General features: G+C 57.4%; 60 protein-coding genes, 1 tRNA gene and 1 pseudogene (2 of these 62 only partly in view). 25 read left to right on the top strand and 37 right to left on the bottom strand.

The annotated features are described in order from the left end of the window. The 4 genes from Pan189_RS05640 to Pan189_RS05650 all read right to left on the bottom strand — a co-directional run. Nucleotides 1–132, bottom strand: partial view of a hypothetical protein gene (locus Pan189_RS05640; protein ID WP_145362979.1) — the 5' end (the start) only. It extends 315 nt beyond the left edge of the window; 132 of the gene's 447 nt are visible here — the first part of the coding sequence; the start codon lies at nt 130–132; the stop codon falls past the left edge of the window. Nucleotides 133–141: 9 nt separating this feature from the next. Next, the gene (locus Pan189_RS21225; protein ID WP_310821134.1) at nt 142–288 is read right to left on the bottom strand and encodes a hypothetical protein; all 147 of its coding nucleotides are present in this window, start codon (nt 286–288) and stop codon (nt 142–144) included. An 18-nt stretch (nt 289–306) separates the two neighbouring features. Then, nucleotides 307–1047, bottom strand: a complete 741-nt coding sequence (locus Pan189_RS05645; protein WP_145362980.1) for a hypothetical protein — start codon at nt 1045–1047, stop codon at nt 307–309. A gap of 301 nt (nt 1048–1348) precedes the next feature. Next, a complete protein-coding gene (locus Pan189_RS05650; protein WP_310821135.1) occupies nt 1349–2800 on the bottom strand; it encodes a sulfatase in 1452 nt (483 codons plus the stop codon). A 305-nt stretch (nt 2801–3105) separates the two neighbouring features. Here Pan189_RS05650 and mscL point away from each other — a divergent pair, with 305 nt between their 5' ends. Next, the gene (mscL, locus tag Pan189_RS05655) at nt 3106–3519 is read left to right on the top strand and encodes a large-conductance mechanosensitive channel protein MscL (protein ID WP_145362981.1); all 414 of its coding nucleotides are present in this window, start codon (nt 3106–3108) and stop codon (nt 3517–3519) included. Nucleotides 3520–3528: 9 nt separating this feature from the next. On the opposite strand, the gene rnpA is transcribed toward mscL, so the two are convergent. Next, on the bottom strand, nt 3529–3873 hold the full coding sequence (gene rnpA / locus Pan189_RS05660; protein WP_145362982.1) for a ribonuclease P protein component: 345 nt from the start codon (nt 3871–3873) through the stop codon (nt 3529–3531). A gap of 221 nt (nt 3874–4094) precedes the next feature. Between rnpA and Pan189_RS05665 the strand changes: the two genes are divergently transcribed. Continuing rightward, on the top strand, nt 4095–4439 hold the full coding sequence (locus Pan189_RS05665) for a winged helix-turn-helix domain-containing protein (RefSeq protein WP_375154904.1): 345 nt from the start codon (nt 4095–4097) through the stop codon (nt 4437–4439). A gap of 7 nt (nt 4440–4446) precedes the next feature. On the opposite strand, the gene Pan189_RS05670 is transcribed toward Pan189_RS05665, so the two are convergent. Together Pan189_RS05670 and Pan189_RS05675 are read right to left on the bottom strand one after the other, a co-directional pair. Then, on the bottom strand, nt 4447–5208 hold the full coding sequence (locus Pan189_RS05670; RefSeq protein WP_145362984.1) for a phytanoyl-CoA dioxygenase family protein: 762 nt from the start codon (nt 5206–5208) through the stop codon (nt 4447–4449). 128 nt (nt 5209–5336) lie between these two features. Further along, complete coding sequence (locus Pan189_RS05675; protein ID WP_145362985.1) at nt 5337–5813, bottom strand: cytochrome c; 477 nt, start codon at nt 5811–5813, stop codon at nt 5337–5339. A 232-nt stretch (nt 5814–6045) separates the two neighbouring features. On the opposite strand from Pan189_RS05675, the gene Pan189_RS05680 reads away from it, so the two are divergent. The 3 genes from Pan189_RS05680 to Pan189_RS21635 are packed head-to-tail and all read left to right on the top strand — an operon-like array spanning nt 6046 to nt 9467. Next, on the top strand, nt 6046–7059 hold the full coding sequence (locus Pan189_RS05680) for a DNA cytosine methyltransferase (RefSeq protein WP_145362986.1): 1014 nt from the start codon (nt 6046–6048) through the stop codon (nt 7057–7059). Nucleotides 7060–7063: 4 nt separating this feature from the next. Then, on the top strand, nt 7064–9067 hold the full coding sequence (locus tag Pan189_RS05685; protein ID WP_145362987.1) for an ATP-binding protein: 2004 nt from the start codon (nt 7064–7066) through the stop codon (nt 9065–9067). Between the two features lie 28 nt (nt 9068–9095). Then, nucleotides 9096–9467, top strand: a complete 372-nt coding sequence (locus Pan189_RS21635; protein ID WP_375154905.1) for a very short patch repair endonuclease — start codon at nt 9096–9098, stop codon at nt 9465–9467. A 1-nt stretch (nt 9468) separates the two neighbouring features. On the opposite strand, the gene xylA is transcribed toward Pan189_RS21635, so the two are convergent. Next, on the bottom strand, nt 9469–10779 hold the full coding sequence (xylA, locus tag Pan189_RS05695) for a xylose isomerase (protein ID WP_145362989.1): 1311 nt from the start codon (nt 10777–10779) through the stop codon (nt 9469–9471). 232 nt (nt 10780–11011) lie between these two features. Between xylA and Pan189_RS05700 the strand changes: the two genes are divergently transcribed. Continuing rightward, a complete protein-coding gene (locus Pan189_RS05700) occupies nt 11012–13267 on the top strand; it encodes a transglutaminase family protein (protein WP_310821137.1) in 2256 nt (751 codons plus the stop codon). A 45-nt stretch (nt 13268–13312) separates the two neighbouring features. Continuing rightward, entirely contained in the window at nt 13313–14308 is a 996-nt protein-coding gene (locus Pan189_RS05705; RefSeq protein ID WP_145362991.1) for a GTPase, read from the top strand. Between the two features lie 38 nt (nt 14309–14346). Here the strand turns inward: Pan189_RS05705 and Pan189_RS05710 are convergent, their stop codons facing one another. Continuing rightward, nucleotides 14347–15384: a prenyltransferase/squalene oxidase repeat-containing protein gene (locus Pan189_RS05710; RefSeq protein ID WP_310821138.1), complete on the bottom strand. Its 1038-nt coding sequence runs from the start codon at nt 15382–15384 to the stop codon at nt 14347–14349. A gap of 215 nt (nt 15385–15599) precedes the next feature. Then, nucleotides 15600–16559 (bottom strand): nucleoside hydrolase, encoded by a 960-nt coding sequence (locus tag Pan189_RS05715; RefSeq protein WP_145362992.1) that lies wholly within the window; start codon nt 16557–16559, stop codon nt 15600–15602. A 207-nt stretch (nt 16560–16766) separates the two neighbouring features. Between Pan189_RS05715 and trpD the strand changes: the two genes are divergently transcribed. The 4 genes from trpD to Pan189_RS05735 all read left to right on the top strand — a co-directional run bounded on the left by trpD (nt 16767) and on the right by Pan189_RS05735 (nt 21382). Next, complete coding sequence (trpD, locus tag Pan189_RS05720; protein ID WP_145362993.1) at nt 16767–17801, top strand: anthranilate phosphoribosyltransferase; 1035 nt, start codon at nt 16767–16769, stop codon at nt 17799–17801. Nucleotides 17802–17874: 73 nt separating this feature from the next. Next, complete coding sequence (locus Pan189_RS05725) at nt 17875–18816, top strand: AAA family ATPase (RefSeq protein WP_145362994.1); 942 nt, start codon at nt 17875–17877, stop codon at nt 18814–18816. 290 nt (nt 18817–19106) lie between these two features. Next, on the top strand, nt 19107–19505 hold the full coding sequence (locus Pan189_RS05730; RefSeq protein ID WP_145362995.1) for a type II toxin-antitoxin system VapC family toxin: 399 nt from the start codon (nt 19107–19109) through the stop codon (nt 19503–19505). Between the two features lie 5 nt (nt 19506–19510). After that, entirely contained in the window at nt 19511–21382 is a 1872-nt protein-coding gene (locus Pan189_RS05735; protein ID WP_145362996.1) for a hypothetical protein, read from the top strand. Nucleotides 21383–21479: 97 nt separating this feature from the next. Here Pan189_RS05735 and Pan189_RS05740 read toward each other — a convergent pair whose 3' ends face one another. Both Pan189_RS05740 and Pan189_RS05745 read right to left on the bottom strand, forming a co-directional pair. Next, complete coding sequence (locus tag Pan189_RS05740) at nt 21480–21716, bottom strand: hypothetical protein (RefSeq protein ID WP_145362997.1); 237 nt, start codon at nt 21714–21716, stop codon at nt 21480–21482. Beyond that, nucleotides 21713–23158 carry a YeiH family protein gene (locus Pan189_RS05745; protein ID WP_145362998.1) on the bottom strand — a complete coding sequence of 482 codons (1446 nt, stop codon included), beginning with the start codon at nt 23156–23158 and terminating at the stop codon, nt 21713–21715. Before Pan189_RS05745 ends, Pan189_RS05740 begins: the two co-directional genes overlap by 4 nt. Nucleotides 23159–23302: 144 nt before the next feature. On the opposite strand from Pan189_RS05745, the gene Pan189_RS05750 reads away from it, so the two are divergent. The 4 genes from Pan189_RS05750 (at nt 23303) to Pan189_RS05765 (ending at nt 25820) form a co-directional block, all read left to right on the top strand. Then, nucleotides 23303–24706 carry an HD domain-containing protein gene (locus Pan189_RS05750; protein ID WP_145362999.1) on the top strand — a complete coding sequence of 468 codons (1404 nt, stop codon included), beginning with the start codon at nt 23303–23305 and terminating at the stop codon, nt 24704–24706. Nucleotides 24707–24831: 125 nt separating this feature from the next. Continuing rightward, nucleotides 24832–25062 carry a type II toxin-antitoxin system ParD family antitoxin gene (locus Pan189_RS05755; protein ID WP_145363000.1) on the top strand — a complete coding sequence of 77 codons (231 nt, stop codon included), beginning with the start codon at nt 24832–24834 and terminating at the stop codon, nt 25060–25062. Then, entirely contained in the window at nt 25047–25370 is a 324-nt protein-coding gene (locus tag Pan189_RS05760) for a type II toxin-antitoxin system RelE/ParE family toxin (protein ID WP_145363001.1), read from the top strand. The genes Pan189_RS05755 and Pan189_RS05760 overlap by 16 nt, the downstream gene beginning before the upstream one ends. Nucleotides 25371–25514: 144 nt before the next feature. Next, nucleotides 25515–25820, top strand: coding sequence for a hypothetical protein (locus tag Pan189_RS05765; RefSeq protein ID WP_145363002.1), 306 nt, complete (start codon nt 25515–25517; stop codon nt 25818–25820). A gap of 74 nt (nt 25821–25894) precedes the next feature. On the opposite strand, the gene Pan189_RS21230 is transcribed toward Pan189_RS05765, so the two are convergent. Continuing rightward, nucleotides 25895–27280, bottom strand: coding sequence for an OmpA family protein (locus tag Pan189_RS21230; protein ID WP_310821140.1), 1386 nt, complete (start codon nt 27278–27280; stop codon nt 25895–25897). Nucleotides 27281–27643: 363 nt separating this feature from the next. Between Pan189_RS21230 and Pan189_RS05775 the strand changes: the two genes are divergently transcribed. Beyond that, nucleotides 27644–28150 (top strand): NUDIX hydrolase, encoded by a 507-nt coding sequence (locus Pan189_RS05775; protein WP_145363003.1) that lies wholly within the window; start codon nt 27644–27646, stop codon nt 28148–28150. A gap of 6 nt (nt 28151–28156) precedes the next feature. On the opposite strand, the gene Pan189_RS21235 is transcribed toward Pan189_RS05775, so the two are convergent. The 9 genes from Pan189_RS21235 to Pan189_RS05815 all read right to left on the bottom strand — a co-directional run bounded on the left by Pan189_RS21235 (nt 28157) and on the right by Pan189_RS05815 (nt 35013). After that, complete coding sequence (locus Pan189_RS21235; RefSeq protein ID WP_310821141.1) at nt 28157–28822, bottom strand: DUF456 domain-containing protein; 666 nt, start codon at nt 28820–28822, stop codon at nt 28157–28159. Nucleotides 28823–28830: 8 nt separating this feature from the next. Further along, a complete protein-coding gene (locus Pan189_RS21240) occupies nt 28831–29505 on the bottom strand; it encodes a hypothetical protein (RefSeq protein WP_310821142.1) in 675 nt (224 codons plus the stop codon). Continuing rightward, nucleotides 29489–30160 (bottom strand): hypothetical protein, encoded by a 672-nt coding sequence (locus Pan189_RS05785; RefSeq protein WP_145363005.1) that lies wholly within the window; start codon nt 30158–30160, stop codon nt 29489–29491. The genes Pan189_RS21240 and Pan189_RS05785 overlap by 17 nt, the downstream gene beginning before the upstream one ends. Nucleotides 30161–30187: 27 nt before the next feature. Continuing rightward, entirely contained in the window at nt 30188–30820 is a 633-nt protein-coding gene (locus tag Pan189_RS05790; protein ID WP_145363006.1) for a hypothetical protein, read from the bottom strand. A 1-nt stretch (nt 30821) separates the two neighbouring features. Beyond that, nucleotides 30822–31520, bottom strand: coding sequence for a hypothetical protein (locus Pan189_RS05795; protein ID WP_145363007.1), 699 nt, complete (start codon nt 31518–31520; stop codon nt 30822–30824). After that, nucleotides 31510–32217 carry a hypothetical protein gene (locus Pan189_RS05800; RefSeq protein WP_145363008.1) on the bottom strand — a complete coding sequence of 236 codons (708 nt, stop codon included), beginning with the start codon at nt 32215–32217 and terminating at the stop codon, nt 31510–31512. The genes Pan189_RS05795 and Pan189_RS05800 overlap by 11 nt, the downstream gene beginning before the upstream one ends. A 4-nt stretch (nt 32218–32221) precedes the next feature. Beyond that, entirely contained in the window at nt 32222–33376 is a 1155-nt protein-coding gene (locus tag Pan189_RS05805; protein ID WP_145363009.1) for an esterase, read from the bottom strand. A gap of 277 nt (nt 33377–33653) precedes the next feature. Beyond that, nucleotides 33654–34121 carry a PA2169 family four-helix-bundle protein gene (locus Pan189_RS05810; RefSeq protein WP_145363010.1) on the bottom strand — a complete coding sequence of 156 codons (468 nt, stop codon included), beginning with the start codon at nt 34119–34121 and terminating at the stop codon, nt 33654–33656. 286 nt (nt 34122–34407) lie between these two features. After that, a complete protein-coding gene (locus Pan189_RS05815) occupies nt 34408–35013 on the bottom strand; it encodes a secretin GspD/PilQ domain-containing protein (RefSeq protein WP_145363011.1) in 606 nt (201 codons plus the stop codon). Between the two features lie 184 nt (nt 35014–35197). Here Pan189_RS05815 and Pan189_RS05820 point away from each other — a divergent pair, with 184 nt between their 5' ends. The 4 genes from Pan189_RS05820 to Pan189_RS05835 all read left to right on the top strand — a co-directional run bounded on the left by Pan189_RS05820 (nt 35198) and on the right by Pan189_RS05835 (nt 40067). Then, nucleotides 35198–35482, top strand: a complete 285-nt coding sequence (locus Pan189_RS05820; RefSeq protein ID WP_145363012.1) for an Mpo1-like protein — start codon at nt 35198–35200, stop codon at nt 35480–35482. Between the two features lie 135 nt (nt 35483–35617). Beyond that, nucleotides 35618–37975 carry an efflux RND transporter permease subunit gene (locus Pan189_RS05825; RefSeq protein WP_145363013.1) on the top strand — a complete coding sequence of 786 codons (2358 nt, stop codon included), beginning with the start codon at nt 35618–35620 and terminating at the stop codon, nt 37973–37975. Between the two features lie 142 nt (nt 37976–38117). Then, a complete protein-coding gene (locus Pan189_RS05830; protein WP_145363014.1) occupies nt 38118–39515 on the top strand; it encodes a purple acid phosphatase family protein in 1398 nt (465 codons plus the stop codon). A 117-nt stretch (nt 39516–39632) separates the two neighbouring features. Continuing rightward, nucleotides 39633–40067 (top strand): hypothetical protein, encoded by a 435-nt coding sequence (locus Pan189_RS05835; RefSeq protein ID WP_145363015.1) that lies wholly within the window; start codon nt 39633–39635, stop codon nt 40065–40067. A 53-nt stretch (nt 40068–40120) separates the two neighbouring features. Here Pan189_RS05835 and Pan189_RS05840 read toward each other — a convergent pair whose 3' ends face one another. The 4 genes from Pan189_RS05840 to Pan189_RS05855 form a co-directional block, all read right to left on the bottom strand. Continuing rightward, nucleotides 40121–41053 (bottom strand): ferritin-like domain-containing protein, encoded by a 933-nt coding sequence (locus Pan189_RS05840; RefSeq protein WP_145363016.1) that lies wholly within the window; start codon nt 41051–41053, stop codon nt 40121–40123. Nucleotides 41054–41114: 61 nt separating this feature from the next. Continuing rightward, a complete protein-coding gene (locus Pan189_RS05845; protein ID WP_375154906.1) occupies nt 41115–41423 on the bottom strand; it encodes a transcriptional regulator in 309 nt (102 codons plus the stop codon). A 40-nt stretch (nt 41424–41463) separates the two neighbouring features. Beyond that, nucleotides 41464–42105, bottom strand: a complete 642-nt coding sequence (locus Pan189_RS05850) for a hypothetical protein (protein WP_145363018.1) — start codon at nt 42103–42105, stop codon at nt 41464–41466. A gap of 467 nt (nt 42106–42572) precedes the next feature. After that, nucleotides 42573–43157: a hypothetical protein gene (locus Pan189_RS05855; protein ID WP_145363019.1), complete on the bottom strand. Its 585-nt coding sequence runs from the start codon at nt 43155–43157 to the stop codon at nt 42573–42575. 220 nt (nt 43158–43377) lie between these two features. Between Pan189_RS05855 and Pan189_RS05860 the strand changes: the two genes are divergently transcribed. Then, a complete protein-coding gene (locus Pan189_RS05860; RefSeq protein WP_145363020.1) occupies nt 43378–45063 on the top strand; it encodes a sulfatase-like hydrolase/transferase in 1686 nt (561 codons plus the stop codon). Between the two features lie 50 nt (nt 45064–45113). Here the strand turns inward: Pan189_RS05860 and Pan189_RS05865 are convergent, their stop codons facing one another. The 4 genes from Pan189_RS05865 to Pan189_RS05880 form a co-directional block, all read right to left on the bottom strand. After that, the gene (locus tag Pan189_RS05865; protein ID WP_145363021.1) at nt 45114–45731 is read right to left on the bottom strand and encodes a hypothetical protein; all 618 of its coding nucleotides are present in this window, start codon (nt 45729–45731) and stop codon (nt 45114–45116) included. Between the two features lie 90 nt (nt 45732–45821). Next, complete coding sequence (locus tag Pan189_RS05870) at nt 45822–47447, bottom strand: TAXI family TRAP transporter solute-binding subunit (RefSeq protein WP_310821144.1); 1626 nt, start codon at nt 47445–47447, stop codon at nt 45822–45824. 100 nt (nt 47448–47547) lie between these two features. Next, the gene (locus Pan189_RS05875; RefSeq protein ID WP_145363023.1) at nt 47548–48519 is read right to left on the bottom strand and encodes an MDR/zinc-dependent alcohol dehydrogenase-like family protein; all 972 of its coding nucleotides are present in this window, start codon (nt 48517–48519) and stop codon (nt 47548–47550) included. A 99-nt stretch (nt 48520–48618) separates the two neighbouring features. Further along, complete coding sequence (locus Pan189_RS05880; protein ID WP_310821145.1) at nt 48619–49434, bottom strand: PDZ domain-containing protein; 816 nt, start codon at nt 49432–49434, stop codon at nt 48619–48621. 130 nt (nt 49435–49564) lie between these two features. On the opposite strand from Pan189_RS05880, the gene Pan189_RS05885 reads away from it, so the two are divergent. After that, a tRNA-Ser gene (locus Pan189_RS05885) sits at nt 49565–49651 on the top strand. A 98-nt stretch (nt 49652–49749) separates the two neighbouring features. On the opposite strand, the pseudogene Pan189_RS05890 reads toward Pan189_RS05885, so the two are convergent. From Pan189_RS05890 to Pan189_RS05905, 4 genes and pseudogenes are all read right to left on the bottom strand, one after another. After that, nucleotides 49750–50436, bottom strand: a pseudogene (locus Pan189_RS05890) (tyrosine-type recombinase/integrase); the annotation flags it as partial. 63 nt (nt 50437–50499) lie between these two features. Then, nucleotides 50500–51054 carry a site-specific integrase gene (locus tag Pan189_RS05895; protein ID WP_145363026.1) on the bottom strand — a complete coding sequence of 185 codons (555 nt, stop codon included), beginning with the start codon at nt 51052–51054 and terminating at the stop codon, nt 50500–50502. A 3-nt stretch (nt 51055–51057) separates the two neighbouring features. Beyond that, nucleotides 51058–51327 carry a helix-turn-helix domain-containing protein gene (locus tag Pan189_RS21640; RefSeq protein WP_145363027.1) on the bottom strand — a complete coding sequence of 90 codons (270 nt, stop codon included), beginning with the start codon at nt 51325–51327 and terminating at the stop codon, nt 51058–51060. Between the two features lie 420 nt (nt 51328–51747). Continuing rightward, the gene (locus tag Pan189_RS05905; RefSeq protein WP_310821146.1) at nt 51748–52287 is read right to left on the bottom strand and encodes a hypothetical protein; all 540 of its coding nucleotides are present in this window, start codon (nt 52285–52287) and stop codon (nt 51748–51750) included. A gap of 260 nt (nt 52288–52547) precedes the next feature. Here Pan189_RS05905 and Pan189_RS05910 point away from each other — a divergent pair, with 260 nt between their 5' ends. Genes Pan189_RS05910 through Pan189_RS21250 form a run of 3 tightly spaced genes read left to right on the top strand, consistent with a single transcriptional unit; the run spans nt 52548 to nt 53158 of the window. Beyond that, a complete protein-coding gene (locus Pan189_RS05910; protein ID WP_145363029.1) occupies nt 52548–52799 on the top strand; it encodes a hypothetical protein in 252 nt (83 codons plus the stop codon). Continuing rightward, nucleotides 52796–52951: a pepsin/retropepsin-like aspartic protease family protein gene (locus Pan189_RS21245; RefSeq protein WP_310821147.1), complete on the top strand. Its 156-nt coding sequence runs from the start codon at nt 52796–52798 to the stop codon at nt 52949–52951. Before Pan189_RS05910 ends, Pan189_RS21245 begins: the two co-directional genes overlap by 4 nt. Before the next feature lie 51 nt (nt 52952–53002). After that, nucleotides 53003–53158, top strand: a complete 156-nt coding sequence (locus Pan189_RS21250) for a hypothetical protein (RefSeq protein WP_310821148.1) — start codon at nt 53003–53005, stop codon at nt 53156–53158. 105 nt (nt 53159–53263) lie between these two features. Here Pan189_RS21250 and Pan189_RS05915 read toward each other — a convergent pair whose 3' ends face one another. The 3 genes from Pan189_RS05915 to Pan189_RS05925 form a co-directional block, all read right to left on the bottom strand. Then, entirely contained in the window at nt 53264–54217 is a 954-nt protein-coding gene (locus Pan189_RS05915) for a toll/interleukin-1 receptor domain-containing protein (RefSeq protein ID WP_145363030.1), read from the bottom strand. 105 nt (nt 54218–54322) lie between these two features. Further along, on the bottom strand, nt 54323–55195 hold the full coding sequence (locus tag Pan189_RS05920; RefSeq protein ID WP_310821150.1) for a hypothetical protein: 873 nt from the start codon (nt 55193–55195) through the stop codon (nt 54323–54325). A gap of 27 nt (nt 55196–55222) precedes the next feature. Beyond that, nucleotides 55223–55815 carry the 3' portion of a sulfatase-like hydrolase/transferase gene (locus tag Pan189_RS05925; protein WP_145363032.1) on the bottom strand. 736 nt of this gene lie beyond the right edge of the window, so only the last 593 of its 1329 coding nucleotides appear in the window; its start codon lies off the right edge, out of view — the gene reads right to left on this strand; it ends in the stop codon at nt 55223–55225.

The following is a 55815-nucleotide window of genomic DNA, read 5'->3' on the forward strand; positions in this document are numbered from 1 at the left end:
CTTCCGGCCGTCGCGACACTCCTCCCAGCAAATCCGTTTGCCGTCCGATCGCAATCCGCCACGTTCGCGAAACCGGTTCTTCTCATAAAGTATCGCCAGCGTGCCCGCTCCTAACACGAAGGAAGCAACCATCGCCTCGCCCTAGTGATTTCGCAACCAACCGAGCGACCACGCGACGGCGCTGAGCAGGCACATGGCGATCAGGACATAGAGAAAAAAGAAGGATCGCCTCGGCGTTGCCAAGACGACCCATTCTGAATCATCAATTTGAAATTCGTCGCCTGCCATTTGAATCGATCAATCGATCTACTTCCGGCCCTCGGCTTTGTCGACGCGATTTTGCACCTTGCGGCCCCTCGTGGCAGAAAGTTCCTGCGACTGCCCCCAGAGGTAGAACACAAAGCCGCAGATTGCGCCGACGAGTGTGGCGGAAATAACGGCGGCGTTGCTCTGCGTGAAGCTCGAATTCTGTGCGGCCGCCTGTGTCGTCAGCACGAGGCCGAACAGGCTGATCGCCAACCCGAGCGCATCGGAGAAAATTTCGGTCAGACTGAAGCCGAGTTTGGCGAGGACGATCAGCTTCCCAATCACCAACTGCAGCGCATAACTGACGACGCCGGTGACCATGATTGTGAACGCGACCCAATGGAAGAAAGAGAATTCGAGCGCCTCGGCGAGGGCGTAGATTGGCTTGAGAATGCCCGCTTTGATCTCACCGGCCTCGTCACTTTCGTCGATCTGGCGGGCGATATCTTCGGCCTTGTCTTTCGCATCGGAGGCCAGTTTCTTCGTCTGGTCGCCGAGATTCTCAGCACCCTCTTCGACCGATTCGGCGGCTGATGAACCAGCTTCGGCCGCCGCCTCACCCGCCTCTGCAGCCGCATCGCCGGCACTCTCAGCCGCATCCTCTGCGGAGTCAGCGGCATCTTCGGCAGAATTCTCGGCGGCCGAGTCGCCATCCTGAGCGAAGCCGACGGCTGGAACCGCCGCCGTCAGAGCGATCGTGAACACAAACAGCAGCCACGGCGAAAGTGGTAACGTTTTCATTTGAGGTATCCTTCTGAGCGCAAAGTGATCCGGAAAGTCATCCAACTGACCTGCAACAAGGTAACGCCAAATACGTTCGAATGGTTCATCAGACTGTAAATTTCAGGTGAACCCTGATGCCGATCCGCATGTGCGACATTGGGCCTGCGATCAAACAATGTAGGAAGCGCTTCGATACTCTCAATGCGATGCGGGAACAGCGACTTCCACTTGCATCTGCGGGCATCATCATGCGAACAGACCGGGAACGACTCACCCGGGAAATCGAGCTCGCCTGCCCCTCCTCGACCAGTGCCAAGAGTTATTCTCGCAAACGTTGCTGAGTCAGACGCTTCACAGCCGCAGCCTCCGCGGCTGCCTCGAATTTCGGATTGGCCTCGTTTGGTACCGGTGCCCCGATCGAGTCTCGCCACTCACGCAATTGACTGAGCAACTTGTCACGACGCTCCGGATCGGTCTCAGATCGATTTGTTGTTTCTCCGATATCGGATCGCAGATCATAAAGTTCGATTGCACCGTCTTCAAAATACTCGTGCAATTTCCAGTGACCGACACGAATCACACTGCAGGGGCGAGTTCTAAATAGCGGATCACGCTGCTCATTGGCGACGCTCGGGTAAGACTGCAAGTAGGCGGGAAAGTGCCAGTAGATCGGACGATCCTCGAACGACGAGACCGACCCCTTCAGCAACGGCACAAGGCTTTGCCCGTCGCAATGTTGATCGGTCGGCAATCGGACTCCCGCGACTTCACACAGCGTTGGATAAATATCGACGGCGGTGACCGGAACCTCCGACTTTGATCCTGCTTTAACGACGCCGGGCCACACGATAAAGAGCGGCACACGGATGCCCCCTTCGTAATAGGTCCCCTTATAGCCTTTCAATGGTCGCATGTCGGTCGCGGGGCCATATCCTCCATTGTCTGAGGAGAAAATAATGACCGTCGAGTCGAGTAAATTTAATTCGTCAAGTGACGCGACGATCCGACCCACGCCGTCGTCGACGGCCTGTATCATGGTCGCCATCGTGACATGATCATGCAGCTCGCCCGCTGGCTTTGCTTGATACTTCTCCACCAACTCCTTCTTCGGTTGAAGCGGTGTGTGAACGGCAAAGTGTGTTAGGTAAGCGCACCAGGGGCCATCAGAGCTCTCGCGTATGAATTGAATAACTTCGTCGCTGAGTCGGTCGGTCACATATTCACCGTCAGGGGCGTCCCTCAGCCCGGGCACTTTGCCATGAGGAGGGTAATAACCGCGCGGGGGTCCGCCGGAGTGCGATCCTCCGATGTTGACGTCAAATCCGTAATCCCGCGGGTCATGACTTAAATGCCACTTGCCGAACGACCCGGTCTTGTATCCGGCAGCCTGCAGGCGGTCCGCCCATGTCTTAATTTCAGCGTCGAGCGTTGATACTCCCGGAATATGCAATAGCCGACGATACTCGGCCCGACCACGCGGTTTCGTCCCGACGTTAAATATCTGATGCCGCGGCGAGTATTGTCCCGACAGCAGACAGGCTCGAGACGGTGCACAGTTGGCCGCCCCGGCGTACGCATCGGTAAAAACCATCCCCTGTGCTGCAAGTCGATCCAGATGGGGCGTCTCGTAAAAATCGCTTCCCATAAACCCCGGGTCACGCCAGCCGAGATCGTCGAGATAAATAAACAGGATGTTAGGACGTTCTTCCGCACCGGCGAGACCGCCCATCGCGAGGCTGAAGATTGCAGCAACCAACAAAATATGTCTCACGGCAGTATCCTTTAATTTATAAATGAAGGGTGACACGGAGATAAAATCGACGGCCACGCAAAGGTTCGTCTGCGAGAACGCAATGCCCTTCAATCGTGCCCCGCATCATATCGCAGTGATTCGACCGGTTCGAGTCTGTTACGTCGCTTGCATTCGACTTCTGCGGACAATTACCGGCCGGTGCCGATCGGGCGGCGTCAATCTCAGCGAATGTCGGGAAGCAAGTCACGGTAACTGGACCAGCGATGGGGACCGACTATGATCGGCGGCGAAAATAGCGGAAATCAGCTCGGAGCATCGCTGCGATGGGATTTGTCAATGAGTTTAAGAAGTTTGCGATTCGCGGGAATGTGGTCGATCTGGCCGACGGCGTGATCGTGGGCGGGGCATTAAGCAAAATCACAAGTTCGCTGGTCGACGACATCATCATGCCGCCGATTCGGATCTTGTTGTCTAATGTCAATCTGGCGGAATTCAGCGTCAAACTCGGGACGAGTTCCAAAGGGGAGCCGATCGAACTGAATTACGGCTCGTTCCTGCAGGTGCTGCTCAATTTCATGATCATCGCCTTCATCGTGTTCTTAATGGTGCGGGCGATCAATACTTTGAAAGATATGAGCGACGAGAAAGCCGAGTCGGACCCGAAATCGCCCGACGTGCCCAAAGACATTCAACTGCTGGCCGAAATCAGGGACACTCTTCAGGCACAATCGAAATAGAGTCGCCCTTCAAATTTTGCGAGGAAGTTTTGCCGCCAATTTTCGGATCGATTTGGCGTACTCCGCGGTGTTGGCAATTACGCCTTGCCGAGGAATCAGAATTAAGTCCCAGCCGACTGGCAGTTCGTGTTGTGTGAGCCGGAATCCTTCACGCAGACGTCGCTTAATTTGGCTGCGCGTCACGGAATTCCCGTGCTTTCGCGATACGCTCAGGCCGAACCGCGTCACTGATGAATCATTGGGGAGGCCGAACACCAACAAGCGATCGTCGCCCGCCCGCACACGACCATCGTAAACCCGACGGAACTCGGCAGGCTTCCGCAGGCGTTGATGATTTCCGATACCGTATCGCATGACGCAGTGATCTGTGACGCAGAAATCTGTGAAGTGGGGATCTGTGACGCAGTCGTCGCCCTCGAAAAAAGCAAGCCGGTTGCGATAAGCACGAACCGGAAGTCGTCAAAACAATTTCGCGACTTGCTGTTCGTCACAACCGCTTCGCGTCGCTATGATAGTCGCCGCCGACAGGGTCGACAAAGTGATCGACCGCTTTTGCAGTCGCCCACGTGGATTCGATATTGGCATCAAAAACCTCAGCGGCACCCGTCGAGCAAGGCGAAGGCAGCGAGAACCGGTTTCCCCGCTGGACGTTCCTGTCGAACCATGCGCACGTCCTGTTCGTGATTTACTCTGATCCCGAGGCGGTCCTGCGTCTCGTCTCCGCGGAGGTCGGAATTACGGAACGGGCAGTGCAACGGATCGTCGCCGATTTGGAACGCGAAGGCATTATTCGTCGGGAGCGTGTCGGGCGTCGAAACCGTTACGAGGTGCTGACCGACGCGCCGCTTCGGCACCCGATCGAGGCCCATCGCACCGTGGGCGACCTGTTGCGTTTAATAGCGAAGGACGATCCGGAATAGCCGATCATCAGGCTTCGGGATCTGGCGCTGCCGCGATCGGTATGCGGTTATTCCACTCCAGTCCGCCGGGTAAGTCATCCCGCGCATATTCGATGTGGATCACCCGCCGCTGCCCGGGTACCAACGCTTTCGCCGAGGCGTGAAGCGTCATCGGGCACATCGCGACGACCCCGCCCGCCGCGACTTCGCAGGTGACTTCGCCGTGACGTTCTCGGCATTTCGTAATTTCATCGTCGAGCCAACCGCTTTGATGCGAACCGGGCACGACCCGCAGCGCCCCATTCTCGGCCCGGCAGTCATCCAGATGCACGCGCAACGCCAACATCCCGGCCATGACATCGGGCGGGGGCTGCACCTGCCACACGCCGACCTTCTGCCCCCACGCCCGAAAGCCGGGGGTCTCGATCCGCTCGCGCACCGAGATCACACTGTCCTGATGCCAGCCGAGGTTCCAATTCGCATCGGCGGTTTTATTAAACAGAATCGCCCGCACCGCAAAGGCATCCGGCCCCAACAGCGATCGCACCACGCCCGACAGTTCCACCCCGACGGCCAACTCCTGTATCGCCGGGGAAGTCTCCAACAGATTGCGGATCCCGTACACACTCTTACGTCGACGCACCGCCGCGGTCTCCGGAATTTGCGCCAACGCGTCCCGCAGTTGCTCAACGGCTGGGGGATTCAGCACGTCCGGGAACACAGCGTACCCGTCAGCCTGAAACGAGCGCGCCAACTCCGGCATCACGTTCGAAGCGAATGAGGTCGGCATATCGGATTGGAATTATTCGGTGGCGGAATTTTCTTCGTGCCAGTTTATCGGTCTCGGCCGAACTTCAGAACCCCCACCACGCTGACGGCATATCCGAATCTGGACGACCGCGAAGCGCAACGCAATTACTACGGCGTTAAGATATGCTCGCCGCCCGCGAACTGCTCGTGGCATTGATTGCAGTTCTTGATCATCTCGCGGTAGCTCGCCCGCACGCCGTCGACCTGCTTTGCCTTCGCGGAGACGTAGAGCTTGCGGCCGTTCTCCCGCACAGTCACGGCGTGCTGGGCCCAGTCATCCGCATCGTTGCTCGGCTTTCGGATCATGAGCAGATTGCCGACCTCCGCGAGCGTGAGGGCCTCCGACTTGATCGCCCCCCACTTCAACCCGTCGTCCGCCTTCGCCATTTCCTTTTTAAGCCGCTTGAACGACGGCTGATTGATGTACTCCATGAACTCATGCATGTCCGACTCGACCGGCACCTGCTGCATGCTCGGCGACGACCCCTCCTGAGCCGAGACCTGCGCGGGTTGAGAGAACACCAATAAGCCCCCGGTAGCGAGGACGGCCAATGCGACGAGCGAAGTCAGAATAGTGCGAGACATGACGAAGCTCCTGGGAGATTGATCTGGTGAACACTATCCAGAATGAGGGATCGATTGTGATTGTGTCAACCGGCATTGAACCAGGATGGGGGTTGGCCCCGGAAGGCTCAAAACAGATAGTGGTCACACACGAGACACGCAATGCCGTTATAGAGATTGTCGAATTGCTTAGCTGCTCGCCCCTGTGTACGGTACAAGCGGTACGATTTCGCTTTGCTTCGGACCGAATCAGATGAGCAATCTGCGAGCTATTGATCTCTTCTCCGGCTGCGGCGGGCTGACCGTCGGACTCGAAGACGCCGGATACCGGGTTGTCGGTGCAATCGAACGCGACGATGATGCCGCTACGGTGTACGCTTTGAACCACCCCGACGTACATTTGTGGCATTGCGACATTCGCGAAGTAAACGAGAAGGATGTCCGCGGTCAGCTATCTCTAAAGGTTGGCGAATTAGATCTTCTTGCGGCTTGTCCTCCGTGCCAAGGCTTTAGCACGATACGGACTCGCAACGGCCTTCGGCCGGCAAAAGATCCGAGAAATAGCCTCATCCGTGAAGTCGCTAGATTTGCTGAAAAATTGCGACCAAAATTTGTTCTGTTCGAAAACGTGCCCGCACTAGCCCGTAATCGCCGATTCTCAAATCTGGTTAAGAGGCTAAGCGATACTGGATACTCGACTTGTTGGAAAATCTGTGACGCCGCCGACTACGGCGTTCCTCAGCGAAGAAAACGACTGGTTTTGCTTGCAACTAGCCTCGGCAGTCCAGAATTCACGAATTCGCCAGATGCACGCGAGACAGTACGCGACGCAATTGCAGGCCTTCCGGTACCTGGTAATTCAGGAGACGAACTTCATGATCTGCCCGAACGGCGCACCGACCGTATTCGGGAAATGATCCACTTGATACCTCACGACGGCGGGAGCAGGAGCGATTTACCTGAAAAATACATGCTTCCCTGCCATCGTGCCTGCAATGGGTTCAAAGACGTATACGGCCGAATGCATTGGGATCGCGTCGCGCCCACTATCACGACAGGTTGCTTTAATCCTTCGAGGGGTCGATTCCTGCATCCCGAGCAAGATCGGTGCATTAGTTTACGCGAAGCTTCTCTGCTTCAGGATTTCCCGGGCGCCTATACGTTTCCGGCGGGCCTTGGCAAACAGCGTATTGCGACGTTGATCGGAAATGCCTTTCCACGTCGCATGGTGAGTCATCACGCGGCGTACCTATCTACCTTGCTATAATTCAATGCCTAATAGCGACAAGCTTACTTTCAAGGTACTTGGGCGAACGCTAGAGCACTTCGGCGTTCAAATGTATACACAGCGGCCCCCGGCGCTTGCTGAGTTGGTTGCCAATGGTTGGGATGCTGGTGCCCATAATGTCGACCTTGTCTTGCCGCGGGAAGAGGACTATTCGCCAGATAGCTCTACAATTGAAATTTCCGATGATGGCACAGGAATGACTTTCGAGGAGGTTCGGGATGAGTACCTGGTTTTAGGACGAAACCCTCGTGAGCAGTATGGCAATGAAAAATATGGCCGGCGCATTATGGGGCGGAAAGGGATTGGTAAATTGGCGGGTTTTGGACTTGCGGCGGAAATCGAGGTGCTTACTTGGCGAGATGGGCATGCCACGCGATTCTGGTTGAAGCGGGATCAGCTTAGGCTGAAGAGTAACGAAGTGAAGGATATCGATATCGATTTCAAACGCGAAGATCCACCAGACGGTGGCACCTCGCACGGCACTATCGTGTTGTTGTCAAAGCTCAAGCACAAGACGCCCATAAAAATCGAGGATCTGTGTACGTCGCTCGCACGTCGATTCAGCCGCACTGTTAGGGGGCGAATGGAAATTAGAGTTAACGGTGATACACTTCCCGATCCCACGCCAAAGCTGACATTTCGATTTCCTGAAGAAGGCTTTGCCGAGGTGAGTTTGCCGTCAGGAGAAGTAGTCCGGTACTGGTACGGTTTTTCGCCCGAAACCATAAAGCTGCGTGAATTGCAAGGCTTCATAATTCTCGTCAACGGGCGTTCCGCGCAGGCTCCGCCGTTCTTTTTCGGTGTGGAATCGACAGCCTCGGGGCAACATTCAACTAAATATGTTATTGGCGAAGTCGAGGCAGACTTTGTAGATGCGGCTGCAGATGACGACTCTGATGTTATCTCGACCGATCGCCAGAATATCGATTGGGAGGAGGAAAATGTACTCCAGCTGAAGCTGTGGGGTGAGTCACTTTCGAGGAAGGTTCTAGCGGAATGTGCTCGGACAAAGGGCGAAGAGTTTGAGAATTGGGCATTAAATGACCCGGATTATTCGGAGCGACTCAACCGTCTCGACCGCGCGTCCAAGAAACAGGTGAAATCGTTTTTGAGGACGCTTGGCAGTGCGGAAGTTGAATCCCATCGGTCGCGTGATCTCGCGAGTTCATTGCTTCGAGCGTATGAATATCGGCATTTCCATGATGTGGTACAAGACATTGTCGATGTAGGACATGACCCAGAAGCACTTCAGAGACTCTTGGTTAAGCTTACGGACTGGAAGGTTCTGGAAAGTAGGGCCGTATTGGAGGTAATCAACGGGCGACTTCAGATCATTGATAAGTTCGAATCTATGCTCGCTAACGACGCGCCCGAACGCGCCGGGCGTGTCGGAGTAGATAATATGCATGACTTGTTGGCACGTCACCCGTGGATATTGAATCCGGAGTGGCAAATCCTTTCGGAAGAAAAAAGAATTACAACTCTGATGCGGGTGTGGTTTGCTGCTGAGGAAACGGATGATGATGACTCGCGTAGAATCGATTTTCTTGGACTGTCGGCGGATCGACGAACTGTAATTATTGAGATTAAACGACCTGATCATGCTGCTACACAAAAAGAAGTCTCTAGGCTTGTAGAGTATAAAGATAAGCTATCGCAGTCGGTTCCTGATGAGCAGATACAAATGGTGCTTGTATGTGGGCGAAATCCGAAGATTACCCCGAGTGAGCTTAAGTTGTGGGAGCGGGAAGAGAATAGAGAAATCCGATTTTGGAATTCGATATGTGAGAAGACGAAACGGACATATTCGCACTATCGGGCGCTATTGGAGTCGGATATCGATCATCCTGATTTCGCGAGCGCAACTCGCGAAGTCATGAAGACTCGAGAGGTAATTGAAAGAGGGACAGTCCATCGCGGTCCCGAAGAGGATGATCGTCGTCTCGGTCGTCAAGATATCGAATATCGGGAGGGCGAAGATGGATAACCTCAGCTCAAATCAACGGCGGAGGTGCATGAGCCAAAATCGTGGCAAAAACACATCGATCGAACTGGCTGTTCGCAGTCATCTGCACAGACGTGGTATGCGTTTTCGGAAGAATGTTAAGGCATTGCCCGGTTGCCCTGACATTGTATTCTCAAGAGCGAAGCTTGCCATATTCCTCGATGGCGACTTTTGGCACGGGTATCGTTTTCCATCGTGGCACCACAAATTGTCGAAACCGTGGCGAGAGAAGATCGAGGAAACACGGAAGCGCGATCGTCGGATTCATCGACGGCTGAGACGTCATGGATGGTGCGTTGCTCGTTTTTGGGAGCATGAAATTCGGTCAGATTTGACCGCTGTCGTTGACGAAATATCTAGGCTCTTGAAAAGCTCACAGTAGCCTAAAGATACCAATTCACCACATTCTCCAACATCTCCTGCCGCCCGCTCTTGTTCTTATCCGCTTCACCCTTGTCGAGCATGTATTGTTCGAGTTCTTTGAAGCCGACTTCGCCGGATTCGATTTTGGCGCCGATGCCGGTGTCGTAGCTGTTGTAGCGGTCTTTGACGAAGTCTTTTAAGACGCCGTCTTTGCGGATGGCGGCGGCGATTTTGGTGCCGCGGGCGAAGGCGTCCATGCCGCCGATGTGCGCGTGGAACAGGTCGACCGGTTCGAAGCTCTCGCGGCGGACCTTGGCGTCAAAGTTGGTGCCGCCGCTGCCGAGCCCGCCCTGTTTTAAGATCACGAGCATGATTTGCGTTGTGAGATAAATATCTGTCGGGAACTGGTCGGTGTCCCAGCCGAGGAGCAGGTCGCCGGTGTTGGCGTCGATCGAGCCGAGGGCGTCGTGCAGGCGGGCATATTCCAGCTCGTGCATCATCTCATGACCGGCGAGCGTGGCGTGATTGGTTTCGATGTTTAATTTCACGATGCCGTCAAGGCCGTTGCGGCCGATGAAATTAAGACACGCCGCAGCGTCGAAGTCATATTGATGCTTCGTCGGCTCTTTGGGTTTGGGCTCGAACAGAAACTGTCCGTCAAAGCCGATGCTCTTGGCATGCTCGTGGGCCAAGTGCATGAACTTGGCGAGTTGGTCGAGCTCGCGGCCCATGTCGGTATTATAAAGGTTTTGGTAGCCCTCGCGGCCGCCCCAAAAGACGTAGTTCTCCCCGCCGAGTTCGTGGGTGACTTCGATCGCTTTCTTCACCTGCGCGGCGGCGTAAGCGAAGACGTCGGCGTTGCAGCTTGTGGCGGCCCCGTGCATGAAGCGGGGGTTGCTGAAGAGGTTCGCCGTGCCCCAAAGGCACTTAATGCCGGTCTTGTCTTGATGCTCCTTGAGGAGCTTCGCGATCGCGTCGAAGTTGGCGTTCGTTTCCTTGAGATTGGCGCCTTCGGGGGCGACGTCGCGATCGTGCCAGCAGTAGTAGGGGGCACCGAGCTTTTCGATAAATTCGAACCCGACCTCAACGCGTTTCTTCGCCATGTCGAGCGAATCGGTGCCGTCCTCCCAAGGACGCTCGGCCGTGCCGGGCCCGAACGGGTCTCCGCCGGTGCCGCGGAACGTGTGCCACCAACACACGGCGAAGCGGAGCAATTCCTTCATGCTCTGCCCCTCAATGACTTCGTCCGGATTGTAGTGCTTGAAGGCGAGTGGATTCTTGGACTCAGGGCCTTCGAATTCGATTTTGGAAACTTCGGGAAAATAGGACATGAGCGACTCCGAGTGCTGGTATTCGTGTGTGCTGCCGCGAGTTTAGCGGCAGATTCGCGAAGCGCGTAGCGAGCCGGAAGCGTCAGCGCCCGGAGTATGAACCATATGCATCGCGCAGATCGCCTCGTCGCCAAAGTCGAATCAACTTCATCGGATGCAATGCTGCTACACAGTGGAGCGGGATCGCATATGATCAAGGGGCACCGCCCCTTCGCCTGGAATGTACCGATCGATGAATTTACTTCCTCCGCCCGCCGTTTTTCGCATGATCTCCCCGACGTTCAGCCGAACCCGTTCCGCCGCCGTTCTTATGCATTGCTTGCTCGCGTTGCCGTTCGGGTCGTCCGGTGCCACCGCGGCTGAGCCACGCTCTGTCGCCGAATTGGCCGCGGAGGCGAAGCCGTCGGTCGTGGTCGTGACCTATCTCGACCGGGAGGGCGAAGTCGCAGGGCTGGGCACGGGGTTCGTCATCGATAAGAACGGGCTGATCGCGACGAACCGGCACGTGATCGGCGAAGCGCGACCGATCCGGGTGCAACTATCCGACGGCACCGATTACGACGTGTCGGAAGTTCACGCGACGGCCCGCAACGCCGATTTGGCAATCCTGAAAATCGACGCCGATGATCTGAAGCCGCTGCCGTTGGGGGAATCGTCCCGCGTCCGACCGGGCGAGACGGTTGTGGCGCTGGGCAACCCGCAGGGGCTGAAATACAGCGTTGTGACGGGTGTTTTGTCAGGGAAGCGGCGGATCGACGAGCAGCCGATGTTGCAACTCGCGATGCCGATCGAGCCGGGCAATAGCGGCGGCCCGCTCCTCAATACGGAGGGTCGCGTGCTGGGAATCGTCTCGATCAAGAGTCTGGTCACTCCGAATCTCGGGTTCGCGATCGAGATCGACGCGCTCAAACCGCTGATTGAAGAGCCGAATCCGGTCTCGATGGACAAATGGCTGACGATCGGTCGACTCGATCCCAAACGATGGTCGCCGCTGTACGGGGCGAATTGGAGCCGCCGGGCCGGCCGGATCGCCGTCGAGGGTCGCGGCGTCGGGTTCGGCGGGCGGTCACTTCTGATCGCCAATGAGGATCCGCCGACGCGACCCTATGAACTCGCCGTCACGGTGAAACTTGATGACGAGGCGGGTGCTGCGGGGCTGATCTTTGGTTCGAACGGCGGAGACCGACACTTCGGCTTTTATCCGTCCGGCGGCGGGCTGAGGCTAAGCCGGTTCGACGGGCCGGATGTCTTCAGTTGGCAGGTGCTGAAAGAGGTGCGAACCCGGCATTACCGTCCGGGCGACTGGAACCGACTTGTCGTGCGGATTACTGAAAAGGGCCTCTTTTGCTCTGTCAACGGTCACATCGTCATCGAGTCTGATGAGATTCCTCCGGCCGACGGCAAACTCGGACTCGCGAAATTCCGCGACACGAAGGCGGAGTTCCGGCACTTTGAATTCGGAAAAACTCTTCCATCGCGACTGCCGAACAAGTCCGTGATCGCAGCGATGCGAGAGGCGATAGAACCGGTCGCGACCATCGATCTACTTGAGCGATCGACAGTCGAGAAGCTTTCTGCGGCGGGGGCGACTGTTGATATCGCGTTGCGGGAAGAGGCCCGGCTGCTCGAAGAGCGAGCGGCCCGACTTCGTCGTGCCGCCTCGGCGGTTCACGCTCAGAAGGTTCTCGGCGAAATTAAATCCGTCCTAAGTCAGGAGAACTTTGATTTTCTCGAGGTGGCCCTGCTCATTTCCAAACTCGATAACCCTGATCTTGAAGTCGATTCCTATCTGCAGATTATGGACGATCTGGCAGCCGACGTGAGATCCGATTTGAACGATCCATCGGAGACCGAAATTCTGGACGCCTTAAACCGGCGCCTGTTTTCGCAACTTGGCTATCACGGCAGTCGTACCAATTATTATCACCGGGCCAACAGCTATCTGAATGCGGTCATCGACGATCGCGAGGGGCTCCCACTATCGTTAAGCATGCTCTATATCGGGTTGGCGCAGCGGCTCGGGGTCGAAGTCGCGGGGATCGGATTGCCGGGGCACTTCATCGTCCGGCATGAACCGAAGAACGGCGAATCTCGTTGGATCGACGTGTTTGAAGAGGGAGAAGTCATCAGTCGCGAGGAGGCATTCGCGATCGCGCGGCGATCAACGCGAACGCCTTTGGACGAATCGGTCTTCACGGCAGCAACTGAGCGAGAAATGCTGATTCGCATGTTACGAAATCTGATGGGAATCGCACGCGAAGATGAAGACGTCGCCGGGCTGCTTCGCTATGTGGATGCCGTGCTGACAATCGACCCCGACAGCAGCCGCGATTTGTTTTATCGGGCCGTTCTTAATTATCAGTCGGAATTGTGGGAAGCCGCGATCGATGACTGTGATCGATTGCTCGATTCGAAGTCGCGCGACGTCGATCTCGCGCGTGTCGCCCAATTGAAGTCGCTTGTGATCGAGCGTCGCGACTCAAATTAAAATACGTCTTCATAAAATCGCGATATTGATCTCTGGCGCGAGACCATGGCTGCTAATTTAACTCCGCAATATCGGAAGGCGGAAGCGGAATATCGTCGGGCTGCTGCGCCGAGCGAACAGGCGACATGTTTGGAGCGGATGTTGCAACTAATCCCCAAGCACAAGGGGACCGAAAAGCTGCAGGCGGACATCAAGAGCCGGCTCAAGGAGGCACGGGCTGACGCCGATGTGGAGAAGAAGGCTCCGAAATCACACGGGCCGACGTATCGATTTCCAAGGCAGGGGGCGGGCACGATTGCGGTGATCGGCGGACCGAACGCAGGCAAGACGCGACTGGTCAACGCGCTGACGGGGGCGGATCGGCCGGTCGCCGATTATCCGTTTACGACGCACGAGCCAGCCCCCGCGATGATGCCTTGGGAAGACGTCACCGCGCAGTTGATCGACACGCCACCGATTTCCGATGCGCCGCTGCCGACCTATTTGCTCAACCTTGTCCGGACGGCCGACGCCGTCGTCCTCTGTTTCGACGGCTCGAGTGACGACGCTCCGGGCGATACGCAGACATTGCTCAGGCAGTTTAATGCGAGGAAAACGCAGCTTTCGAAAGACGGGGGGATTGACGAGGTCGACTTCTCGGTCATCCATGTTGCCTCTTTGCTGGCAGTCACCCGCGGATCAGATGCCGAGGTCGACGTGCGGCTGGAGCTACTCAAGGAAGTCAGCCCGATCGATCTGCCGATCATCAAGGTTGAGCTTGACGACCCGGCCTCAGTCGACGCAGCGAGCGAGGCGATTTTCGCGTCATTGCACTTAATTCGCGTCTATCCGAAGACGCCCGGGAAACCGGTCGACATGAAAGACCCGTTTACGATCCCACGAGGCGGCACGGCTGAAGATGTGGCCGCGAAAGTCCATCGCGATCTCGCCGAAAAGTTAAAATTTGCGAAGTTATGGGGAGGTGATGGACCCGACGGCCGGACGGTATCGTGTGATCATCAACTCTGCGACGGCGACGTGATTGAACTGCATACTTCTTAAAATTAGGGGTAAGACAGCTCGCCCCGCTCTTGAAGTGATCAGCGCTGATAGATCGGCAGGAATCCGTTTTGCAGTTGTAAGATAGTCGAATTGATGGACGTGACGTAGACCGGGCCGATGTGGCCCTGCAGCCAGGCGCCGTCGTCGGGGCCGCCGCGGGTTTGTTGCTTTAAGATTTCACCGCCGATTTGCTTCGAGTACTTCGGCCACAGTTCTTCATCGCGATACATGACCTGTGAGTAGTAGTAGTGCATGTAATGCCAATGGCCGCTGTAGGTGTTACCGCCACCGCCGGGCCAGATATTTTTCTTGCAGTATGCGAGCAGCTTCTTCGCCATTTCGTCTTCCTGCTCGCCGGAATTAAACAGGCAGGCGATCGCCGCGCCCGAAATTGCGGGCCGGGCCCCACCGCCGCGGATGCTGTATTGGACCCCGCCGTCGGCGGTCATGCAGTCGGAGATGTATTTGACCGCCCGATCAATGACGTTCTTCGGCACCGGGATGCCCGCATTCCGGCACGCCCGCAGCCCCTGGACCTGCGTGATGCAGGTCGAGCCTTCATCGAAATCATTTCCGTCTTTGGCTGAGACATAGCCCCAGCCGCCGCGTGACGTCTGAGCGTTCTTGGTGAATTCAACCGCCTTCACCAAGACCTCTTTGAGTTCCTGCCGGCGGACCTTGTCTTCTTCTTCGCCGTAGACCTGCGAGAGGAACAGCATCGAGAAGCCGTGGCCGTAGGTGTAGTGGTAATCATCCTTGAATCCGATCAGCCCGGCTGGCTGGCTCATGCTCACCAAGTAATTGACGGCGGCGCGAATGTTTTCGGCATAGCGGCCGCGTGTGGTCGTCGAGCCTTCGCACAACATGGCATTTGCGGCCAGCGCCGTCATCGCAACGCGGTACTGACCTTGGTTGGCGGTCCAATAACCCTGCTTGGTCTGAGCCCGTGCGAGGTAGTCGAGGCTGCGACGAACAGCGGCTTCGATCTTCGGATCAGGCGGATCGGCAACCGCGGGCTGCCAGCAACACGTGATCGCGAGGACCGCAATGACTGCCGATGCCACTGAACGCGTCATATTTCTCTCCATCACTTCCACTTGGCGACAGCCATTGTGGCGATATTGTCAGTCTGTTTTTGCAGTCCGAATCCGGTGCTTGAGCATCTTATAGCGCCCACGTCACCGCGATACTTGAAGACGACTTCGATCGTAGGACCTAACGGCGCTCGTCGCGAGGGCCAAAACCAAGGTTTACCTTTCCCGGTTTCCGTTCGTGACGGAAACTCCTCCGATTATAGCGCAGAACCGGTCAGCGATTGAGCAAAGAAGTCGAGAATCCCCTGGATATCGACTTTCCGGGCGACTTCAACGTTCGTTTTCCAATGCGGGATGCCGCGACGGTCAAACACGGTTGTGCCCCGCGTCAGTTCGCCCGAAGTCTCCACATCGACCGACATCGACTCGCTTTCAAAGAGTTCCGGGCGGGCGACGGCGGCGAGCGCTACGATCTCAGGCAGTGGCACACTTTCTTTGCCGCGGAATTGATGACTGGCTCGGAAGGCGTACGCCGCCAAAGTTTCGACGACACGCCGCTTTTCAGGGGGAATTCGCTGACGAAGGCGATCGAATTGCTGGTAGGTCAGCTCCACTTTCGCCGCGACATCGAGCGGAACCAGCGTCTTCGTCAACGACGATCTCAGCAGACTGCGAGCGGCGGTCGGGTCGGCGTAGATGTTGAACTCCGCAGCCGGCGTGACGTCGCCGCCGACTTCCACCGATCCGCCCAGACAAATGACCTGCTTGACGGTCGATCCGAAGTCGGGCCAAGCCTCCGCCACCCGGCATAAATTTGTCAGCGGCCCCAGCGTCAGCACCGTGACGTCATGCGGGAACTCTCGGACGACATCTTTGATGAGCTTCGTCGATTCGCGAGGATCATGCAGGTCAGCGAACCCGAACGGCCATCCGCCCAATCCGTCCGGACCGTTCAGTTGCGACCAGTCGACGGTTTGACCACCGAACGCGAATTCGACCCCGCCGATGCGGTCGCCGCACCCGCCGAGCCGGGGCCGCTTCGGCGGATCGAGCAAATCAACAATCGCCTGCACGTTGCGAGTCGCCATCCGCCCTTCGACGCAACCGGCGACACCAGTGATCGCGATGACGTCAAGCTCGGGGTTGGGAAGCGCCGCCGTGATGGCGAGGGCATCGCCAATACCCGGGTCGGCGTCGATCAGAAGCAACTTCGGCACGGTCTCTCCGGCGACGGTTGATCGCGATCTCTATCAGACCGGAACACCGTAGGCGTTTCGTTGCCGACTCGTCAAATCAATATTCGCGGCGATGAGACTGTCCGACACGCTGCTCGCGACGTTATTCTTCCGGCTGATTTATGCAGTTTGCGCCGACGATCGCGTCCAGACAGCGATTTCGCCAGCGAAACAAGGACTTGAAACGATATGACAGCAATCCGAACGGCGCTGCAACGGGCACTCGGTGGCGCCGACCTGACCTCCGATGAAATGCGAGCGGCCGTCGGCGAACTGATGGAAGGCCGGGCCGAAGAGATTCCGACGGCGGCCCTGCTAACGGCCCTTCGCATTCGAGGCGAGACGGCAGACGAAATCGTCGGAGCGGCGCGCGCGATGCGCGAGCGAGCCGAACAGATTCCCTGTGAAGCCGAGGACCTCATCGACACCTGCGGCACCGGAGGCGACGGACTCGGCACTTTCAATATCAGCACAGCCACGGCGATCATCGTCGCCGCATGCGGGATGAAAGTCGCCAAGCACGGCAACCGCAGCGTTTCGAGCCGAAGCGGCAGTGCCGACGTGCTCGAAGCACTCGACGTACAGATCGGATTGAGCCCGGCCGCTGTCGGACGTTGCATCGACGAGGTGGGAATCGGTTTTTGCTTCGCGCCCCTCGTCCACGGGGCGATGAAACACGCCGTGCCGATCCGCAAGGCCCTTGGATTCCCGACGATCTTCAATCTTCTCGGCCCGTTGACGAACCCGGCCGGTGCGAAATTCCAATTGCTCGGGGCGAACCGCACCGAATCTGCCCGCAAATTGGCTGGCGCGTTGGCCAATTTGGGCACGACTCGTTCTGTGGTTGTGTGCGGCGCCGATGAATTAGACGAAGTGGCACTGTGGGGCGAAACGGCTGCATTTGTTGTCGAAGGGGACAAGATCGACGAACAATCTTGGACGCCCAAGATGTTCGGTCTGGAGAGCTGCCAAGCGGACGATCTTCGTGTTGAAAATCCGGAACAGAGCGCGAACGTGATCCGGGCAATCTTGTCGGGCGAACACGGCCCGGCTCGTTCAATCGTCGTGGCAAACACCGCGGCCGCACTTTTTGCCGCGGGACGTTGCGACGACCTGAAAGCCGGCGTCGCGACCGCGGCCGAAGCCATCGACCGCGGAATCGCATCCGAAACCTTGACGCGACTGATAGCGCTGACGACCGAATTGGCCCAGTCTTCCGATTGACAATTGCGTCGACGACGCGATGAATTGCGACTGATCACACACTGTTGGCTTTACATAATCGAACTTAGTTTCCATGACCGAACATCTCGACGTCGGCGGCGTCCAGCTTTATTTGTCACCGCCCGACACATCGTCCGGAGTCTGGATCGGCCAGCCGGAAGTGTTAAAGCAGGTCATGGCCTGTTGGCTCACGCTCGACGACAAAGATCTGCCGCTCACCCCGCGTCTCGTCGGCCCGCCGGGCATCGGTAAGACGACCCTCGGAATTGCCGCCGCCAAAGCCCGCGAGCAGTCGCTCTATATTTATCAATGCACCGCTGACACGCGACCGGAGGATCTATTGGTTCTCCCGGTGCTCGGCGAGAACGGGAATATCAAATATCACGCATCGCCGCTGGTCACGGCGATGTTATTGGGTGGTGTCTGCATCCTCGACGAGGGCAATCGAATGTCCGAGAAGTCGTGGGCGAGCCTGGCTGCCCTGCTCGATCACCGTCGCTATGTCGAAAGCATCGTGGCCGGGATTACGATTCCCGCTCACCGGGAATTCCGCTGCGTCGTCACGATGAACTCAGACGAGTCGACCTTTACGATTCCAGATTACATTCTGTCACGTTTGCAACCGGCGCTGGAGTTGGAACATCCGAAACGGGATGAGGAACTGGCGATCTTAAAATACCACTTACCGTTCGCCGAACCGGAGATGCTGAGCCTGACGGTCGATTTTTTGCAAGAGGCGCACAACCTAAAACTCGATTTCTCGACCCGCGATGGCTTAAACGTTCTACGCTATGCCATGAAGCGACTCGCATCCGACCCCGATCATCCGATGTCGAAGGATGCCGCGTGGCAGGAATCTTTGGAGAAATGTCTCGGAGATGATGCACTCGATTTAAACACGCTGGCCGAAAAGAAGTCTCGTTCGCTCGGCGGAAATACGCTTCCGATGGGGCTCGGCGACTTTTTCTTCGACCCCGGAGACGAATTGCATCCGGATGAGGATGATGAGGATTGACCAAGCGATCGAAAACCGGCAAGCCGTGGAGGTCATACGATGCGAAAGACATTAATTGGAACTGTTCGCGGGAACTCAATCGAATTGGCGGGAGACGCTAAACTCCCCGAAGGCCAAGAGATCGAGGTTACAGTCGAATTCGACCACCCGGCAGACTCGACCAAAGTCTTGCCGCCCGGGGAAGGAATCAGGCGAGCGTTCGGGTCGTGGGCAGATGATGCTGAAGAGCTTGATGCTTTTCTCGAATGGAATCGGGCGTCGCGTAAACTCGAGCGACGGGATAGTGCTGAATGAGCTATCTTATCGACACCGACGTAATGAGTGCTTATTTGCGTGGACGCAAAGAATTGTTTGCTCGCTTCATGCAGTATTCTGGCAGATTATATATATCGACGGTCACGCTCGGCGAACTCTCCGCATGGGTTTTTCGCGCATCTTCGACGGTTCGATTGCAAGAAGACTTCGCGGCGTTGCTCGCGGACGTTCATCTTATTGATGTCGACAGGGCGGTGGCAGAGAAGTTCGGCGAGATTCGAGCAAAGGGTTTTGATAAAGGGCAACCGACGCCGGTCGGTGACTCGTTTCTCGCTGCAACCGCTCTCGTTCATAATTTGACTCTTGTCACCCACAATATCTCCGACTTCTCGGGAATCGACGACCTGCGGATTGAAGATTGGCTTGCTGCGTGACTCGCATGGACTCACTTAAATTATCGCCGAAGATCACCGTATTCCCCGTCGTGCACGGGAGCGGGGACTTTGCCGTCGCGGTCCGGCAGCAAATGTTGGAGACCGAATACGATTGCCTCGCCGTTCCGTTGCCGCCTTCCTTTCAGGCGAATGTCGAAGAAGCGATACAGTATCTCCCGGCCATCACGTCCGTGGTGCAGCCTGAGCCGCGGGAGTATCACACCGACTGGTCGCCGGAATCCGATCGCGAGGACGATGAGGAGGAGCATGCCTGCTCGTACGTGCCGATCGATCCCTGTCAACCGGTCATCGCCGCGTTGAGAATCGCTTTGCAGGAACATATACCGCGGCGATTTATCGATTTGGAGACCTCGCACTTTGCACCGGTCACGGCCATGCTGCCCGATGCGTACGCCTTAAAGACCGTGCGTCCCGATCGGTTCGCCGCCGCCGTGCTGCCGAGTTTGGAAATCGTTCGTGAAGGGCAACCGTGGGATCGTGTTGTTGCGTTGGCCGCCCGCCTGCGTGAGTTGGAGCAGGACTTTGACTCGATTCTCGTGGTTTGCTCGATCCTTGACTGGCCTTGGATTAAAGACGCCTATCACGATGGCGTGACTCAACAGGTCTTCGATGATGATGTTGATGACGTCGAGACGTTTTCCGTCGCGCCGCGGACTCTGACATTTCTCTTAGGCGAATTGCCGTTTGTGACTTCGCTCTATGAGCGGGCGCGGGCGGAGCTTGATTCGGACGAGCACCTCAGCGTGGACGGGATTAAAGCCCTCTTACTGGAGACGCGCGATCGCTATCGCGCCGAACTTAAGCAGCGAGCCCGCAGAATTACCCCCAAAGGGCTAAAGATATATCTCCAATATGTCCGCAATTTGTCACTCGTCGAGCGGAGGATGACGCCCGATCTCTACACATTGGCGGTTGCGGCGCGGCAAATCTTCGGCGATGCGTTCGCGGTGCAATTAATGGAGACCGCCCGCGATTATCAATTCGACAGAGAGACCGGGTTCGCAACGCTGCGGATGGGCATCGACAAGGCGGCATTTCCTGATGGCGAAGTCGCGGAAATGATCTCCCGGCTGCCGGGGCCCCCGGTTGTATGGCGATCGCTGGCGCTGAATCGGCGTCCGCCCGAAATCGACGAGCGGCAGTGGAAACAACGTTGGAATCCGTTTTCGCAATGCAGTTGGCCGCCCGAAGACGAGTCGATCGAAAACCTGCGTACGGCCGTCCAAGACATGGCGCTCGCGATCACCGGAGATGATCTGGCACGATCCGAGAAGTTTACGACAAGCTTGATGGATGGGCTGGACATCCGCGAGACGCTTCGCAATTGGCACACGAACGATCTTTACGTCAAAGTCTTCCCGCCGAACCGGGGTACGCTCGATTGCGTGGTCATGCTGTTCGACTCGCCCGCTGATCCGCGTGACTACCCGTGGCGAACGACCTGGATGGCCGAGCATCAGAATGAGTCGACCCTCTGCTTCTTCGCGACCGACTTTCGGTCCGAACTGATCGGGCCGGGAATCGCACGGGCGACATACGGCGGCGCGATGTTTCTGTTTCCGCCACGGACGGTGCCGGACATCTGGCAGGATCCGCGGTTCGATGCGGTCGATACCCTCGAGGAACGTCTGCTGCTCGCGGGATGCTTCCACGCGAAAGAACCGTATGTGGCGGTCCTCTCAGAAACCGCTCCGGGGCGTGCCTTTCAGCACATCGCGAAGCGTTTCGGCAAAAAATTGGTGCATGTACCTTCGGCCAAACTCAGCCAGGAAACGATTTCTCAACTGCGGACGTTTCACGTGTTAAACGGACGCGAAGTGCGAAGTTTTGCATCGCATTTCATCCGCAAGCCATGATGCGGATTCTTCATCCACATCTTAATCTTTCACCCGCATCAACGATCCCGCAGCAAACGCGACCCATTTCACAACGATCGACCTTAAGCTAAATCGATTATTCTTCCAGAAGGTCGCCGTTTCCGTCCCGCCCGAAATGGCGAGGGTGGTCTGTATAATAAATGGCCGACGGGTCGATACCCGCCGACCGATGCTGATCAATGCGATCGCGAATGGCCGGGTATTCGCTGAGCCGCGGCAGTAGAGTGAGCCAAACGAAGCCGATCAGGACAACTGCGGTAATCAGACGTGCGAAGCCGACCACGCGCGCGAGATCATCTCTGGTTGCGCTCATTTCGCAGCGCTTTCCATTAACTCTGCGGCCGCATCGGGAAAGATTTGCGTATACATCAGCCACGCCATAAACAGCGTCAGCAGAATGTTAAGCGACTGCCCGCACACGTATAGAATCAATGGCTTGCCGCCGTGTAAATAGCGGCCGAGTTCGCGGAAATTGGTTTCAAGCCCGATGCTCACGAACGCGAGGCAAAAGCACCAGCCGCGCAAGGTTTTCGTCGTGCCCGCGATGATCGCGTCGACAATTTCTGACCCGCCTTCTGTGATGTAAATCGTCGTAAAAATGGCGGACGCTCCGAGAAACCCGAGCACGAATTTCGGGAAGCGAATCCAGACTTCGCGGAGGCTCGGTTGCGGGCCGTCGGGGTTCCGCTCGACGTAGGTCGTCCAGTAAACCGCAACGCCGAATGCGACTGCTCCGATCAAGATATTCTGTATCATTTTCACAGTCGCCGCGACCGCTAGCGCCGTATCACCGAGAATACCGCCCGCGGCAGCGACCGCGCCGGTTGAGTCGATCGTTCCTCCGATCCACGCACCGCCGACGACTGGTCCAAGGTCGAGCCACACAATGACCGGCGGTAAGATGACCATCATTATGACGGTAAAGATGAGCGAGATTCCGATGGCGAGCGACAGCTCTTCTTTCTTGGCATTACACGCTGCTGCGGTCGCGATCGCGGCCGAGACGCCGCAAACCGACATGTCGGCTGAGATCACCATGTTCAGCGATTTCGACCGTATCTTTAAGACTTTCTGCCCAAAGATATATGTGCTGATTAATACGATCGGTGTCACGACCCAAGCGACAACAATGCCCGGCTGACCGAGGGCAAACAAACGACTCAGAAGTACTTCCGCCCCCAGCAGGACCAGACCGGTCTTCGTATAAAACTCAACCATGACTGCCGGTTTGATCCACCTCGGTGTTCCGATCGTATTGCTGATTAAGAGGCCGATGACCAGAGCCCAAAGTGGATACGACAGACTGTAGAACTTCACCGCCTCCTGCCCCGCGAGCACATAAGCGAACGTCGCCAGACCGAACACGGCGACGAAGGCAAACTCGAACCGCCGCCACGGGATGCCGAGTTGGGCGGTTCCGAAGCCGAACAGGGCCAGCAGCGTCACGAAGGAGCCGACGATCCCGACCAAGCCGCCGAACTCGGGGCCGCCAATCAGCGACGTGAGCGGGTCGTTCGACCACGTCCCCGGCTTGCCGAAGAACGGGGCAAGCGGGTTGGAAATCACCCCGCTCGCTGAGGCGAGAAACGTTGCGACCAACACGAGCGCGAAGATGCGAAAGGCGAGCTCGATCGCGAGCCAGTCTTCTGAGGGGCCGCTCTTCTCATGCTCCACGGCATCGGCGACTTCTTCGGCTGGGGCCAAAACCTCGGCGTCCGCTTCAGATTTGGAGGGCTGGTCAGTTTGGTCTGGCATGGGGAGCGTCGATTTCAGAGGAGCGCATTCGTGGTGACCTCCAACCTACGGCAATGCGTCGGCAAACTCGAACGTTCGAAGCGTTCAGACCTGAGGCGAAGCTCGCTATCATCGCATTTGAGTTCGAATCCGCAGGACGCACCCATGCGCGACTATACCGCTGAAAGTCTTTCGCACGACCCGATCCACGGGTACATCCCGTTCGTTTCGACGACGGGGCTGCCGGAGGGCGAAGCCGCCGAGCAGGAGATCATTGATCACCCCTGGGTGCAGCGGCTCCGGCAGATTCATCAATTGCAGACCGCGTGGTACGTGTTTCCCTCGGCGGAGCACATGCGGTTTCAGCATGTGCTCGGTGCGATGCATCTGGCCTCGGTCGTTATTGACGAGTGGTACGACTCGCTGGCCGCTGTCTGCGCGAACGTACCCTCGAAGCCGCACGTCGAATCGCTTTGCCGGATGGCGGCGTTGTTGCATGACGTCGGGCATGGTCCGTACGGTCACTTCTTCGATGACCAATACCTCGACCAGTTCGGGATAACGCACGAGACACTCGGTGCGCACATCATCATCGAAGAACTCGGTGATCTGTTGCGACGAATCCGCCGCAATCCGAACGGGATCATGAAGCCGCTGGAGGAACTCGACCCATCGCAGGTGGCGTGGTTGATTTGTCGACCGAAGCCGGGGGATGGCGACGAGGGCCATCCCGACTGGCTCCGCAAACTGCGGAGCCTGTTCAGCGGTATCTACACGGTCGACAACATGGACTTCGTACTGCGTGATGCCTACATGTCGGGCTACAACACGCGGGCCTTCGATCTGTGGCGGCTGATCCACTATTCCTTTTTCACCGATCGGGGCCTGACCATCCACGCCCGCGGCCTGCCGACATTGATCAACTTTATCGAAACACGGGCAAATTTGTTTCGCACCGTCTATTTTCACCGCGCGGTTCGCGGCATCGACAAATCGCTTGAAGATGTTTTCGGCGAGACGATGCCCCATTTGTTTCCCGGCAATCCGCTCGAACATCTTGATGAGTATCAGCGGCTCACCGAATCAAGCTTTCTGATCGACGTGCAGCGGCTCGCCTTGAGCGAGGATTTGGAGAAGCGGGATCTCGGCGAGCGATGGAACGACATGCTGGCACGTCGGGTGACCTGGAAGATGGCCGCTGAGCGCACGGTCAACTTTCATTCGGCCCGCGCCCAGGCGATGGCGATTTTTTCAGTGCCCGACGAAGTAGTTGAGGGTATGGTCCGGCAGAATCTGCCTGATTCCCTCAAAGACATGCCGCTGCGTGTCGACTGTGCGAAGCACTATCACCGCCCGGCGGCCCGACTGCCCGCCGGAGGGCAGAACTATCTGCTCGACCCGGCAATCGGTGGTCCGCAAGAACTGTCGGACGATGAACTGTTCCGCAGTCTGCCGATCAGTTTCGCCATTTTCCGCATCTACTCCCGCGACCACCGGCACGATGCCGCGGTCAATTCGGCTTTGAATGCGGTGCTTGGCGACGCGGGGGATACGAAGACGAATATGTGAATCACGAAATACCTGTGATGAGAGCCGATGAGTAAAATTCGCGTGGCTCTCGAAGCGTTCTCCTGCCGGGATGATACGATGACTATTGATCTTCGAATCGTCTCTCCAATCGGAGTCTGACCAATATGTCCACTGATCTTGAAGAATACGTTCAACGCAAAGTCGATTCCGGCGAGTACGCGTCGCGAGAGGAAGTGACAGAAGCTGCGCTGAATTTGCTCAAAGACGTTGAGGGTTATCACGAATTTCGACGAGAGGTCGGTTCTCGAATCGCGGCTGCCGACCGCGGTGAGCTGACAGCTTTCGACGTCGATTCAATTAAGGCCCAGTTGACACGCGAATGGGTTCAGCCGTGACCGGCATCGTTCGTTCAACTGAGGCGGCTCATGAAGACTTGATGCGAATCGGCCGTTACATTGCGGAGAATTCCGGGAGCCTCGAACGTGCGCTCGAAGTTCTCGATCAAATCGATTTGAAGTGCAAAAAGTATGCTCGACAGCCTTTGATGGGCGACCCGCGTCCCGATCTGGGACCAGATGTTCGGCTCTTCGCAATTTACAGTTATCTCGTCATCTATCGGCCAAGCTCGAGTGGAATCGAGGTATTGATGGTCACGCATGGTGCCCGCGATCTCCCCAAGTTGATCCGTGATCGAATCTCGTAGCATTGTTGAGCTACCGATTTCGCTAACGCGAATTCCGAATTCGAGTGAAGGTCACGATGTAACGGCCGGACCGGTCGTTCCGGTCGTCGAGGTTGCCGGGGGAATCGTCACGGCCGGGGCGCGGTTCGGTCGATGACGGATTGCATGACCGATATCACCGCCCCCCGCCGACTTGACGACTCGTCCCGCCGATTGCTCGAAGCGTATGCGGCTTCGACCGCCGTGCTGCTGGCGACGAACCCTGAACACGACGGTCGGATTGACCGATTGCATGACGTCGACGGACTGACCGACGACGAATTGCCCATGCTTCACGGCCAATTGCTCGCCGCCGGGCTGATCGAATTCGATCTCAACGATCGCGACGGCGGCGTCTATAGCATCACTTCCGAAGGCAAACGCCTTCTGAGCAAGACCTCGGAAGCGGAATCAGAATCAGACGCCGCTTAAGTGGCTTGGCCATCACGCGAAAAAGCCCACGGGGTGCGACCCGTGGGCTTTTTTGTTTCGCAACAATTGATTCATCAAATCCGCTGGTTTTGCTCCCAGCCCGCGACGAGTGCGTTCGGTGCCAGCACGAAAATTTCGACGCGACGGTTCTGCTGACGTCCGTCTTCCGATTGGTTCGACGCAGCCGGTTGATGTTTGCTGTAGCCGGCGACGCCCATGCGAGATTCGCTGATGCCGGCATCTTTGAGCAGCAGAGCGACCGAGTTCGCCCGGTTGGTGGAAAGATGCCAGTTCGTCGGGTGACGTTCCGAGGTCGACTTTCGCCCGATCGGCTGAGCGTCGGTGTGTCCGACAACCAGAATGTTCAGCGGTTTGGCCGAAGAATCGTTCATGATCTGGGCAAATTCCCGCAGCAGTGGCTTCGCATTGGATTTCAATGCGGCACTGCCGGTGTCGAACAGGATGTCCGAGTGAAACTTGCTGACGCCGGTGACCGGATCGAATTCGAAGTTGGGATACCGCTTGGCGAGGTCTTCGAACTGCTTGGAGACCCCCGGCCCGAGCGGGCTGTCTTTGACCTGCTTAAGAAGGCCGACGTATTTCGCCTGAAGTTGGCCACGCTCGTCGACGAGGTTTGACAGTCGTTGTTCGGCGATTTCGAGGCTCTTGGCGAGACGAGCCGCACTCTTTTGAGCTTCTTCCTTCTCGCTGAAGAGCTTCTGGCTCAGGGCCTTATACTTCGTTTGGGCTCCGTCATCGACTCCCGTCGCACCGCTCGGCGGAGCCGCCGGTGTCGGTCCCGGGTTCGCCGGGAAACCGGGCTGAGCGGGAGAGAACGTCGGCCCGGTGCCGGGATAAAACTGCTGACCCGGGGGAAATTGCTGACCCGGAGCAAACTGCTGACCCGGAGCGAACTGCGGACCTGTCGCCGGATAGCCGCCGACGCCGCCAGGGAAGGTCATTGGAGCCGGATAACCACCGGGAATTCCGACCGGCGAACCGAAGGGATCGCCGCCAAATCCGCCGCACGGATCGCATGGCGACGGATAGATCGGGTGGCCCGGCTCACAACCGCAGCCGTGCCCGCCGCAGCCCAGGCAACCGCCCAGACATCCGCCGAACAGGAACCGGCACAGCCCGCCATTGAACAGGCAACAGTCCTCTAGCAGGCAGTACTGCTGCCCGCCGCAGGGACCGTAGTGTGCACCATACGGCTCGCAGCCGCAGGTGTTGCTGATCGGCTGATAGGCACCGATCAGCGGTCGTGAAATCGGCCCGCAGGGGTCGCACGGTGGCGGACAAACGGGACCGCAAGGCTGCGGGCAAACCGGACCACACGCCGGTCCGTACCCGACAGATCCGTAATGCCCACCCATCCCGCAGGGATCGAGGCAACAACAGGCGATACTGCTTAACGGAAGCAGCGCGGAGAGCAGCCAAAAGAAGGCACGGCTCGACATCGGAGGACATCCTTTCCGTCCCGACGTGAAGAACGGTGCCTGCCCACCGGTGCCACACGAGGCACGCCGGGAATGCGCACATTCAACCGCCGGGTCAGACCCGATCGGAGAGAAACGAATTGTGTTGTGGAGTACTAAGAGAGGTGTTCGATCACTGGTCGCCTTGCGGTGGAGAGGCCGCGTGGACGGAGACCGTTGTGCGATCGGGTAGCGTTTTAGTTCGCGCGCCGAGCAGTTGCAAGTCGGCCTTCGCCAATTTGGCGGGCAGAAATGCAAAAGAGAAAAAGTTACACTCCGATCACAAATTCGATTTCAGTCCAGTCCGGGACACTTTCTCGCGACGACTCCTCTGGCGGATAGCACATGGCGGAAGAACTCTTTGATGTCGTCGATGAACATGATCACGTCCAAGCGCAATTGCCGCGGAGCGAGGTTCATCGTCGAAACCTGTTGCACCGCGCCGTCAGTATTTTCGTATTCAACACGCGGGGCGAGCTGCTCCTGCAGATGCGATCGGCGAGCAAGGATCAATTTCCCAATTGCTGGACATCGTCGGCGTCCGGCCATGTCACTGCCGGGGATGACTACGATGAAACGGCCCATCGAGAGTTGGAAGAAGAACTCGGCCTGACCTGCGACATCACACGGGTTGCGAAGTTCGATGCCTCGCCCGATTCCGCCTACGAATTCACGGTGCTTTATAAAGCGGTGACCGATGACGCACCGGTGCCTGATCCCGAAGAGATCTCCGACGTTAAGTTCGCATCGCTCGACGACTGGAAAGAACAAGCGGCGGCGCAGCCGGAACTCTTTACGCCGCCTTTTCGATTACTGCTCGATTGGTACATGGAACGCGGGACCAATCAATAGCGAAGTTTAGAAACGATCGGCCGGGACGATCACCTCCGGGAGAATGGGCTCGGACGTTTTGGACTCGTCTACGATTTCGGCCACCTGAGCACCGGGGCGAAACACGAGCACTGCGACCAGCCCGACCATGACCGCTCCGATCGCCATCCGTCCGAGCGTGCCGAGGATCTTACCGACGAAGGCCCCCGTCCCGACGTCGATCCGTCCTTTCACATCGCGACCCTTCCACTGCTCGCCGAGATAAGCTCCGGCAAATGCGCCGAAGGCTCCGCCGAGCAGGGCGGCGATCAATGGGCCGATCACCGGAATCGGAACGCCGAAGATCGCGCCGACGATGCTGCCGATTCCTGCCCCGACCAACGAGAGTGCGGCGGCGCGTTTGCTCGACCCCGCCTTGCGGGCGCCTGCGGCGCCGGCCGCCGCCTCGACCACTTCGCCGACGACCGCCAGCCCGACGAGCACGCCCACCGCCCACCAACCGAAGCCGCGACCGTAGGTCTCAACGGGCATGCCCCACACCCACAGCCCGGATAGCCCCGCCACCATCCAGTTCCCCGGGAGCATGAATACATTGAGCACCCAGCAGACGCACGAGGCGACGATGAGTAGTAAGGCGAGCAGCAGGTAAGTCGCATCGAAATCCATAACGGCAATCATAACGTCGGAGGGCACCGCCCGGTTCACCGCGAACTCGCGACATTCCCATTTGGGGAAGTCACTGACTCCCGCTCCCTCTGATTGAGCACGGCGATCCGCAGGTATCCGACCGGCAACGAGCCGATCACGCCGACAAGAGCGATCGCACCGTAGATGATTCCGATCATCAATTCTTCCATAATATAAAGACTCAGGTAGAGGGCGAGCACGAAAGCCGTCGAAACGTAGGCCGCGGCCAAAGCGCCAGCAATAATAAAGAAGAGCATCGCCACCCCCCACTGTCGCAGATGAGGCCGGTACTCGTCCCCCACCCGATAATCGGCGACTGCAAGCAGTGTCAGGAAGCCGTGGCAGAATCCGACCACGGCACCGCATAACATTACGGCGACAGTTCCTCCGACTGTTCCGATTTCGTCGAAGTAGTCGCTCCAATCTTTGACGAACTCGTACCATACGGCCCCGACAGGTAGGGCAAGCAAGGTCGCGACCAGCAGCCGGCTAATGCAAACGCCGTCTCGACGAAGGAACGGCAGGCCCGATCCGAACACGGCAGCGCCAGCAAATACGGCGAAAACGCAGTGCCAATTGAATTCACTCTCGAATGCCCTCTCGACGGTGAGCGAAATCGCGACCCACACCAACCCCACGGCAAAGCCAATGGCACCACACAGCAAATAAGACTTAGCCCACGTCGGCATCGCGACCTCCGCCGTTCGCGTGATCCGGAAGGTCGCCGCCCGCTGATCCGACTCGCAACGCTCTGAGGTAACCCATCGGCAGCAGGGCGTAGATCGGTATCAGCAAGATTGAGCCAATGATTACAACAGGTGCCATTACGGTCGACGCGGAGAATTTTTCAATCACCATGACTGAGCCGATGATGTGGCCGGCGGCCCCAAAGCCGGCAATCACTGCCAATCCCAAGAACGCCAGTCGCTTCAGCGGCGTGACAGGTCTGGCTGATGGCGCTCCCAAGGTTGCAACCATCACGATGAGGCCGAGGGTAACGGTGATGGGCGGGCCGCAGAAAATGCCCGCGACTTTGGCCCAGTTGGTACCGAACGACGGGAGATAGTTGCTCCACTCCATCAGAGCCTCAGCGATGCCGTAGCCAGCCGCGGCGCAGATTGCACAACTAAAAATTACCCGCAACCACCAAAACGCTGACATTCGCATCGAAGCGGCAACAGCGACCGTCCCGGCGATGCCGCCCAAAATTGCGAAGGGGAGTTGAGGTCCGTCGAAATCTGGTAGCAGGCCGAGGGACGGGGCCAGCATCAAACCGATCCACGCTAGACCGACAAGCAGTCCGTAAACGGCGGCGATGAAATACGGGCGAATAAAATGCGGCATGATAGTTTAATCGGGGACACGAGCCCTTTACGGGCCCTCCGGCGCGGTCATTTTTGACCGGAGATAGCCAACCGGGATCGACCCAATCACCGGCATCATTAAAAACGAGCTGAATACCAAGCCGACGAACACGATTTCGTCAACATATCGACGCATCTCGTGACCGAAGTGGAAGACCGTTGTTGTGTAAACCGCCAGGAATGCCCCCGTTATGACGAAGACAGCAATCGCTGACAAATAATCATTCCGCGACATAACCCGGGGTTCGGCTTTCAGTTCAAAACTCATCAATAGCGTGAGCAGTCCATGAGCGAGGCCGAAAGCGGCGCCGCATAACGCGACTGCGGCGATCCCGCCCGGCGACGCGAACGACGGGAAGAAGTCGCCGGAATTCCCCACAAGGAAGAAGCACAGCCAACCCAGCGGAAGCCCGAGCGTCGTTGCGACGAATAAACGTGCAAAGTACTCGACTGAAGGCCGTCGAAACGGCAAGCCGAAAGCGAACACGGCCAGAGCAGCGAACAGTGGTAAGACGACAGACCACACGGTTTCGCCATCAAGGTCTGCGAGAACGATGGTCGAGCCGACCGCCATCCAAACGACGCCGACCACCAGGCCGATGACGCCACAAACAATATAATGCTTCGACCAGGCCGGCATCTCAAACTCTCTCGCTGGATTGACTTGCCGATGAGTCTCCGCCGCGCGTCATAGCCGATTTTGCTCGCAAGTAACCGACGGCAATCGAACAAACAATGGGCATCAGACCGACAGACGAAAAGATGAGAGTCGTCTTAATTGCATCGGACACGGGCAAAATTGTGAAATAGGAAATCCAGATACACAGGCCGACGTGCATCGACGTCAAAGCCGCTGTTCCGGAAAAAATTAAATAGAATTTTGCCCAATCGCGTCTGCGGATCGAGGAAAACGGTCGAGTAAGATTCTCAGTGCGGTAACCAAAGGCAGTCGAGACAGAAACTGTGACGAACCCGACGACGGCGGCCGCGAGCAGGCCATAGAGAAAGCCGACGACTCCCCCGGCGACGATTGCCCACGGTGTCTGAAACGAGGGAAAGTAATCGAGCCAGTATTTAAATATCTCGCCGAGGACGCCCCCGCCGACCGCGCAACCGAGAATGCCGAGGCCGGCGCGAAACAATGGATAGGGCCGCAGAGCGACGGTTGAGCCGACCAAGCCGATCCCTGCAATGGTGCCCAACGTGCCAAATAGCACGTAAGGCAATTCGAACCAATTACCCAGCCCGACGGCACGGCTATAGAATACGGCGAGCCAGATCACGCCTACGGCAACCCCGCACAGGGCGGGGCGCAAATAGGGCCGCCAACTAGCCGTCATGATTCGGGTCTTTACGCTTCATTCGATCGGACAGAGTTTGCGGTTCATCCATCGGATTGCGGTGAAACCCGGCGGCCGCGTGACCGGATAGTCGTTGATAGACATGTCCGAGCGGTAGTGCGAAAGCAACCGGAATAAAGGTTAATGTTGCGAACAATGGAACAAAAAATACAGTTTCGTCGACTGATCTTAAGAGTTCGCTCTCCTGTAAGAGAATTACTAACAGAGCGGGAGCCATCGCGGCCGTGCCGGTCAATAAACCCGAGGCCAGCGCGACGCCGCCGACTTCCGCGGCACCGACGACGTCGCGGCGATCCGCTCCTCGCGCATTCAGTAACGCCAAGCCACCGGCGCCGAGTGCCCCAATCCCGGCTCCGAATGTAGCCAGCACGATTAAGATTGCGCTGTCGTCATTGATCGAGATTTCACGCCCGACACCGTAAGCCATCCCTCCGATAAAAAAGCCAAGCCAGATCGAGCCGAACAGACGAATCGGCCAATCGTCGTGAAAGCGCAAAAAGGGAATCATCATGATGAAAGCCACAACGGGCCCGGCAATTAAGATGATCGCCTCACTCATCTCGAACACGGCGACCAACAGGATCATCAGCCCGATCGGCACCACCGCCGCCGCAATGCTCGTTGCGGCGACGATGGTGTATGGCTTCCAATGCAATGTCGCGAAGAATGACTTCATAGGATTATCGCGCTGCCGGATTCGGTTCGTGAAATAATCGCGGCAACAACTCGACCAGGTATCGTCGCCACACGGGCCATTCGTGCCGGCCCGGTGTCACTTGATACTCGTGTTCAATGCCCGCAGCCTTGAAGGCCTCGTGAGTTTTTTGAACACGCTTTATGAGCCAGTCATCTTCGCCGACCGCGACCCAGATGAGTTTAAGTTGCTCGTTTAAGTCGGGTGTTTTCGCGACGAACTCGTCGACCAAAGCCTGCTGGTTCTCCCAGACAACAGGGCCACTGAACCCGCCGATCCATGCGAACTTCTGAGGATGTTTCAATCCGATTCGCAGGGCCTGCATTGAACCCAGCGAAAGTCCGGCGATGGCCCTGTCCTCCGGTCGCTGCTCGGCACGATATTTTTTCTCAACGAACGGGATAATCTCGGTCAACAGTTCCTGTTCAAATTCGTCCGCGATGCGCCGCCGATAATCTTTCGCGTCTTTATAAACGACATGCACGTCGGGCATCACGATGATCATCGGAATGGCCCGTCCTCCATGGAGCAGGTTGTCCATAATGCGATGAGCGCGGCCTTCGACCGTCCAACCTCCTTCGTGGTCACCGGTGCCGTGAAACAGATACAGCACCGGATATTTCCCCTCGCCCGTGTCGCGATAAGTCGGGGGCGTATAGACGATGAGGTTGCGGACGCTGTCGGTGACATCTGAAAGGTATTCGTGGCGGTGAAGCGTGCCGTGCGCAATGTCCGGGTTAAAGCGGGTGAGCGAATCTTCGCCGCCGGGCACTTCAAGTAAGTTCACTTTCGGTGTTCGGGACGGTTTCACGTAGCGGCTGCTCTCATCGAGTTGCCGGGCCCCGTCGACTTCGAACCAATAGGAATAAATCTCTGGTTCGAGCGGTCCGATCGTCACCGACCACACGCCTTCATCGTCGCGGGTCATCGGCGTTGTTTCGATCGGAGCGAAGCCCTTGAGCAGCACTTCGTCAGCCTTCGGAGCACGCACGCGGAAGGTCACCTGTCGATCCTCCGCGACCTCCGGGGAGGTCGGTAACCGCTTGTCACGCCGCGGCGGATCGTCGGCTTCGACGAAGCCTTGGACCGAAAGGGTCAGTACGACGAACGTGAACCATTTCACGCAGGTAAGCTTTGACATGAGCGGCACCGGTATCGAGTCGGGTCATTTGGATCACCCGAAAATAACGCCCGGAGCGGCCGGTTGCACGACGACGCAGCGATTTGCGACGGGACAACCGTAACGACGGAGGCCATGGTGACAGTTAGGCATCCGCGCCCAATTGAGAGAGCCGCTTGAACGGCCTCTCGCCTGGACCGGCAAACCTCGGGAAGAGTGCGCATAGAATGAGCCGCCACGACGCCGTGGCGGCTCATTGATCTCGAACGCGGTCGCGAAGAATTCGACCGGACGCGACTTACGAGTTGACCTCGTCCCGCATGTCGCGGACGCGGTCGTGCGAAGCGATGACGCTTTCCATGTGATTTTGCAGCACATCGTTCACGGGGCTGCCTGCCGTCTCCTTCAGCGTGTCTTTGTAAGCGTCTTTAATGTAATCCTCGCCTCGTTCGGCTTCGTTGAGGACGGCTCCGAGGTCGTCACTGGTGAGGGCGGTCCTCAAATCCATGATCGTCCGGTGCAGCGAAGCGAGGTAGGAGCCTTCCTGCCTGGGCCGCTCGCCGCTGAATTCAACGAATCCCTGAAGCTGTTCGGCCTGTTGTTTTCGCTCGTCGGCCACGCCGCGGAAGTACTGCGAGATCGTCACATTTTCGATCTGCTCGGCCGAGTGGCGAAAGCCATCGGCACTGTCGATGTTGATCTGAATCAAATCTTGCAGTTGCTCCACTGCGTTATCGGAAAGTTCGGTCTGCGTGTGGGCATTCATTGCGACATCTCCTAATCGAATTGCGTGTCGGAACGCGTTTGCGTGCCGTTGATTAACGCAACGATGCAGGATTGATGCCAACAACAAATAGCGGCCTCCGCTTCGGCTCAAGCGGACGGCGATGGCTCGGTGAGGCAACGCCGAACTTGTCCGGAAGTCCCTTTGACCAAAGGGGTTCCTTCAACTTAAGCAAGCCGCGGGACGGCAGCGGGAGCGATCTGCGCGAATGCGAACGCGTTGATCGACGAACCACCAACCTGAATGTTGGCGGAACGCACACCGTCTTTTATCGAACCGGCGGGGCGAACGGATTTTGTCCGACGCGGATCGGCATCCCGAAGCGGCCGCGGGCGACGTCAATCGTACGATCGCCGCGTGTGACGGTGACTTTGGCACTGCGTCCACTGCTCGGCTCGTCGGTCGCCTTGCCCGTTCGAACTTCGCCGCCGTTCGTAGAAACGCCTCCGAGTTGGATTGTCTCACCGTTGCGGCAGGTGACGACCGTCTCATACATGCTGCTGCGAATTGCCGTAAGACTGCGATTTCCCCGGGTTTCGGTGTCGACTTCCCGGTGCTCCATCGCGAGTCGAAGATGGATTTTCCCGGATTCCAGAACCGTCGGGACGGCGGTAAGCGTGAGCCCGACAGGAATGGTTTCGGTGTGGCGACCATCCGGCTCTTCAAAAGTCGCTGCGACGGTGCCGCCGACTTCTATTCGAGCAGGCTCGCCCGACACGGCGACGAGCGTGGGTGCGCTGGTGAGCGTGTCCCCATCATAGACTCGAACCTCAACCACCACCTGCGAGGTGATGACAGGTCGCGCGGCCTGAACGGGCTCGGCGGGAGGGGCGGAGATCGCACACAGCGCGGTCAGGACCATTACACCCGTCATGACTTCAGCCTTATTGGAAATATTTGACGCGGGGGAGCGGTGCGGGACGACCGAGCAATGGCGAACCGCCGAATAGAGTTCAGCGGCAACGCCGCAAGCACAACGCTCCCGTCAACCGGGAGGATGTATCTTTAAGGTCGCCGCTTTGGTCAATGGCAATCTCCGTCTCAGGACACCGCGCACCATGCTCAAATCGTTTCTCGCGAATTATGTCCAGCGGCACCGCGACCCCGTCAATCAGGTGCTGCACGTGATCGGTTTGCCGGTGACGTTCGTCGCACCGATCGTTTTTTTCTGCCTCGGTGACGTCTGGAACGGGATCGCCTGTTTCGTGATCGGATATGTGCTGCAGTTCTTGGGGCACGCCGTCGAAGGCAATGAAGCTGGCGAAGTGGTGCTCGTCAAGAAATGGCTCGGCTTCCCATACGTCGAGTTCGGGCCGAAAGCGAATCGGCCGGAGACCGAATAGGCGGATTATTTGGCATTTATCCGCTTACTTCGTGTGCGGCTCGTACTTTCGTAGCGCGAACCACGCTGGGACCGTTGGCGGGTTGCTGCTATCGTTGGCGGATTCGTTCCCCGTCTCGCAGCCGATCCGCGTGCGATGTCGACAGAACCGGCCACCGTGAACCCCGTCCGCCAGACGCTTGAGGCACTGGCGATTGTCGTCGCGATGCTCGCGGCGCTGGTGTTCGCGCTTCTGCAATTCGGAGGACTCGAGTCGGACAACGACGTCGGCAAATGGCTGCCCGCGAACGATCCGCAGGCTCGAATTCTCGAGTGGACCCGCCGACACTTCCCATCCGAAGATCGCATCTTCGTCACATGGGCGGGAAGTTCGCTCGGAGATGCCCGTGGTCAGCGCTTCGAGGCGGCCCTTGAGAAAATCGACGGCGTGATCGACGTCACCACTCCGACCGAATTGGTCGATCGAATGACCGACATCGGAGTGGACGAAGACGAGGCGCTCGATCGGCTCGAAGGCTTGCTCGTCGGGAAAGCCGGACGCTCGCCGGTCGCCTATTCGGTAGCGCTCGATGAAGAGAATGAGTCGCTCGAGACGGAGCAGATTCTCGACGCGATTCGGGACGCCGCGGCAGCGGCGGACATTCCGTCCGATCAATTGCACATGGGCGGCACCCGCGTTGCCGGAACGGAACTCGACCGGTTTGTGCATCAGGCCGAGTGGAACCGCGATGTCCCGGCCTGGATGCTTTGGAAGAAAAGTCCCCTCGGGTTTTCCGCTCTGTTCTCCGCGATTCTCGCTGTCGTGCTCTTACGTCAAATCGTGTTGGCCGGGTTGGTCCTGTTTGTCACGCTGTCGGCAACCATCATGACGGTCGCCATCGTTCCCCTGTCGGGGGCGACAATGAATATGGTCTTGATAGTTATGCCGTCACTGCTGATGGTGCTGACGCTTTCGGCTTCGATCCACGTGGCCAACTACTGGAAACATGCGGCTCTGACCGACCGGGCGACTGCCCCGGAAGTCGCCCGGCGCGAAGCCGCCGTTCCGTGTGCGCTGGCCAGCATGACGACCGCGATCGGATTGGCCTCACTGGGGACGAGTCCACTCACTCCGGTTCGCCATTTCGGTTTGTACTCGGCGGCGGGCTGCTTCATCTCGCTGATTTGTTCGCTCGTCGTGCTTCCGGCGCTGATTCGCCTGCTGCCCGTCGGACGGCCGCGCGGCGTGACGCGCGTCTCCGATCACTTCAGCGCGTTCGGAACGCGGATCGCTCAACACGCCGTTCCGGTTTCGCTGACCTGCCTGGCCCTGTTCGGCATAGCGGCACTCGGTATGACGCGGTTTCATACTGAAACGAAGGTCATTCACTATTTCCCAACCGACAGCCGCATTATTGCGGACTATCGATTCATCGAAGACGAACTGACGGGCATCATTCCGGTCGAGGTCGTTGTCCGCTTCACCCCGGAAGCGACCCAAGAAATTCCGTTCATCGAACGGGTGGAAATCGTGCGGGAGGTCGAGCGATCGGTCTCATCGCATCCCGACGTGACCGGCACGTTGGCCCTTCCCGACTTTCTGCGAGGGGCTGAGAATCGGTCGATCGGCTACAACGTTCGGCTCAGACGAATGGAGGCGTCCATCGCTGAGAACGATGATGCCGAGGCAGGGCAGTTTGTCACGCTGGCTCGCGAAGACGCCATTGGCCCCCAAGAGGAATTGCTGGCGAACCGGGGCGATGAACTGTGGCAGATAACGGCGCAGGTGAAAATTCTCTCCGATTTAAACTACGCAAGTTTGACCGGCGATTTGACCGGCCGCATTGATGACGTCTTCAGCCGATACACCGGGGTGTCGGGCATCGTTACGGGGACAGTGCCGCTATTTCTTCGCACGCAGCAAGCAGTGCTCGAAAGTCTGATTAAGAGTTTCGGCATCGCCTTCGCGGTGATCGCGCTGTTGATGATGGTCATGCTTCGCAGCGTCGGTGGCGGCGTTCTGACGATGCTTCCGAACTTGCTGCCCGTGGGACTGGTCTTCGGGACGATCTCGTGGTTCGGACTGGCGACCGATATCGGCACGATGATCACGGCTTCGGTCGCACTCGGTATCGCGGTCGACGGCACATTGCATCTGATCACCTGGTTCCGCCGCCACCTCGACGAAAATGGTGGGGATCGCCCCGCGGCGATCGCTTCGGCGATGAGTCATTGCGGACCGGCGATGTGGCAAACGAGCCTGATCGTTTCTGCCGGTTTGATGATGCTTGTATTCGCGGACCTGCTGCTGATCCTGAGATTCGGCTGGCTGATGGCTTCACTCGTCGGGGCCGCGTTGATCGCCGATCTCGTCTACCTCCCGTCCCTGCTGTGCGGACCGCTTGGTCGTTGGATTGTGCCCCATCGTCGATCGGCAAGTACCCACGACGACATGAAGCAACCGGACGCGGGCGAGCAACAAATTGATCACGCCGAATCGAGCATCTCGCGATAAAGTCGCGATGAACCTCGCGACCGGCCCGTCTTTGGAACCGCGGCATCATCGATAACTTGCCCCGGCGCCCCTTGGGTCTGCTCAATCCCTTCGCTAGTCTTTGATCGACATCGAAGTTCTCTCACAATTCTCGGAGCTACGAATGCATTTGCTCGGCTCGACTCCACCATCGCTAGTGCGGAATGTTCCTGCCGTCGCCGCGGGACTGCTTTTGTTGTTTGTCGTTGTCTACTGTCGAAGCGTTGGTGCGGAGGAGTTGCAGCCTCATCCCAAGGCCACCGCCACGCCCGACCGCATCCTCGCAACTTGGCGCGAGGACCCTTCGAGTACGCTTTCGGTCACTTGGCGAACCGGTCCGCAAGTCCGACAGGCCGATCTGCAGATCGCCGTCGCCGGTGCGGGCCCCGATTTCAAACTCGATGCCGAGACATTCAATGGCGAGACGACGGAATTGAAAACAAATGCCGGTCTGGTCAAGATGCACGCCGCGACGGCGACCGGTCTGAAGCCGGAAACGCTTTACGCGTATCGTGTCGGCGACGGCACCGAGTGGAGCGAGTGGTTCCACTTCCGCACGGCGGCGAATGAATTTAAGCCCTTCAGCTTTTTATACGTGGGAGATGCTCAAAACGATGTCAAAGAGCACTGGTCTCGCTTGATTCGCGAAGCCTATTCGGATGCCCCACGAGCCTTGCTGATGTTGCATGCGGGCGATCTGATCAACCGCGGAAACAAGGACGATGAGTGGGGCGAGTGGTTCCACGCGGGCGGGTGGGTTCACGCGCAAAAACCCTGCATCGCCATACCGGGAAACCATGAATATGACTTCGATATTTTCAATCCGACCGACGGCGGCTTTCGCCCCGTGCGATTGCTTGCCCGACGGTGGAATCAACGGTTCGAGTTTCCGCAAAACGGGCCGGAGGGGCTGAAAGAGTCGGTCTACTATCTCGACGTCCAAGGCGTGCGATTCATCGGATTGAACTCAAATGAGAAAATTAAGGAACAGGCCGAATGGCTCGAACCGGTGCTTGCCGATAATCCCAATCGCTGGACGATCGTGACGCACCACCACCCCGTCTACTCGACGAGTCGCGGCCGTGACAATCCGGAGCTGCGCGATCTCTGGCAACCCCTCTACGACAAGTATCGTGTTGACCTCGTCCTCCAAGGGCACGATCACACCTACGGTCGTACTCCGCTGATCGCGAGCGGCAAGCAGCGATTGAGCGGTGGTGAGTCGAACGTCGCATCCGGAGCCGCGGCTCAGTCAGAGCAGGGGGGAACGGTCTACGTCGTTTCTGTCAGCGGTCCGAAAATGTATCCGCTCAAAGATTACGACGACGGAAAAAACCCATTCGACCGCCGCGCCGAGGATACTCAGCTCTACCAAATCATTTCGCTGGAAGCGGACAAATTGCGGTACGAAGCCAAGACCGCCAATGGCGAACTCTACGATGCGTTCACGCTTCTGAAGCGGCCCGGCCGGCTCAACGACCTGATCGACGAAACACCGGCGACACCCGAACGTCGGCGTTAGCGTGTAGGGACAGCGTCCGAGACGCTTGCGAATCGTCGGCCAAGGACCGTAGTTTATTACTCTCACTCGCTTTGTCCGTTCGGACATTTGTCACGACAGTAAAGGCTTCACAATCTCATGATTCGACAATGCGCACGGTTCAGTTCAATCGCGGTTGCGACGTTTTCGCTCCTGCTCGTCGGCTGCGGCGAGAGTTACCAAATGGGCACGACGCCTGTGAGCGGCAAAGTCACGTGTAACGGAGAGCCGGTGACGTCAGGAAGTATCGTCTTCCGTCCCCACGCAAAACCGGGCGAAAACGCGGCTTACCCCGGCAAGCCCGCGATCGGACAGATTCAGTCCGACGGAAGCTACACGGTGTCGACCTACACAGAAGGAGACGGGGCGATCATCGGCAAGCACACCGTCCGCCTTCAGGCTCCCGAACCTGACGTTGCCGAAGGCGAAGAACCGCCGGGACCGGAGGAAGAAATTGATTTCCCCTGCAACGGCAGCGAGTTGGAAATCGAAGTCATGGGCGGTGAAGGCACCGTCAACCTCGACTTCACGTAATTTACTCGTGACAGGTAAAGCGATTACCTTCAAGGGATGGCGGATCGACAGCGTCAGGCAGTCGGTCGTATGCCGCTCGGCCGGGAACGGCTCGAATGAGATGAAATCGATTCGGCAACGAAATGCCGCCGGGAAGTCGAGCAATCGACTGTCGGCGGCATTTTTTCGTTCAGCGTAGTGGCTTGGTTCAGTGAGACTTGGTTAGCTGAAACCTGGTCGACTGAGACTTCGTTGAGCTTGGCAATTTGGCGTTGCTCGTGCGAACGAACGACTCGTGCTTGTGCGAATATGTTGCGTTCGAACCAGTTGAAGTCCCAACCGGCGGCGCGAAACACCGGGCGGTGCGTTCGCCACACGAGCAGCATCGCCCCTCGAAGAATCAGCCGATCGCGCCAACGGGCTGCTGCTAACGTGATGGGGTTGCGTCGCTGCCGGAGACGCCCAAGTTGCTCGGCCTGAAATCGCAGGTGGCCGACCTCATCGGCGAGAAGTCGACGGCAGATCGCAGCGAGTGTGGGTGAGCCGGTCGCGCTCATCAAGGCGGCGTAGTAGGCCATCGCGATCGTCTCCGCAGCCAGCAAAGTGACAACGCATTGCTCCAAGCCGGCAAGTTTTCGGAGTCGGCGGAAGCCAGAGTCAGACCATTCCCGCTCCAATCGAGAGATCTCCTCCTGATCGAGGAAGCGGCCCAATGCATCGGCATGTCGGTTCTCTTCATCGATGAAAAGTTGCAGCGCTTGCGGGTAAACCTCGTCGCCGCTCTGCTCGGCATAGGTGAGGGCGCACTTCATTAAGTGCGAGCCCGTGCCCGACTCGCCCCGCTGAAAAATCTGGACTGAACGCGCAATGCGATCGCGCTCGGCCAAAGTGAGTGTCGGCTCAAGCGACCAAGCCGTTTCGGTAATCGGTTCGCAGTTCGCATTAAAATAGGCGACCCAATCGGGGGAAGTGTGTTCGCTAAACCGGGTTGGAACTGAGCAGGGCATCAGAATTCCTTTCATAAGGGGGACTTAACTTTGCAATACAAAGTGTAGGTGCAAAAAAAATTTAGGTGTCTGCGAGACGAGCCCGCGACAATTGCGTTGTGGGGGCCGCATCAGCAATGACCCGCTCAAGTTCGGAAAGGTAGGAGAGGAATTGCTCGCGGCCTGATTCGGTCAAACTAACCCGGGTTTGGGAACGCCCGCCGCTGGTCGACTTCCAAATTTCGATCAGGCCGGCACTCTCAAGCGTCGCGAGGTGTCGACTCAGGTTGCCGTCGGTCAGATCACAGTGTTCTTTTAAGTCACTGAAGACTACGCCGTTCGGCTGAGTCACGAGTGATGTCAAAATGCCGAGCCGAGCCTTCTCGTGCATCACGCGTGAGAGCCCGGGGTAAGAAAATTTGCCGGATGATTCAGGCACGAGTTGATCCTTCCCCGGCCGGCGACCGCACGGGATCAGTCTCGATCGTGGCATACAACAAGACGGCTGCGAAAATTTGCCCGACGCCGAACGCAAGGGGCATCGTCCAAGCACAAAAAGCACTCTCGCCTTGGCAATACCGCAGCAATAGCAAGCCGGCGGTCAAGTAATAAATGCCGACAAGCATGAGTGGACGTGGCAGGTAAGGGCAGGAAGCGAATGCGCCGAGGCCGAACAGAATCGACCACAGGCCCGGCAGCATCCACATCGCCGACGCACAGTAATCGGTAACGACAAATGTCAGCAGCCCGCCCGCAATCAGAGACGGTGCGATCGCCGTCACAGCCGCCAATATCGCATCCCGCCGAGCGGTCGAGGGGGCACGGTAGATCCACACGGCCAATTCGGCCGCAATCACCGCGATGCAGATCAACGCGACAGCCACCCAAGTCTCGATGAATGCCAATGAGCCGACCGGCCGCATCCCGAAGTGCGCGAACTGATAGGCTCCGATGAGAAACGCGAGGATTCCACTCCCGCCGACCGTTACGGCACGATAGCCACGAAATGTCTGCGTCCGGGCCAGTTGCTGCCGGATCGCGGAAATCTGGCCGAGCGCTTCAGTGGCATCCATCTTCGACAACCTCCCTGACAGACTTTGCAATACAAAGTATCGTCTTTCTTGTCGCTGTCAATCCGATTGTCAATTAATTCGGTCGAGATGATCAAAGCGGCCTATTTAACGAAGCGGCAGCCCTAAACCGCCGAAAGAAAAATCCTGCGGTTGATCGATCGAAGCTTGTTGCCTGCGCAACTTGGGGGAAGACGATACGGGGAGAGTTTCTCGATCTGCAGACATCGTTGGCGTCGCCGCATCGCCGGCACTTCGTCAGAAAAACCGACGGCCCGCGGCATCAATTCGGGGCGGGACTTGAAAAGCCGCAGACCGCCGGTTTGCACGCCGATGTCCCGGTCGCCAAAGCCGACCGGGACATCAACCGAGCACTCGTTTCCGCCATCAATAGTTTCGGCCGATGCGAATCTCTCTCTCATTTGCAGGCATCGCGCGTTATCTCGTCGCTGAAAGTTGTTCGGTCAGCCCTAAGCGTCCGGTCCGCTCTCGCGCTCGTTGATCCGATCAAGCCGAGCTTGCCGGCGTGCTTCGACACGCTCGCGTAACCGCTCGATCCGCCGTTCCCGTTCTGTCATCGGGCGGTCCGTTGGGCTCGTCGCATTCGCGGTTCGGACATTCATCGCGTTCTGGCGGGCCAATTGCTGCTGCTCGAATTGTTGCTGTCGGAGGGCGGTCATGACCTGCTGTTGGCGTTGCAACATCTGTTGTTGCATCTGCATTTGCATCTGTTGCATTTGCTGAGCCTGTTGGGCCATCTGCATCATCATTTGGGAGCCGCCACCGTTCATTCCGCCACCTCCGCCTCCAGCACCAGCTCCTCCGCCCATGGGCCGGCCCATGCCTCCACCCATCGGGCCACCGAGGCCGCCTCCACCCATGCCCCCCATTCCTCCAGCCATCCCGCCTCCGCCCCCCATACCACCTGCGCCTCCACCCCCACCGGGGCATTGCGCGAAAGCGGGGACCGAAGCAAATGCGGCGAGGGCGAATGCCGCCGACGAGTAGGCGATGAACTGACGAAAGCTGGGAAATCGTGACGTGACGTTAGACATGGCAAACCTCTGACTGGGATTCCTGAAGGCGAATTGACAAGCCATAAGAGAGAAAACGCGGTCAGGTGTCGGTTTCAACAACACAATTCCGTCCGACGTACTGAATCTTAGCTGCCAGTCGCACGCCGGTTGCGAGGGGCGGTCGACTCGAACATGATGAAATTGATCAAATTCCGCGTCGGCGCACACCGTCCCGAACGATTTGGAAGGCCGCTCCGTTATGAAAACCGCACTGCCTCTTCTCGTATCGCTGTTCGCAATTCTCGGGTCCCCATTCGCCGTAGCGAACGAGCGACCGAACATCCTGTGGATCTATGTCGAAGACATGTCTCCGTGGATGTCGTGCTACCAAGACAGCGTCGTCGAGACGCCGCACATCGACGCGCTCGCGGAGCAGGGCGTCAAATTCGATCGTTTCTACACGCCGGCCGGTGTCTGCTCAGCCACGCGATCCGCGTTAATTACCGGGATGTGGCAGACGACGATCGGCGCTCACAACCATCGTTCCAGCCGGGCCTGGTTCCGCGGCAAAAAGATGGAGGACTACGACGCGATCAAACTCCCCGAAGAAGTTCTTCCGATCCCTGCCATTCTTAAAGATGCCGGCTATTTCACATTCAATCAGGGAAAACTTGATTACAACTTCGAGTTCGATCGGGACAACCTCTACTCGTATCTCGAGGAGAAAAACGGATTCTACGGCGGCAAAGAGTGGAAGAAGAAGGGGCGGGCTCAACCGTTCTTCGGGCAAATCCAATTGAAAGGCGGCAAGAACAACGGCAAGGTCTCGCCGAAGACCGACCCCGACAGCGTGACCGTCCCGCCTTACTACCCGGACCACCCCATTTACCGAGAGGAAATCGCCTTTCATTACGACTGCATTCGTCAGACCGATGCCGAGGTCGGCGACATTGTGGCCGCCTTAAAACGGGACGGGCTGTATGACAATACCGTAATTATCTTCTTCACCGATCACGGCATGAGATTGCCTCGACACAAACAATTCATTTACGAGGGCGGCATTCATGTTCCGCTGATCATCGCGGGGCCGGGCGTCCCCTCTTACTCCTCAGACCCAGCCGTAGTCATCGTTCAGATCGAAGGTTTGAAATCAATTAAAGTGAACGACCGAGACACCGGTCTCGCCGAACTGCCGAAGGCGATTCAAGAGGTAACGTCAGATACCTCGCTGCCGGTCCTGATCAGGGGCGGCGGAAAGATTCCCTACGGGACGGTGGCCAAAGTCATTCAATCAGTCAACGCGGCCGGATTTAAGAACGTCCGCATCTCCGCCCATGACAAGGCCCCCGCCGATGCGCCGGCCGGGACTAAGGTCCGACACGATCTCGTCAGCGGAATTGATCTCGCCGCAACCACGCTCGCTCTCGCCGGTGAGGCCGTGCCTGAGTGGATGCAAGGGCGAGACTTATTCGCCTCGGATCATCAGCCCCGTAAATTTATTGCCGCGGCTCGCGATCGTTGCGATTACACGATTGACCGCATCCGCACGATCGTGACGAAAGACTTTCAATACCTGCGCAACTTTAAGACGGACCGACCCTATCTGCAGCCGCAATACCGCGACGGACGGCCGTCGATGGAGATTCTTAAGGAGCTATATGCAAAGGGCGAACTCAATGAGACTCAGGCCCGATTTGTCGGCCCCTATCGTCCGGCCGAAGAATTGTACGACCTACGCAGCGACCCGGATGAAATCCACAACCTCGCCGGCGACCCGCAATACGCCGACGAGCTTGCCCGTCATCGATCTCTACTCGCAGATTGGATCGAACAGACCGACGATCAGGGCCGCTATCCCGAATCGGACGACGGGTTAAAGGCGACGCTTCAACGGTGGGGCAAGAAAGCGGTCAATCCCGAATACGATCGCGTCCGCGACAATTAAGATGTCCGACATGGACCCGCAGTGGGATCTCAAGACGCGTTAAAAGCGCTCTAAGTTTGGGCTGAAGCTTCCTCTGCAGTCTTATCTTCAATCTTAACGACCGACTTCGGCGGAACGACAATTCCCGCGATGACTAGCCCCACCAACAGCCAGCCGACCGCGACTTCGAACGCCATTGAAAGCGTGTGTGCCGTCGGCACAAGCATCCAATTCCACATCGCCCCGTGTGAGACGATCGAGGCGAACAGGCCGAGTCCGAGCACAAAACCGACGCGAGCGAAATAGCTTCGACAGCATCCGCCGGCCGCTCCCCACAAGAGAGCCGACGCAATCAACGAGGCCGCCACGTCGAGGGCGAATCCAGTGACAAAGATTTGCGGCCGCATCGGTTCGAAGCCGTCCCGCTGAACCATAAGGGTAAACAACGGCCCTTCCTGATGTTTCTCGTAAAAGCCCGATTCAGGGTCGCCGATCTCTTCCGGCGAACCGAAGGGCACAAAATATACCCCGGTCTCAACTTCCTGATCGACGACCATCGCACGAAATTGGTCTTCACCCGGCAGTTGCTGCATCGAATCGTCATGCACGGGGAGCACCATCCACGTCATAACCAGCCAAACATAGTAAACCATCCCGCCGACTAAACCGGCTACCAGTACGCGAATCACGACGAAACTCCTGTGCGAGCGAGCGACTAATTAGATTGACAACGCTAAACATAACGTCATTCACTTTAAAGGGCGCGAGCGACGGTGCGACTAATCTTGCTTCTCGATCTCCGTTTCATCAGCGACCGCGTCGGGACCTGCGAGGCGACGCAATTGGGCGACTTCGTCTTTTTCCGTGAGCAGAATTTCGCGATGACAGAGCAGGTCTTTCGCGACATCCCACGGAAATTTGAATGAGTGAAATGCGTCTGAGGATATGCGGCGATGCTCAATGTCATCAACAACTGCATTGAAAATGTCGGTCAATTCCTTCCAGAGCGTCTCCAATTCGCTTCGGTCGCGGGCCTTGAGTGCATTGTCGACGAGGTCCGCCAGTTGGCGGTTATAGGTTTCGGCGCGCAGTCGCTTTTGACGAGTTGCGTTGATAAAGAAGGCGCGACCACCCGAGGCAATCGCGATGGCCACAGCCAAACATAAACTTGCGAGCTCGGCATTCTGAGCAAGCCACGAGGGCTCATCGCTGGTTAAGAAGTCAGTGACGCCCGGATGCATCGGAATACCAAGCGAAAGGTCGGCTTGATACCCGGGCAGCAACGCCGCATGGGGTGCCGCAAACCAGTCTGACGCATCCGCGACCTCGTCGCCCCGGCCGTGCCGATACTTCTCGGCCAAGGCGGAGGCCTCCTGCAACTCAATTAAGCTTGGGCGGGTTTGCGACAGTTCGCCAGGGTAGAGACTTAAGATTTCTGCCAGTTCGCGAACATATGTGGTGTCCAGATCGGAGCGAGCCGCGAGCATCGCATAGACCCCGGCCGTCGGAATGCGGTCGGGCGGCACCGGTTGCATCAATTTCGCACCGTCGTCCCTGATCGTCATTCGATGTCCATAGGCGCCTTTCGGAATTTCATAAGGATTCACATTCGGAAACCAGAGCTTCAGCGCCTCGGCCTCATCAATAGAGACCAAATGCGCTTCTGGTAAACTCAGAACTTGCTCGGCGAGTTCATTACCGAGTGCGACAATATAGAACATGGCGTCGATACGTGGGCCTTCATCGGAACCGACGGTATTTCGCTCGAACGCCTCGACCAGTTCCTGCGCACTCATCGGATGCAGCGTGACATCAGCGTCATCGCCCTGCCAACTCAGCCCGTAGTGTTCGAGAAGCCCGAGGAACACGTCGTAAGTGCGGCTCCCTTTATTGAGAACTCCGACGTGCTTGCCTCTGAAATCATCAATTGAAGCGATCGATTCATCAGCAATGACGTGAAAAACTTCTGGAAATAGAGGAGCGACGAGCCGGCAGTTTCGGACCGTCGGCGTATCGCTTTGAGCGATAATTAAATCAATCGTTTCGACTTCGGGCCGACCGTTGTTGGCGGCTACGGTCTTGATTTTCTCCCGATCGGCTTCCAGCGATCCGCGGAGCATTCGCATGTTTTCGGCGGAGCCTCTTGTCGTCAGCAGTTCGAGACGCCAGTCGAGCTCGTGATCCTCGATATGATCAGTCGTGACACGTTGCAGCGCCTGGCCGAAGCGATGATAAGATCCGGCGGGCGTACCTGTCGCCAATGTGATTTGCACAGGACTCGCCCGCCGCCCGACGATTCGCACAAGAACCGCGACAGACGTCAACAGAGCGAGGACGAACAGGAGCCCCAAGCCGATCTGCCAACCACGGCCGACAACGCCGCTTTGCCAACGAATCGATTTCAAATTCTCATGCTCGCTCCCCACGCCCCGATCCTCTCTATTGCGAAATGCAAATTAAAACCGCCTCTTTAGCCGGGCGTGTCACATTAAGTTAATTTCAGCTTCAGCCTGGCTTCGGGTCGATTAGGACCTTAAGTGCGTTCTGCCCGGCGGCTTCAATCGCTTCGACACCGTCGTCGAGTTGATATCGCGCAGAGATCAACGACCGAACGTCGATACTTCCTTGTGCCAATGCCTCAATGGCGGGAGCAAACGGCCCGCACCGCGACCCGATGATCGATATCTCGTCGATAACGATCGACGCGTGCGGCATTTGTGTCTCCGCCGCCACGGTCGTCTTTAAGACGATGGTGCCTCGTGGTCTGACAAGCCTGAGCGCCGTCGGGAGGCCTGTTGGCGATCCGGTACAGTCCACGACGATATCGGCCTTATTCTCTGAATGACCCGCGTGCGGCAAGTCATCGAGCATTGCGACACTAATTCCCCGGTCCAATTCCGAGAGTAGTTGAAGCTTCTCAGAGTGCTTGTCAACCGCGGTGACGTGGCAGCCGATTGAATTCAGGACTTGTGCGCACAAGTTTCCGAGGCGACCACTCCCCAACACGACAACACGTTCATTACCGTCTAATCTTAATTGTTCCAGAATCCGGAAAGCGGCGGCGAGCGGTTCCACAAACACCGCTCGCTCGTCCTCTACTTCGTCGGGTATTCGATGAAGATTCGCGTTCGGCACCGAAAGCCGCTCGGCGAAAGCACCGTTCCGCCCCAAAATGCCAATGACCGTCCGGTGCGGACAGTGGTTAGCCATCCCGCGACCGCATAGATCGCAGTCGCCGCAAGAGCAATTAAGTTCACCGCAGACTCTTTGGCCTGCAAGCGGCCCGGTCTCGGCCGTGCCCACGAATTCGTGGCCCAGGATTCCGGAAAAGTTCATATATCCGCGGATCAGTTGCAGGTCGGTTTCGCATACCCCCGCCAAATCAACTTTGACGATCGACTCCCCGGAAGTCTCATCGGGTTCGTGGCAGTCAATGCGAAACTCAGGACCGGATTCACTTAAAAACAACGCTCTCATAGTCGCTTCGGGCCGATAAGGTTGCCAATAAATAATCAAATAAGCCTGTGATCGTTCAGCATAACTTCAACGAGAAAAATGATGCACCGTTGCTGCCGTTTAAAGCCGCACGGGCCGCGAATAGCTTTCGGGAGGTAAATCTTCTTCGGAGACCGTAATGACTGATATCGTGAAACCCTTTTCAGCACGTCGAACTTGAAGCACGCAAGGCAGCCCGGCAACCAATTCACGCACGATTCGATAAAATTCGAGTTGGTCAGAGACCGGTTCGCCGTTAATTTGCACGATGACGTCCCCTGGTCTTAATCCCGATTCTTCAGCCGGTGTCGCCCGGCCGACCTGGCCGATCATGACTCCGCCGCCCGGCGATGTCCCGACCATGATTCCGAGAAAGCCACGCGGATGACTCGTCGGAACGGACTCGATGCCGCGCTGTCGTCGCAACCCGTCGTCGAGCTGCTCACGCGAGACCAATCGCGCCGTTCCGGTCGCCGTCGCGGTCGGATCGTTCAACTTGCCCTCTTTGACAAACGTGACGGCCAATCGGGTGCCGGCCCGCCAAACGTTTCGAGCGTCTCTGGCCGATTGGGTTTTCGTCAGGCGAATCGGACCGATCTTCGTCACGACATCACCGGCTTGCAGACCGATTTGCGAGACCGGTGCGCCATCGATGACATGGACGACCAGCAATCCACTGCCCGGAATCCATGGCCCTCGTTCAGGAATGTCGTGCGCATAAATACCGAGATACCCACGTTCCGGGAACGCGGCCTCGGAACTACTAGCGTCTTCCTCTCGCGACGAAAGGCTGGCAAACTTCATCCCGAAATAGGCACTCGCAATCGAAAAACCCACCAGCAGCAACGCAAAAGCGATGCGGTAGTGCATTTTGCCCGTCGTCAAAAAAGGAATCACGCTCATTCTTGGGCCGAACCGTGACGTTGCGGGGGGAGTCCGCTATCATAAGCATTCACACGATCAATACGCACGCGCTGCCGAACCGGAACGGTCCCTGACCGCTCCCGCGGAATCGTGCGGATCGTACGGAGAGGTGGCAGAGTGGCCGATTGTGCAGCACTGGAAATGCTGTGTCCCCGCAAGGGGACCGGGGGTTCGAATCCCCCCCTCTCCGCTTGATGTTCTTCCGACCTGTAAGTCATTGTTGTGAAGCAGGTTACGGCAGGGCCATTGGGCCGAGAACCGAACTGAGACACAACTGGGACAAATCGGTCAGCTTTCCGGCGTCGTTGTTGCCTCCACTGGTTCGCGTCGAAGAACTCCAGATTCATTAAAGGACACGCTGGCAATATCGCCGACCGTGTTCGGTTGCTCCACCGGATCGAGAGCTAGCGGCTCGAGCTTACTGATTTCGCGAGCCGCGTCTTTGTGATGGAGGTGGAAGTAGTGCTGGGTCATCGCCGGATCATGGTGCCCCATCCACGACATGGCTGTTTGCTGGCTGACACCCTGACGGATCGCCTCACTGCAGAAGTGATGTCGGAACGAATGAAGCCGCCCTTTGGCGAGAAGCCTGTCGTCGGGAAACTCATCAAGGATCGGTCGGAGCGCTTTGGCAACGAACTGTTCCCGCAGCCGATCGGGACGGAGTTTGTGACCGCTTGCAGTCCGGAAAACATATCCGGGAGAATCTGTCCGAAGGCGTTCAAGAATTGGCCGAAGTTCCGGGTGGATCGGAACCTCCCGGCTCTTACCGTTCTTTGTTCGTCTGGTTGATGAGTCCCCGGAATTCCCGGTTTCACTCACCACTCGGATAAGGTTTCGTTGCAGATCAATGTCTTCGGCTCGCAGGTCAACAAACTCGCCGATTCGAAGACCGGTCCGAGCAAGACCCAAAATGATGTCAGCGAGCCACGTGAGACCCGCTGTATTCCGACAGTGCTGGATCATCGCGGCGACCTGCTGCCGCGTGTAGCTGTAGGTGGGAGAGGCGGCTGGTTTAGGTAACTTAACTTTAAGTTCTCAACCGTCAGGTGCCATCCCTCGTTCGGGGAGGAACTTCACAAGTTGCTTAAGCAGGGTCAATTCTAGGTAGACCGTCTTCGGCTTGGCTCCGGCCTTGCTTCGTGAGTCAGCGTAGTGATCCGCCTGGCGCTCCCGGAACTGTCCCCAATGGCTGAGCTTTTGCAGATGGCAGTATCGCGTGATGTGATCGAGAGCTGCGCGGTATCTTTTCTTCGTCGAAGGACGAACTCCACCGGTTGCTTCACCGCGTCCAATATAGTCGCGGAATGCATCGATCCCGACCTCGATCGAGACAAATTCGAAGCCCGAATTTGGGACATCACGCGGATCGAGTATCCCGTGCTGTATCGCCATTGCCTGGTCAAGAGCGGTAACGGCATTTCGAGCGTCTTCTAGACTTCGGGTTCCGAGCGAGTGCTTACCGAGCGACGGGTGATTTCCGCGGCCATCGGCATACCACAAGCCGTTGTCACGCTGAAAGAGCCGCCATACGTAGTAGCTAGCGTTAATCTTCAGCCTCTTCGGGCTGGGCTTCTTTTGAGACTTCTTCATTGGTTATCTCCCTAGACGCTTCCAGCGTGGTCGAGGGCCACTGGTGGAGCGTGGTGTCTGTTCGATATTCGTACGGTGGGCGCCATGCTGCCGTGAAGCGACTGCGTCCAATTCAGATCGAGGAATGAGGATCCTGCCGCCGGGGCCGGCTGGCTGAACCGCGAAGATTCGCCCCTTCTTGATCCAGCGTCGCAAGGTCTTATCGCAAATGCGGAGTTGCCAGGCTGTTTCGGCAACAGTAAGAAGTTCCGGGGTCTGATCGATGTCATCCATGACAGTCACCTCACCGGGCTCAATCGAAATGGCAGCGGCGTGGGGATGGCATGCCTCAAAAAAAACGGAACCAGTTCTAATGAGGGTCGCAAAGTTGCCGGGGCGACACTCCCCCTGCCGACGCCACGTGTCCCGATGCAGTTAAAGGCTACATGGCGACTGGCTCGTCAGACGCGACGACGACCGTATCAATTGTAGCGATGCGGGAGTGACATGATGATCGGGGGATATAGAACCGCTTGTCCCGGTCTTTGTGCTCGGCATGACTCAGGAGACGCATACCGATCAGGTCAGTGAACCCAGGTCGAAGCGTGGCGCTAGCGTCGTAGGTCCGCGGAACCGGAGGGTGTGAAACGAAGGACCGGCTTCGAGAGATCAATGGAGGCTCGCTTCATGCCGGCACCTTCTCTCGCACTGCGGCTACGGCGGAAACCAGCGTCGGCTCCCCGGAAGGGGCCCCTCATCGCCGCCGTCCTCTTCGTCCGCGCAGTTATGGCAGTAGCCTTCGACGTCGTCGCGACAGCCGTGACAGAAGCAGGCGTCGCAGCCCTCTTGGCGACAGCGCGACACGCAGCTAGAGCAGAAATGAGCTTCACAGGTCTCGCAGCTGACCTGGCAAGAATCACAGAGTCTGCATTCGCAGGCGTCGCAGTACGAGGAATAGTCCCTATCACAGGAGTCTCCGCAGCTCTCGCACGAGAGGTCGGTATCCCAGTCGTCGAGCGCGACGTAGGCACTGTCCGGGTTGTAGGTGTGGAGCACCCGCGAAACGACGTGAAAGAAATCGGCCAGCCGACCGTCGGCCAGCGCGTATTTGATCGGTGCGGCGGCCTCCCGTTCACACAGTCCGCGGGTGGCCCGGCCGATTCTCGGCCGGGTGCCGAAAGGCACGAGCTGTCGTTCGAGAACCTCCCGGTGTATTTGAGGCGGATCAGTCAGCCAAACGATTTCGAACATCATCCTGTCGCTTCGCGACCCGGCCGTGTTCACGTCCGGGCCACCCGTGGGGTTTCCGCACTTAACCGCCCGCTCTGAGAGTTACTCTGACCTGGGTCTATAGCGACAGCAACCTAAACCCCGCGCTCGCTGGGGGCGGCTCTTCGAGACCGTCCCCAGCCACCCGCCGAAGACTCGTGCGGTATTGTCGGCGTTTCATGGCCGTGGGTACAATGGAGCGGAGTTCGCGGCGTTCAGGAGAAGGCCCGTTCAGGAGAGGATCAGTGACGAAACCAGAGATTGAAGAATTCGTGCGACGGGCGGAAGCGATCTACTCAACAAGACTGAAGTCGATTTTGGAGCCCGGGCACGTTGATGAATTTGTGGCCATCGAACCGGAGTCTGGCGATTACTTCTTGGGAAAGACGCTGAGCGAAGCCACGCAGGCCGCCCGTCGGTCGCATCCCGATCGGTCGACGCACGCGATGCGTATCGGGCACAGCGCGGCGCTCCAACTTGGAATGCTGTGTCGATGAATGGTCGAGTCGATCGTCTTGGGCGGGCGCTGGTCACGGTTTCCCTTCGCTCGTCGGACACGACAGCCAGCCATGACGTCGAGGTTTGGATCGATACGGGATTCAACGGCGACCTCGTGTTGCCGCAGCAGCAAATCGACGATCTGGGATAGGCGGAATCAGGGACCGTTAAGGCGATTCTTGCCGACGGCTCCGAGGTTGCCTTGCAGAGATACGTGTGCCACGTTGATTGGCTCGGGAACCAACGTGAACTGGAAGTGGTTGCCAACGAGGGCGAGTATCCACTCCTTGGCGTCGGATTGCTGCTGGGACTCGATCTTCACATCAGCTACCGGTCAGGCGAAATCACGATCCAGTAGCCTTGCCGACGAACGGCCGCAATCACGCGGTCGGGACGAGAGACGATCTATTGTCAAAAACGCCCGGCATCGCGGTTCCGATGGATTGGCTTGTTACATTGCCGGTCACTTGGGTTTTACGCCGCTAATTGCTTTGGCGATATCAAGTGCCGTTTGCAGTATTTGAGGATCGACGTCCTTGGCATCTTGGTCAATAAACGTCGAGCCCTTGTCAATGTTCCAGTGTTGAAATGCTTCTTTAATCTCAGACCAATCAGCTTTGTCGCCAAACGCATTAAGATAGAATTCGCCAAATGAAATTGCATGACCGCGGTCTGCATTACGTAGTGACTCTACCATGAATGCTTTGCCAAGAAGAAACGCGAATCGTGATAAAGCGCCCAGCACGCCAACAACCAGAATTGTGATGAGACCAAGTTGGGCGAGCGACTCCCAAGATGGCGGCGTGGAATCGCCGCTCACTGTAACGGCCCGCCAAATGCCGAATATCAAACCGCCAACGAGAGAGAACAGCGCCAATCCGTACCAGAAGTAAGCAACGCGTCGATATCCGATTTCGCGTTTTTCCAGATTAGTGAGCGACTCCTTAATGTACGTCGCGGCTGTGGCCTCCACCTTTTGTTGAATTTCCCGACGTTGATCCTCTTTTGCCTTCATGCGGCCCAGCATTGCATCCAATGCGGCATCAATCTCTTTTGCGATCTCAGTTACAGACTTGCCGGTGGCGAATAGAGCTTGGACGCTTTGAAGCGGTGATGGGATGGACGCGTTTTCAAGTATCACGGGCACAACCAACGGTCGGTCCCGTTCCCGGAAGTACGCCATCGCAGTTCCGGTTTCCGTGAACAGCCACTTGCTGTCCATCGCGGTCGGAGAAACGATTGCCAATAGAGCGTCAGCATTGCGGAGAGCGTCACTTAGGACGGACTCCCAATCTTGGCCGAGCTGGATGGCTTCGCCAGAGAAGAACACATCGTGGCCGTACCTCATCAGTTCATTCGCAAGTTCACGAACGTATGGCTGATCACTGTTGTGGTACGAAATGTAAACCTTGGCCATCAAAGCCTCGTGTCTTTAGCAATGTAACGTCCACGATCACCGGGCCGCCGGAGTGATCCGTGCGTTCAAACACGCGCCGCCGGCGGCTCCGCGTGCATCGTGTTGTTATGTCGCCTCTGATAGCAAACTGTCGAGTTCTGGTGGAAACACGAAACCAAGCGATCCAACAAGGTGGTCCTTGTCGTCCTCACCTCGAAGCCCCACATCAATTCTCCACTTGCAAGACTCAAAGACACCCCTGTAATTCTCTTCCCACCATTCTTGGTCAGATTCGGCATATAGGATTATGAGCTTGTTCATTTTGTCGGAGCCTTTCAGATGTTCAACTTCCCTAACGATCCCCGCGGATGGGGTTTCGAGATCGAGAATTACTATTTCTGATTGGCGAATCATCTCTTCCACGTCGGAAAACCAATTGTTGCCGGTACTGAGTACTGGTTGAAAGGGAATACTCCAGCGGGTGTCTGACGTGTCCCAAAGTCCAAACATCTCTATTCGACCGTGCAGTAGGTGCTGAAGTCTATTTCCGGTCGGCGATTGATGAACAACTATTCCACGAGTCGCTATAGGCGAAACTATTCTCGAGGATTCGCCGTTTGAGTCCCGTAGATACAATGCGAAACGGCCTCCCGATTGAACCAACTCACGCAGTTTTGAACGATTGTTAAACGCTTCGTTGATTCGTGAACGGTTGAAGATGTGAAGGGTGAATCCGAGAAGTAAGCCCATGACAAAGAGGCCTGCGAGCCCAAAGGGCAAATCAGGGCGCATCGGCTGACCGTAACCAAAAACCGCAATTGCCCAAATTGTAGCCATGAAGGCAGTAATTCCCGTACCGATCAAGAAACCAGCGAATGTGTTGTAGGATCGCGATCTTTTTAGACATAAGTCTGCGTATTCTCTAACCTCAAGATCATGTTCGATTTTCATGTCGACATAAGGCTGCCATCTGCGGCGGCGATAAGCCGTCCGTAGCATGGCTTTGTTCTACCGTTTTTCTTTAAGTCAGGAGCGCTTCTTGACGTTCCTGTTCACATCTGCATACCAGTGTTTCAGTAGAGATAGGAGGTCCTTGACCAACTCTGGGTGTGCCGCAGCAATATCGTCCTTCTCTCCAAGGTCGCTGCTTAAATTATACAAAGAGGGGTTGGAAAAGGATTTGTCGGTCACTAACTTGAAATCGCCCTTCCTGATGGCTAATTGATTCCGGACTCCCCAGAAAAGAGGTCGATCTGACAGCTGTTTGTTCTGAAACAGGTACGGCAGGAGGTCGATACCATCCAGCGTAACGTCTTGAGGCAAAGCAGCGCCACTGATTGCGGCGATAGTGGGCAAGAGATCAGAACCCATTGCCGGGAGATCGGACGTCTTGCCTTTCTCAATCCTTCCCGGCCAGCAGGCAATCGCTGGCACGCGGTGTCCTCCCTCCCAAATCTGCCCCTTCTTTCCTCGTAGTGGACCCGCGGAGCCAGGGCCGGCTGGCCCGTTGTCTGAAAAGAAGAAGATAAGCGTGTTGTCGCTTATCCCTGCGTCAACAACAGCTTTTCGGATACGCCCCACACCCTCGTCCATTACTTCAATCATTTCTTTGTAGACCG

The sequence above is a fragment of the Stratiformator vulcanicus genome, assembly GCF_007744515.1.
GTDB classification, from domain to species: domain Bacteria; phylum Planctomycetota; class Planctomycetia; order Planctomycetales; family Planctomycetaceae; genus Stratiformator; species Stratiformator vulcanicus.

What these genes read in the sequence shown, in the direction of transcription:
- Pan189_RS21225 (WP_310821134.1), bottom strand. Translation starts at nt 288, where the DNA reads ATGGCAGGCGACGAATTTCAAATTGATGATTCAGAATGGGTCGTCTTG.
- Pan189_RS05645 (WP_145362980.1), bottom strand. Translation starts at nt 1,047, where the DNA reads ATGAAAACGTTACCACTTTCGCCGTGGCTGCTGTTTGTGTTCACGATC.
- mscL (WP_145362981.1), top strand. Translation starts at nt 3,106, where the DNA reads ATGGGATTTGTCAATGAGTTTAAGAAGTTTGCGATTCGCGGGAATGTG.
- rnpA (WP_145362982.1), bottom strand. Translation starts at nt 3,873, where the DNA reads ATGCGATACGGTATCGGAAATCATCAACGCCTGCGGAAGCCTGCCGAG.
- Pan189_RS05670 (WP_145362984.1), bottom strand. Translation starts at nt 5,208, where the DNA reads ATGCCGACCTCATTCGCTTCGAACGTGATGCCGGAGTTGGCGCGCTCG.
- Pan189_RS05675 (WP_145362985.1), bottom strand. Translation starts at nt 5,813, where the DNA reads ATGTCTCGCACTATTCTGACTTCGCTCGTCGCATTGGCCGTCCTCGCT.
- Pan189_RS05680 (WP_145362986.1), top strand. Translation starts at nt 6,046, where the DNA reads ATGAGCAATCTGCGAGCTATTGATCTCTTCTCCGGCTGCGGCGGGCTG.
- Pan189_RS05685 (WP_145362987.1), top strand. Translation starts at nt 7,064, where the DNA reads ATGCCTAATAGCGACAAGCTTACTTTCAAGGTACTTGGGCGAACGCTA.
- Pan189_RS21635 (WP_375154905.1), top strand. Translation starts at nt 9,096, where the DNA reads ATGAGCCAAAATCGTGGCAAAAACACATCGATCGAACTGGCTGTTCGC.
- xylA (WP_145362989.1), bottom strand. Translation starts at nt 10,779, where the DNA reads ATGTCCTATTTTCCCGAAGTTTCCAAAATCGAATTCGAAGGCCCTGAG.
- Pan189_RS05700 (WP_310821137.1), top strand. Translation starts at nt 11,012, where the DNA reads ATGAATTTACTTCCTCCGCCCGCCGTTTTTCGCATGATCTCCCCGACG.
- Pan189_RS05705 (WP_145362991.1), top strand. Translation starts at nt 13,313, where the DNA reads ATGGCTGCTAATTTAACTCCGCAATATCGGAAGGCGGAAGCGGAATAT.
- Pan189_RS05710 (WP_310821138.1), bottom strand. Translation starts at nt 15,384, where the DNA reads ATGACGCGTTCAGTGGCATCGGCAGTCATTGCGGTCCTCGCGATCACG.
- trpD (WP_145362993.1), top strand. Translation starts at nt 16,767, where the DNA reads ATGACAGCAATCCGAACGGCGCTGCAACGGGCACTCGGTGGCGCCGAC.
- Pan189_RS05725 (WP_145362994.1), top strand. Translation starts at nt 17,875, where the DNA reads ATGACCGAACATCTCGACGTCGGCGGCGTCCAGCTTTATTTGTCACCG.
- Pan189_RS05730 (WP_145362995.1), top strand. Translation starts at nt 19,107, where the DNA reads ATGAGCTATCTTATCGACACCGACGTAATGAGTGCTTATTTGCGTGGA.
- Pan189_RS05735 (WP_145362996.1), top strand. Translation starts at nt 19,511, where the DNA reads ATGGACTCACTTAAATTATCGCCGAAGATCACCGTATTCCCCGTCGTG.
- Pan189_RS05740 (WP_145362997.1), bottom strand. Translation starts at nt 21,716, where the DNA reads ATGAGCGCAACCAGAGATGATCTCGCGCGCGTGGTCGGCTTCGCACGT.
- Pan189_RS05745 (WP_145362998.1), bottom strand. Translation starts at nt 23,158, where the DNA reads ATGCCAGACCAAACTGACCAGCCCTCCAAATCTGAAGCGGACGCCGAG.
- Pan189_RS05750 (WP_145362999.1), top strand. Translation starts at nt 23,303, where the DNA reads ATGCGCGACTATACCGCTGAAAGTCTTTCGCACGACCCGATCCACGGG.
- Pan189_RS05755 (WP_145363000.1), top strand. Translation starts at nt 24,832, where the DNA reads ATGTCCACTGATCTTGAAGAATACGTTCAACGCAAAGTCGATTCCGGC.
- Pan189_RS05760 (WP_145363001.1), top strand. Translation starts at nt 25,047, where the DNA reads ATGGGTTCAGCCGTGACCGGCATCGTTCGTTCAACTGAGGCGGCTCAT.
- Pan189_RS05765 (WP_145363002.1), top strand. Translation starts at nt 25,515, where the DNA reads ATGACCGATATCACCGCCCCCCGCCGACTTGACGACTCGTCCCGCCGA.
- Pan189_RS21230 (WP_310821140.1), bottom strand. Translation starts at nt 27,280, where the DNA reads ATGTCGAGCCGTGCCTTCTTTTGGCTGCTCTCCGCGCTGCTTCCGTTA.
- Pan189_RS05775 (WP_145363003.1), top strand. Translation starts at nt 27,644, where the DNA reads ATGGCGGAAGAACTCTTTGATGTCGTCGATGAACATGATCACGTCCAA.
- Pan189_RS21240 (WP_310821142.1), bottom strand. Translation starts at nt 29,505, where the DNA reads ATGCCGACGTGGGCTAAGTCTTATTTGCTGTGTGGTGCCATTGGCTTT.
- Pan189_RS05785 (WP_145363005.1), bottom strand. Translation starts at nt 30,160, where the DNA reads ATGCCGCATTTTATTCGCCCGTATTTCATCGCCGCCGTTTACGGACTG.
- Pan189_RS05790 (WP_145363006.1), bottom strand. Translation starts at nt 30,820, where the DNA reads ATGCCGGCCTGGTCGAAGCATTATATTGTTTGTGGCGTCATCGGCCTG.
- Pan189_RS05795 (WP_145363007.1), bottom strand. Translation starts at nt 31,520, where the DNA reads ATGACGGCTAGTTGGCGGCCCTATTTGCGCCCCGCCCTGTGCGGGGTT.
- Pan189_RS05800 (WP_145363008.1), bottom strand. Translation starts at nt 32,217, where the DNA reads ATGAAGTCATTCTTCGCGACATTGCATTGGAAGCCATACACCATCGTC.
- Pan189_RS05805 (WP_145363009.1), bottom strand. Translation starts at nt 33,376, where the DNA reads ATGTCAAAGCTTACCTGCGTGAAATGGTTCACGTTCGTCGTACTGACC.
- Pan189_RS05810 (WP_145363010.1), bottom strand. Translation starts at nt 34,121, where the DNA reads ATGAATGCCCACACGCAGACCGAACTTTCCGATAACGCAGTGGAGCAA.
- Pan189_RS05815 (WP_145363011.1), bottom strand. Translation starts at nt 35,013, where the DNA reads ATGACGGGTGTAATGGTCCTGACCGCGCTGTGTGCGATCTCCGCCCCT.
- Pan189_RS05820 (WP_145363012.1), top strand. Translation starts at nt 35,198, where the DNA reads ATGCTCAAATCGTTTCTCGCGAATTATGTCCAGCGGCACCGCGACCCC.
- Pan189_RS05825 (WP_145363013.1), top strand. Translation starts at nt 35,618, where the DNA reads ATGTCGACAGAACCGGCCACCGTGAACCCCGTCCGCCAGACGCTTGAG.
- Pan189_RS05830 (WP_145363014.1), top strand. Translation starts at nt 38,118, where the DNA reads ATGCATTTGCTCGGCTCGACTCCACCATCGCTAGTGCGGAATGTTCCT.
- Pan189_RS05835 (WP_145363015.1), top strand. Translation starts at nt 39,633, where the DNA reads ATGATTCGACAATGCGCACGGTTCAGTTCAATCGCGGTTGCGACGTTT.
- Pan189_RS05840 (WP_145363016.1), bottom strand. Translation starts at nt 41,053, where the DNA reads ATGCCCTGCTCAGTTCCAACCCGGTTTAGCGAACACACTTCCCCCGAT.
- Pan189_RS05845 (WP_375154906.1), bottom strand. Translation starts at nt 41,423, where the DNA reads ATGCACGAGAAGGCTCGGCTCGGCATTTTGACATCACTCGTGACTCAG.
- Pan189_RS05850 (WP_145363018.1), bottom strand. Translation starts at nt 42,105, where the DNA reads ATGGATGCCACTGAAGCGCTCGGCCAGATTTCCGCGATCCGGCAGCAA.
- Pan189_RS05855 (WP_145363019.1), bottom strand. Translation starts at nt 43,157, where the DNA reads ATGTCTAACGTCACGTCACGATTTCCCAGCTTTCGTCAGTTCATCGCC.
- Pan189_RS05860 (WP_145363020.1), top strand. Translation starts at nt 43,378, where the DNA reads ATGAAAACCGCACTGCCTCTTCTCGTATCGCTGTTCGCAATTCTCGGG.
- Pan189_RS05875 (WP_145363023.1), bottom strand. Translation starts at nt 48,519, where the DNA reads ATGAGAGCGTTGTTTTTAAGTGAATCCGGTCCTGAGTTTCGCATTGAC.
- Pan189_RS05895 (WP_145363026.1), bottom strand. Translation starts at nt 51,054, where the DNA reads ATGAAGAAGTCTCAAAAGAAGCCCAGCCCGAAGAGGCTGAAGATTAAC.
- Pan189_RS21640 (WP_145363027.1), bottom strand. Translation starts at nt 51,327, where the DNA reads ATGGATGACATCGATCAGACCCCGGAACTTCTTACTGTTGCCGAAACA.
- Pan189_RS05905 (WP_310821146.1), bottom strand. Translation starts at nt 52,287, where the DNA reads ATGATGTTCGAAATCGTTTGGCTGACTGATCCGCCTCAAATACACCGG.
- Pan189_RS21245 (WP_310821147.1), top strand. Translation starts at nt 52,796, where the DNA reads ATGAATGGTCGAGTCGATCGTCTTGGGCGGGCGCTGGTCACGGTTTCC.
- Pan189_RS05915 (WP_145363030.1), bottom strand. Translation starts at nt 54,217, where the DNA reads ATGGCCAAGGTTTACATTTCGTACCACAACAGTGATCAGCCATACGTT.
- Pan189_RS05920 (WP_310821150.1), bottom strand. Translation starts at nt 55,195, where the DNA reads ATGCTACGGACGGCTTATCGCCGCCGCAGATGGCAGCCTTATGTCGAC.